Raw genomic sequence first — 44147 nt, forward strand, 5'->3', positions numbered from 1 at the left:
GCGCCGGCCTCGCACGCCGTGCCGGCCGCCCCTGCCGCGGCCGCCGCACCGGCGCCCGCCACGACCACGGCCAGCGCGGCCGGCAGCGGCGAGTACGTCTATTACCTGCAGGCCGGCGCCTTCCGCAACATGCCGGATGCCGAGGCGACCCGCGCCAAGCTGGCCCTGCTCGGCTTCGAAGCCGCGATCAGCGACAGCACCCGCGAAAGCGGCGTGCTGCATCACGTGCGCCTCGGCCCGTACAACCAGGTCGAATCGATGAACAAGGCGCGCGCCAAGCTGCTCGACAACGGCGTCGACGTCGCCATCGTGCGCAAGCAGCGCTGAGCGGGCCTCGATGACGAGCCGCCGCCTGTTCTGTGCCGCCGCGCTCGGCCTGGCCGCGGCGGCGCTGTCCCTCCCCGCCGCCGCCGAGCCACAGGACGGCGCCGGTTACGTGACCCTGCCCTCGCCGCAGCCCACCGGCACCGGCGGCAAGGTCGAGGTCATCGAGTTCTTCGCCTACTACTGCCCGCACTGCTACGCCTTCGAACCGCGCCTCGCGGCCTGGGTCAAGCAGCAGGGCGACAGGATCGTGTTCAAGCGCGTGCACGTCCCGCGCGACGCCAATGTCCTGCCGCAGCAGCGCCTGTTCTTCACGCTCGAAGCGATGGGCCTGCTGGAGCAATACCACGACCGGGTGTTCGCCGCCATGCACGTCGACCGCCTGCGCCTGAACAGCGACGAACAGGTGTTCGACTGGATCGCGAAGAACGGCATCGAGCGCGCCCGCTTCATCGACACCTACCGCTCCTTCGGCATCCAGCAGCGCCTGCGCCGCGCCGACGCCATGATGGACGCCTACCATGTCGACCGCTGGCCGGTGGTCGTGATCGACGGCCGCTGGCTGACCTCGCCCTCGCACGCCGGAGAACGCGCACCCGAAGCGCACACCGAAGCCCAGCAGCAGCAGGCGGCGCTGCAGGTGATGGACTACCTGGTGGCCAAGGCCAGGCAATGAGCGCCGCGCCGCCGCGCGTCTTCATCACCGGCGCCTCGAGCGGCATCGGGGCCGCACTGGCGCGCGAATATGCCGGCCGCGGCGCCGCGCTCGGCCTGCTGGCGCGCCGCAAGGATGCGCTGGACACCCTGATTTCTTCCCTGCCGAATCCAGAACGCCACCGCGCCTGGGCGGTCGACGTCACCGACCACGCCGCGCTGGCAGAGGCGGCGCGCGGCTTCATCGCCGCGCATGGGAGCGCCGACATCGTGATCGCCTCGGCCGGCATCTCGCACGGCACCCTGACCGAACGCCCCGAGGACCTGCCGCTGTTCGAGTCCGTGTTCGCCACCAACGTCAACGCCACCGTCGCCACCTTCGCGCCCTTCATCGCCTCGATGAAGCAAGGGACCGGCGCGCGCCGGTTGGTGGCGATCGGCAGCCTGGCGGGCATCCGGGGTTTGAAGGGCGCCGGCGCCTACTGCGCCTCGAAGGCGGCGGTGCACAGCTATGCCGAATCGCTGCGCCTCGAAATGCGCACTCACGGCATCCGGGTCGTGACCATCGTGCCCGGCTATATCGATACACCCATGACCAGCAATAACCGATTCCCCATGCCCTTCCTGATGCCGGCCGAGCGTTTCGCGGCCCGCGCTGCCGACGCCATCGACGCCGGCAGCGGTTTCCGTGTGATTCCCTGGCAGATGGGCGTCGCCGCCCGGCTGCTGCGCCTGCTGCCGAATGCCGTGTTCGACCCGCTGTTCGCGCGTGCGCCGCAGAAGGCGCGCAAGGAGACCGCATGAATGCCGAACGCATCATGGCTTTGTCGAAGGCAGGGGTCGCGGTCGAAGTGGTGCTTGAAACCGGCTCGACCAATGCCGACCTGCTGGCGCGCGCGCCTTCCCTGAGCGCGCCGGTGCTGCTGGTGGCCGAGCACCAGACCGCCGGCCGCGGCCGCGCCGGCCGCAGCTGGCTATCAAGCCCCGGACACTCGCTCACCTTCTCGCTGGCCTGGAAATTCGACGGCGGCCTGCACACACTGACCGGCCTGCCGCTCGCGATCGGCACGGCATTGGCCGAGACCCTGGGCCGGCTCGGCCAGCCGGTCCAGCTCAAGTGGCCGAACGACCTGCTGAAGGACGGCGACAAGCTGGCCGGCATCCTGGTGGAGACGGCGCCGGCCCCCGAGGGCGCGGTGTGGACCGTGATCGGCATCGGCCTGAACCTCGCCATGCCGGACGAGCTGGAAGAACAGATCGGCCGCCCGGTGGCCGCCGTGCCCTGGCTGGCGCGCATGGAACGCGACACCCTGCTGGCCGCCATCCTGGACGGCCTGACCGAGGCCCTGCGCCTGTTCGAACGAAGCGGCTTTTCCGCCTTCAGCGCGCGCTGGAACCTGCTGCATGGCTGGCAGGGGCAGACCGTCGTCATCCTCGACCGCGGCGAGGTCCTGCACGAGGGCCTGGCCGCCGGCGTCGACGATGCCGGCCGCCTGCTGCTCGACACCGAAAACGGCCGCGTCGCCATCGTCGCCGGCGACGTTTCGCTGCGCATCAAGGCATAAGGAAGAGCCGCCATGACGATGCTTCTGGTCGACGCAGGCAATACCCGGGTCAAGTGGGCCGTCGCGCAGGAAGGCGCCGCGCCCGGCGAGTGGCTCGCCCACGGCGCCGTGCTGCATGCGGAACTGGACGGCCTGCGGGCCGCCTGGGCCGGCCATGCCGTCGAGCGCGCGCTGGTCTCGAACGTGGCCGGCGCCGCCATGCGCGAGCGCCTCGCCGCCCTGCTCCCGCTGGCCCAGCCCGAATGGTTCGCTGCGCAGGCCGAGCTGGCCGGGCTGCGCAACCGCTACCGCAATCCCACCCAGCTGGGCGCCGACCGCTTCGCCGCCGCGCTGGGCGCCCGCACCCTGGCGCCCGGCAAGGCGCTGGTGGTGGCCACCTGCGGCACCGCGACCACCGTGGATGCCGTGTCGAGCGATGGCGAGTTCCTGGGCGGGATGATCCTGCCGGGACTCGGCCTGATGCTGGACTCGCTCGCGCGCGGCACCGCCCAGCTGCCGGCAACCAGCGCGGATGCCGTGCTGCCGCCGGTCTTTGCCGACAACACGCTGGACGCGATCCGCTCCGGCTGCATTTCGGCCCAGGCCGGCGCCATCGCGCGCGCTTGTGCGGCCCTGCCGGCGGAGCTGTGCATCGTCTCGGGCGGCGCGGCCGGCCACGTGGCCCCGGCTTTGGCGCTGCCCTACCGGATGCTGGATAATATCGTGCTGGTCGGGCTGCACGCGGCCGCCATCGCGTCACCTTCGTCATAGGACCTAACGTGCTGAGATTCGTCTTCTGGTCGCTGCTGCTGCTGAACGCCGCCCTGTTCGCCTACGCCCAGGGTTTCCTGGGTTCGAGCAAGGGAAGCGATGAAGAACGCGCGCGCATCAAGCCCCAGCTGGAAGCATCGCGGCTGACCCTGCTGACCAACGAGCAGGCCGACGCGGCCAAGGCGGCGCCGGCAGCGGATCCAGCCAGCGCGCCGGCCGCGGCGGCCGTGGAAGCCAGTGCAGCGGCGGCTCCCGCGCCGGTCAAGGCGGAGGCGCCGGCCAGGCCGCTGGCCTGCATCGACGTCGGCACCTTCAGCGCCGGCGAAGCGAAGCGCTTCGAAGCGCGCCTGGCCTCCCTCGAGCTGGGCGAGCGCCAGTCGCGCCAGGCCGTGCAGGCCCAGGACGTGACCAGCTACCTGGTGAACATCCCGCCCCAGGGCAGCAAGGAAGCGGCAGAGCGCAAGGCCGGCGAGCTGCGCGGCCTGGGCGTCACCAATTTCTTCATCATGCAGGGGGATTCGCCCATGAAGTGGGCGATCTCGCTGGGCGTGTTCAAGACCGAGAGCGGAGCCCAGGCCCTGCTGGCCCAGCTGAACAAGCAGGGCGTGCACAGCGCCCGCATCACGCCGCGCGGCCCCTCGGTCCCGCGCTACAGCTACCGCTTCCGCGATATCGAGGCTGCCGCACGGGCGCGCATCGAGTCGGTGGCGGATGCGGTGTCGTCGGCGGAAACGAAGAATTGCCGTTGATATGATTCGTGGGCACGGGGGCGCCTACGCCGGCCGCGCCCACCCTACCGCGATGCATTACCGCCGCACGACGATGGGCTTCAGACCCAAAGAGGAAGGCAAAGCCCGCGCCGCCTGCTGCGCCATCGCACGGGTCTCGAAAGGCCCGCTGTAGACGCGGTTGACCGACCCCGAACGCACCACTTCGATCGCCTGCGAGACGCCGGATTGCTTGAGCTTCTCGCTCACCTCTTCCGCCTTGCCCTCGCGGCCGTAGGAACCCAGCTGCAGGTAGTAGCCGGACCTGGCCGCCTTGCCATCCTGCGCGCGGGCCGGCGCATCGGGGCGGGCCACCGCGGCGCTGTCCATCGCCACGCGGTCTTCCAGCATCAAGGCAGCGATTTCCGCCGGCGCCGGCGCGGCCTGGGCGGCCGAGGCGGCGGCGCGGCGCACGGTGGCGACGCGGGTCGGATCGTCCGGGAACAGGCGCTCGAGCTCGACCTGGTGACTGCCCTTGCCCAGCAGGCCAAGCTTGAGCGCCGCCGTGTACGAGACGTCGACGATGCGGTCCGAATGGAAGGGGCCGCGGTCGTTGATGCGCACCACCACCGACTTGCCGGTTTCCAGGCTGGTGATGCGGGCATAGGACGGGATCGGCAGCGTGGGATGCGCGGCCGTCATCTTGTACATGTCGTAGGCTTCGCCCGACGAAGTGCGCTGGCCGTGGAACTTCACGCCATACCAGCTGGCGACGCCGCGCTGGCTGAAGGGTTCGTCGTTGAGGAGCGGGGTGTAGGTCTGCCCGAAGACCGAATACGGCTTGTTGGCGAACTTGGCATAGGGCTCGTACTTGACGACCGCGTCCGGCATGTCGCGCAGGCCCGGCGGCGGATTGTCGCCGGGGCCGTCGTCCTGGTAATAGCCGCCGCGGCCGGAACCGGCGGGAGGCAGCTTGGGCAGGGTGGTATCGATCTTGCCGTTTTTCGTTGCCACCTTGTGCTTCCAGGGCAGCGGGATCAGGCTCTTGTGTTCGCCGTCGGCGGTTGTGCTGCAGCCTGTCATCAGCGTCGTTGTTACTAACGCGATGACCGCTGGCAAAAACCGACCTGGTAGTGCGCGAACGGCCATCGCGTTCTCTTTCATGTCAGGTCTGCACCAGTTTGCGGTGTCTTTGAATACTCATCAATATACCACTGCCGAGCCCCAAAGTAATCAACGCAGTTCCGCCATAGCTCATGAAAGGCAGTGGAACTCCGACCACCGGGAGGATGCCGCTGACCATGCCCATGTTGACGAAAGAGTAAACAAAAAACATCATCGCGATCGATCCGCCCAGCAAGCGCGTGAACAGATTCGGGGCGTTTGCAGCGATCATCATGCTGCGCCCGATGAGCAGAAGATACAAGAACAGTAACACCAGGTTACCAACGAGGCCGAATTCTTCCGAGTACACCGAGAAGATGAAGTCGGTGGTGCGCTCCGGGATGAACTCGAGGTAGGCCTGGGTGCCCTTCAGGTAACCCTTGCCGCTGATGCCGCCGGAGCCGATCGCGATGGTCGACTGGATGATGTGGAAGCCCTTGCCCAGCGGGTCGGAGGTCGGATCGATCAGCGTCATCACGCGCTCGCGCTGGTAGTCGTGCAGCATCGACCAGGCCACCGGCAGCGCGGCGCAGCCGGCCGTGAACAGCCCGAGCAGGGCCTTCCACGACAGGCCGGCCAGGAAGATCACCCAGAAGCCCGCGGTGCCGACCAGCAGCGCGGTGCCGAGGTCGGGCTGCCTGACGATCAGGCCGAAGGGAATCAGCAGCAGCACGGCGGCGACGATGAAGTTCTGCCACTTCATGAAGCCGGCGCGGGCCTGGAAATACCAGGCCAGCATCAGCGGTGTGGCGATCTTGAGTATCTCGGAAGGCTGGATGTCGACGCCGACGTGCAACCAGCGCCGCGCGCCCTTCTTGATGGTGCCGAACAGCGCCACCGCCACCAATAGCGCGACACCGAAACTGTAGATCGGCACGGCCAGGCGCAGCAGCATCTGCGGTGGAATGTTCGCCGCGATCCACATCACCGTGAAGGACAGCAGGATGTTGCGCATCTGCCCTTCCATGCGGCCCGGGAAGTCGTGGCCGGCCGAACTCATGGTCAGGGTACCGACCGAGAACAGCAGAAACAGGATCAGGGCCAGCGGGCCGTCGAAGACCGTGAAGTAGGGTTTCAGGCGCCGGCTCAGCGAGCGCCGTTCTGGAATATGGGCTGGCATCGCTTACTCCTTGTTGCCCGGGGTCTCGCCGCCGGGCGGCTTCGGCAGGCCGGCGCTCGGGCCGAAGGCTTCTTCCGGCACCGCCAGGTCTTCCTTCTGCACCGCGGTACTCGGCACCGGCCTGGCCTTGTCGCCGGGACGCTTGCCCAGCAGGTAGTAGTCGAGCGCCTTGCGCGCGATCGGGGCCGCGTACTGGGCGCCGAAGCCGGCGTTCTCGACCACCATCGCGATCGCGATCTTCGGCTTGTCGGCCGGCGCGAAGGCGGTGAACAGCGCGTTGTCGCGCAGGCGTTCCGGCGTCATGCTGTGGTTGTACTTGGCCCCCTTCAGGCCGACCACCTGGGCGGTACCGGTCTTGCCGCCGGCCGTGTACTCCGCATTGCGGAAGGCCAGGCGGCCGGTGCCGCTCGGATCGGTCATCACACCCACCATCGCGTGCTTGATGGTGTCGATATTCTCCTGCTTCAGCGGGATGCGGCCGGATTCCTTCGGCACCGTCAGCGCGCGCTGGTGGGTAGCCCCGTCCTCGACGATCTTGACCAGGTGCGGCTTCATGATGACGCCGTTGTTGGCCAGGGTCGCCACCGCGTGCGCCAGCTGCAGCATGGTGTAGCTGTTGAAGCCCTGGCCGATGCTGACCGAGATCGTGTCGCCGCCGACCCATTTCTGGGCCGCGCGGTTGCGCTTGAAACGTTCGCGCTTCCACTCCTGCGAAGGCAGCACGCCCGACTTCTCGTGCTCGAGGTCGATACCGGTCGGCGAGCCGAAGCCGAACTGCTTCATGAAGCCGCTGATGGCGTCGATGCCCAAGTCGTTGCCGAGCTGGTAGTAGTAGGTATCGCAGGACATCACGATCGAGCGGTACATGTCGATGTAGCCGTGGCCGCCGGGCTTGTCGTCGTTGAAGCGGTGTCCGCCCAGCATGAAGAAACCGGCGTCGTTGATGCCCTGCTCCGGCCGGCGCTTGCCCAGCTCCAGCGCGGCCAGGGCCATGAAGGGCTTGAAGGTCGAGCCGGGCGGATAGGTGCCGGACAGCGGACGGTTCATCAGCGGCCGGTCGAGCGAGGTATTCAGCTCGCTCCAGCTTTGCGAATCGATGCCGTCGACGAACAGGTTGGGATCGAAGCCGGGGCGCGACACATAGGCCAGAACGTCGCCGGTCTCGGGTTCGATCGCGACCAGGGCGCCGCGGAAGTCGCCGAAGGCTTCCTCGATCACCTTCTGCAGCTCGATGTCGATCGACAGGATCAGGTTCGAACCCGGCACCGGCGCCGTCCGCGACAGGGTGCGGATCGCGCGCCCGCCGGCCGAGCGTTCGACTTCCTCGTAGCCGGTCTGGCCATGCAGCTGGCGCTCGTAGCTCTTCTCCAGGCCTTCCTTGCCGATGTGGTCGGTGCCGTTGTAGTTGGCCGAGTCGTCGCTTTCCTCGATGGCCCTGGCTTCGTTCTGGTTGATGCGGCCGATAAAGCCCAGCACATGCGAAGCGATCTCGCCCAGCGGGTACTGGCGGAACAGGCGCGCCTGCACCTCCACGCCCGGGAAGCGGAAGCGCTGGGCGGTGAAGCGCGCGACTTCGTCGTCGCTCAGGCGGGTGCGGATCGGCACGCTGGCGAAGTTCTTCGACTCTTCCAGCAGGCGCTTGAAGCGCTTCCTGTCCTTGGCCTCGATGGTGACCAGTTTCGACAGCTCGTCGATCACGGAATCGAGATTCGCCTCCAGCTTGGAAGGCGTGATCTCCAGGGTGTAGGCGGAGTAGTTGCTGGCCAGGACCACGCCGTTGCGGTCGAGGATCAGGCCGCGGTTGGGGACGATCGGCACCAGGGCGATGCGGTTGTCCTCGGCCTGGGCCATGTACTGGTTGTGCTTGACCACCTGGAGCCAGACGAAGCGGGCGACCAGCAGGCCGAAGCAGATGAACACGAGCCCCACCAGCGCCGTCAGGCGCATGCGGAAATTGTGGATCTCGCGATCGTTGTTTTTAATCTCGGTCATTCAACGAACATCAGATTGGACGGGTGTGATCCTTGTCTACCGCACGGCGCTGCGGCGCCAGCAGCAGCCAGGTAATGGCCGGCCACAGCGCGACCGCGACCACGCTTTCGATGAAGTGCAGCCAGTCCGGAAAGCGCCCGGTGACGATGAAGCGGACGATCACCTGGATCGCCTGCGTCATCAGCAGCAGCGGGAACACGTGCATCGCCTGGGTCGCCAGCGGGAACCACAGCACGCGGCGGTGGATCATGATCGCCAGGTAGGACAGCAGGGTGTAGGCCAGCGCGTTCTCGCCGAGCAGGGTGGCGTCGTGCACGTCCATCAGCAGGCCCATCGAAAAAGCGATGCCGATGCCGACCTTGCGCGGCTGGTGGATGCCCCAGAATACCAGCACCAGCGCGACGAAGTCCGGCGCGCCGACCCAGCGTCCCCAGGGCAGCAGGTTGAGCATGAAGGCGCAGATCAGGCTGAAGGCGATGAACAGCGGGCTGACCGGCAGCAGGATGTAGTGCGGGCGGGTAGGCATCAGGTCCCCTCCCCGGTACGCGGCGCGGCGGGCGTGGCGTTCGCCGGCGCGCGCTGGGTGGCCGGCGGCGTGGTGCCGGTTGCGGGAGCGGCAGCGCCTGCGGCCGCGGGCGGCGTGGTGCGGGCCGGCGTGTTGGCGCGGTTCGTGACCGCGGCCGGCGCCGAGCCGGCGGCAGCCGGCAGCGTCGGCCTTGCCGTACCGGGCGCGGCCGGCGTTGCCGCGGCGGCGTTCGGGCGGCCCGCGCCGGCCGTTGCGGCGGCTGCGGTGCCGGCAGGCGCGGCGGCAGCGGCAGGCGCGCCGTTGGCGCCGGCGGCAGGCTGCTGGGCCGGCGGCAGCGGCTGCGGCCGCAGCGGCGGCAGCGGGATCGGATCCATCTTCGGCAGGTTGCGGCGCGAGGAGTTGCCGTTGCTTTTTGGCGCTTCCGCGGGCGGACGCGGCTGCGCGGGCTCGTCGGACATCACGATCAAGAGCTGGCGGTGGCGGTCGATGCCGGCCAGCGGCTGGCATACCACGCGTCCGAAGGCGCCCTGGGCCACGCTCTCCACCTGGCTGACCTTGGCCACCGCCAGGCCGGCCGGATACATGCCGTCCAGGCCCGAGGTGACCAGCACGTCGCCGACCTGGATGTCGGCGTTCGGCGCCACGAAGCGCAGGTCCAGCATGCCGGACTGGCCGCGGCCGTAGGCGACGCTGCGCAGGCCGTTCCTCAGCACCTGCACCGGAATCGCCTGCTCCCTGTCGGTCAGCAGGGTGACTTCGGAAGTGAAGGGGAACACGCGCGTGACCTGGCCGACCACGCCGGCATTATCGATCACGGGCAGGCCGAGCTTGACGCCGTTGCGCGCGCCGCGGTCGAGCACCACGCGGCGGATCGCCGGGTCGCGCGCGTCGTACAGGATCTCGCTCATCATCGTGCGCACCGGCAGGTGTTCGCGGGCGTCCAGCAGGCGGCGCAGGTGGCCGTTCTCGGCCGTCTGGAGCTGGGCCTGCTGCATCGCCTGGGCCATCGCCACCTGCTGGCTCTGCAGGTCGCGCACTTCCTTCTGCAAGGCGGAGATCGAGGAGAAATAGCTGCCCATATTGCTCAGCGCGTCGCGCGGCATCAGGGCAACCATCTGGAAAGGATAAAGGACCGTGGCGGCCACCTGGCGCACGGCGGTGAGCGCATGAAACCGCGCGTCGACGACAAGCAGTGCGACCGAGAGGAGAGCGAACACCGTCACCTTGACTCTGGCGGGAGCGCCTTGCTTGAAGAGCGGCGGAGGACTGTATTCCATGACTTCCAATAATGAGGGCGCCCGCGGAATGCCGCCGGACGCCGACGTGAAGACACACTAATATGACGCAAAAACGCAGACAGGACGCACGGGATCGCGCGTCCTGTCCGCCCACGTCCTTACCCGCCGATCATTCGTAGGAGAAGATCGAGCCCAGCTTGTCCATGCGCTCGAGCGCCATGCCCGAACCGCGCACCACGCAGGTCAGCGGATCTTCCGCGACCAGCACCGGCAGGCCGGTTTCTTCCATCAGCAGGCGGTCGAGGTCGCGCAGCAGCGCGCCGCCGCCGGTCAGCATCATGCCCTTCTCGGCGATGTCGGCGCCCAACTCGGGCGGCGCCATCTCGAGCGCGTTCTTGACGGCGGAGACGATGTTGTTCAGCGGGTCGGTCAGGGCTTCCAGGATCTCGTTGGACGAGATGGTGAAGGAACGCGGGATGCCTTCCGACAGGTTGCGGCCCTTGACTTCCATTTCCTTGACTTCGGAACCCGGGAAGGCCGAACCGATGGCCTTCTTGATCGACTCCGCGGTCTGTTCGCCGATCAGCATGCCGTAGTTGCGGCGGATGTAGTTGACGATCGCTTCGTCGAACTTGTCGCCGCCCACGCGCACCGAACCCTTGTAGACCATGCCGCCCAGCGAGATGATGCCGACTTCGGTGGTACCGCCGCCGATGTCGACCACCATCGAACCGGTCGCCTCGGACACCGGCAGGCCGGCGCCGATCGCGGCCGCCATCGGCTCTTCGATCAGGTAGACCTGGCGGGCGCCGGCGCCCAGCGCCGATTCGCGGATCGCGCGGCGCTCGACCTGGGTCGAACCGCAGGGAACGCAGATGATGATGCGCGGCGACGGGCGCAGGAACTTGGAGTCGTGCACCATGCGGATGAACTGCTTGAGCATCTGCTCGGTGACGGTGAAGTCGGCGATCACGCCATCTTTCATCGGACGGATCGCTTCGATATTGCCGGGAACCTTGCCCAGCATCTGTTTCGCTTCCTTGCCGACCGCCTGGATCGTCTTCTTGCCGTTCGGGCCGCCTTCCTGGCGGATCGCGACGACCGACGGCTCATCCAGGACGATGCCCTGGCCGCGGACGTAGATCAGGGTATTCGCGGTACCCAGGTCGATCGCCAGATCGTTCGAAAATAACTGCGTAACAAAACCAAACATGTGTGTCCTGATGCGCATCCAAGTGCGCCTAAAGCGGACCTCGATTTATCGAGATCCCAAACATTAATCGGGGAATCCTCGCCGCGATTGATGAATCCGCACCGCGGGCTTTCATGCGCGGCCCGCCTGCTTTCGGCGCCGGAGAACGCATTAGCCCGCCATTCTACCTTATAATTTGCCGTTTAAACGCTGAAAAACGGGTGGATTCGCGCCTATATCAGCCTGCGAGATCGACGGCATTAGAAAGCTTTTATCAGCTTTAGCAAGCCGTTGACCAAATTTCATTATTCGCACAACCATCTTTCAACGCGGCGCCGAGCCGCGCCTTAAGCCATGTCCCTGACTCTTTCAGACGTAAAACGGATCGCCAACCTGGCCCAGCTCGATATGGACGACGCTCACGCAGAGGTCGCCCTGAATGAACTGAACGGCATCTTTGCCCTGGCCGAGCAGATGCAGGCCGTCGATACCACCGGCGTCGAGCCGCTGTCGCAGCCCCTCGCCACCGTGCTCGCGCTGCCGCTGCGTTTGCGCGAAGACGTGGTGACCGAAGAAGACCGCCGCGCCGACTACCAGGCGCCGGCACCGAAGACCCAGGATGGCCTGTACCTGGTGCCGAAAGTGATCGAATAAACCAAGCTGGGATCAAAGAATCATGCATAACAAGACTCTCTCGGAGCTGTCCAGGCTCCTGCATTCGAAACAGATCTCGTCCACCGAGCTGACCCGGCACTACCTCGACCGCATCGCCGCGAGCAAGCACAACGCCTTCCTGCACGTCGACGCCGATCTGTCCCTGGCCCAGGCCAGGGCCGCCGACGCGCGCTTCGCGGAAGGCTCGGCCGGCCCGCTGACCGGCATCCCGATCGCGCACAAGGACATCTTCGTCACCAAGGACTGGCGCTCGACCGCCGCCTCGAAAATGCTGGGCAACTACGTCAGTCCCTTCGACGCGACCGTGGTCACGAAGTTCGGCGACGCCGGCATGGTCACGCTGGGCAAGCTGAACTGCGACGAATTCGCGATGGGCTCGGCCAATGAGAACTCGGCCTTCGGCGCGGTCCAGAATCCCTGGGATACGCTGGCCGTGCCGGGCGGCTCCTCGGGCGGTTCGGCCGCCGCGATCGCCGCGCGCCTGGCGCCGGCCGCGACCGGCACCGACACCGGCGGCTCGATCCGCCAGCCGGCCGCCTTCTGCGGCATCACCGGCATCAAGCCGACCTATGGCCGCGTGTCGCGCTTCGGCATGATCGCCTTCGCCTCCTCGCTCGACCAGGGCGGCCCGATGGCACGCACCGCCGAGGACTGCGCCCTGCTGCTGAACGAGATGGTCGGCTTCGACGAGCGCGACTCGACCAGCCTCACGCCCGAGCAGGGCAATGCGCGCGAAGACTTCACCCGCGACCTGAACAAGCCCTTGACCGGCCTGCGCATCGGCGTGCCGAAAGAGTATTTCGGCGAAGGCCTGGCCGCCGACGTCGAGCAGGCCGTGCGCGCCGCGCTCGACCAGTTCGTGCAACTGGGCGCGACCCTGGTCGAGATCTCGCTGCCGAAGACTTCGCTGTCGATCCCGGTCTACTACATCATCGCGCCGGCGGAGGCCTCGAGCAACCTGTCGCGCTTCGACGGCGTCCGCTACGGCTACCGCACGCCGGCGTACACCGACCTGCAGGACATGTACAAGAAGACCCGCGCGGAAGGCTTCGGCAAGGAAGTCCAGCGCCGCATCATGGTCGGCACCTACGTGCTGTGCCACGGCTACTACGACGCCTACTACGTGCAGGCGCAGAAGATCCGCCGCCTGATCGCGGACGACTTCCAGGCCGCCTTCAAGGACAAGTGCGACGTCATCATGGGCCCGGTGGCCCCGACCGTGGCCTGGGACCTGGGTTCGAAATCGAACGACCCGGTCGCCAACTACCTGGCCGACATCTTCACCCTGTCGACCAGCCTGGCCGGCCTGCCCGGCATGTCGATCCCATGCGGTTTCGGCCAAGGCAAGGAAGGAGCAATGCGGAACGCCAAGCGCCCGGTCGGCCTGCAAATCATCGGCAACTACTTCAGCGAAGCCAAACTGCTGAACATCGCGCACCAGTACCAGCAAGCGACCGATTGGCACGCGCGCGCGCCTGAAGGCGTATAAGGAGAAGAACATGCAATGGGAAGTCGTCATCGGTCTTGAGAACCACGTCCAGCTCACGACCAATTCGAAAATCTTCAGCGGCAGCTCGATCCAGTTCGGCGCCGAGGCCAACACCCAGGCCAGCCCGGTCGACCTGGCGCTGCCGGGCGTGCTGCCGGTACTGAACCGCGGCGCCGTCGAGCGTGCGATCCGCTTCGGCCTGGCGGTCGGCGCAAAAATCGCCCCGCGCTCCGTTTTCGCGCGCAAGAACTACTTCTACCCCGACCTGCCGAAGGGCTACCAGATCAGCCAGTTCGAGGACCCGGTGGTCCAGGGCGGCACCATCAGCTTCGCCTACGAGAAGGACGGCAAGATGGTGACGAAGACCGTCAACCTGACCCGGGCCCACCTCGAGGAAGACGCCGGCAAATCGCTGCACGAGGACTATGCCGGCATGAGCGGCATCGACCTGAACCGCGCCGGCACGCCGCTGCTGGAGATCGTCTCCGAGCCGGAAATGCGCAGCGCGAACGAGGCGGTCGCCTACGCCAAGGCCCTGCACTCGCTGGTGATGTGGCTGGGCGTCTGCGACGGCAATATGCAGGAAGGCTCCTTCCGCTGCGACGTCAACGTCTCGGTGCGCCCGGTCGGCCAGAAGGAATTCGGCACCCGCTGCGAGATCAAGAACCTGAACTCCTTCCGCTTCATGGAAGAGGCGATCCACTACGAAGTGCGGCGCCAGATCGAACTGATCGAAGACGGCGGCAAGGTCGTGCAGGCGACCCGCCTGTGGGACCCGGACAGGAAGGAAACCCGCCAGATGCGCAGCAAGGAAGACGCGCAGGACTACCGCTACTTCCCGGACCCGGACTTGCCGCCGCTGGTGATCGCGCAGGACTGGATCGAGCGTGTGAAGGCCGACATGCCGGAACTGCCGGGCGCGATGCGCGACCGCTTCATCAAGGACTACGGCCTGCCCGAATACGATGCGCTGATCCTGACCTCGTCGCAGGGCATGGCGAGCTATTACGAAGCCGTGGTGGCCAAGACCGGCAAGGAGAACGCCAAGGCCGCCGCCAACTGGATGATGGGCGATGTCTCCTCGGCCCTGAACCGCGCCGACCTCGACATCGCCGCCTCGCCGGTCGAGGCCTCGCAGCTGGCCCTGCTGCTGAAGCGCATCGCCGACGGTACGATCTCGAACAACGCCGCCAAGAAGGTGTTCAGCCTGATGTGGGAAGCGGAGTCGGAAGACGAGCAGCTTGCCGACGCCATCATCGAGCGTGAAGGCCTGAAGCAGATCTCGGACACCGGCGCGATCGAAGCCATCGTCGACGAAGTCCTGGCCAACAATGCGAAATCGGTCGAGCAGTACCGCGCCGGCAAGGAAGCGGCGATCAACGCGCTGATCGGCCAATGCATGAAGGCGTCCAAGGGCAAGGCGAATCCGGCCCAGGTGACCGAGCTGCTGAAGAAAAAGCTGGCTGCCTGATTTTTCAGAAGTTTTGACCTTGTAAAAAACCGGGGGGCATCCCCGGTTTTTTATGCCCGTTGCGTGAGATTTGGTGAGCCTTGGCCGGATCGTGCCTGCCTATAATCGATGTTCCATTTCTCTGCGAAGCCATCGATGCGCCATCCTGCCCGCTCCGGATTTCTGCCGCTCCTGCTCGTCTCTTTCCTGGCCTGCGCCGCAGACGCCACCTCCACCCAGGTCTATCTCGACCACGATGAACTGAATTACGTGGGGCCACTCGACGAACAGGCCAATGCAAAGCTGTTTGCCCTGTACGACAGCCTGAAGGAAAAGCCGGCCCGGCTGGCGATTCGTAGCGAGGGCGGGCCGACTACTCAAGGCTTGGCGCTGGGCCAATGGGTCCGCGACCATAAGCTCGACGTCAAGGTGCTGGAGTATTGCATGTCGTCCTGCGCCAACTATGTGTTCCCTGCAGGGCAGCACAAGGTGGTCAGCAACTTCGCCATCATCGGCCTGCACGGCGGCTTGAGCAGCACCAGCTTCAACTTCGACGAAGCCACGAAAAAGACGCTCGCCGCGATGCCGCCGAAGGAACGCCAGGCGCTGATCGATCAGATCAACGCATCGATCAAGGGCGACTCGGTCAAGGAACAGGCCTACCTGAAAGCGCTCGGCGTACGCGCGGATTATGTGACGCTGGGCCAGGAAGAGCGCTACCAGAAGCTCTACCGCGACGATCCGAAAGTGGTCGGCTGGACCTACTCGCTTGAGGATTTCGACCGCATGGGCATCCACGACATTTCGGTCATCAATCCACCCTGGCGGCCCGGTGCTGCGTTGAAAAACATCGCTTTCACGGTGCTCAAGGTCGACGACTGAGCTCCGGCGCCCCCGCGCCCAGCAAGATCAGCGCCTGCGCCCGCGCCGCGCCGCGCAGCGAACGCCGCAAGCCCGCATCGTCGGTCGTCCGCGCCAGCACCATCCCGCCCACGCACAGCGACACGATGGCCTGGGCCCGCTGCTCGCCATCCGGCACCCCGGCCAGCGCCGCCGCGTACACCGCGGTCAGGTTGCGAATCAGCTGCGTATAGGCCTTCTGCGGCGACAGCCCGGCGCGCGCCACGTCGCCCGGCAGCGCGTACAGCGGGCAGTGGTGGTCGGGGTTGTCGAACACCTCGTCGCTCAGGTAGACGTCGATCAGCATGCGCGCCAGCTGCGCCGGCTCGGGCGGCGGGCTGCTGCTGAAATCGGGCTTGAAGGGATTGCAGCTGCTGAAGCTGGCGACGGCCTCCGCGTACAGCTCGTCCTTGCTGCCGAAGTGGTGATAGAAGCCGCCGCGCGTCAGGCCGGCCTCGAGCATCACGCGGTCGATCGATACCTGCTCGAAGCCGTGGCGGTTGAACAGCCTGCGCGCGGCATGCACGATGCGCTCGCGGGTCTGGGCCTTGTGCTCGCTGCTGTAGGGCATGGCGTGTCTCCGAAATTATGTTCTTGAACATATTATGGTCTCACGTATTCTGCTCCCATCCCATGACAAGGAGGAGACCAAATGATCACCCTGACCACTTTCCGCAGCGTGCCGCCGTTCGCCATCGGCTATGTGCGCGATTTGCGCGTACGCTGGGCGCTGGAGGAAGCCGGCCTGCCCTACCTGCTCCGCGCGCTCGAATTCCAGGAAGCGTCCACGCCCGCCTACCGCCGCGAACAGCCCTTCAGCCAGATCCCGGTACTGCAGGACGGCGGCCTGACCCTGTTCGAGACCGGCGCGATCCTGATGCACCTGGGGCAGCGGCACCCTGTCCTGCTGCCGCACGACGCCGACGAGCGGGCGCGGGTGACGGCGTGGATGTTCGCGGCGCTGAACTCGGTCGAGCCCTATGTCGGCAACCTCGTCAGCCTGGTGGTGTTTTCCGCTGGCGAAGCCTGGGCGGCGGGCGCCCGTCCCTCGGCGGAAGCGATGGTGGACAAGCGCCTGCGCGACCTCGACGACTGGCTCGATGGCCGGGAATGGCTGGCGGAGAGCTTCAGCGCGGCCGACATCCTGATGACGACCGTGCTGCGCCTGCTGGACGACATGGAGATGGTGGAACGCTACGCGCGCGTGCGGGCCTACCGCGACCGTTGCATGGCGCGCCCGGCCTTCCGGAAGGCGCTGGCCGACCAGGTGGCGCATTTTACGCAGGCGCAGGCGCCGGCCGCTGCGGCGGCATGAAACCTGTCCGGCTCAGGGATGTCCGATGCGGGCCACGCGCATCATGCAGGCGTAGTCCGCCAGCGGCATGACGCCGAGGTCGCGCCGGTGGGCCTCGACCTCGCGCACGCTCGCCTCGTCGGGCAGGCCGAAGTGTTCGCCTCCCATCTCTTCCGGCGAGAACTGGGTGCCGTAGCGCTGCGGCTTGCCTTGCGCTTTCAGGATGCGGTCGGTGAAGCGGGCCAGGTCATCGCCGCTCAGCTCATGGTCCGCAAAGCGCTGTTCCAGCGTCGGCAGGAGCGATGCCTGGAACTGCGGATCGTCGTCCATGTGCTGCATCAGCAGCCAGGCGCGGTTGACGCCCACTTCGCCGACCTGGGCCGCGGTGGGGAATCCCTTGCCGGCGACCAGTTCGCGCAGCCAGCGCAGGTTGTTTCGGTCGGACAGCGTCACCGCGCGGCCAAGCTGCCGATCCCAGCGCCTGGCCATCCACGCGATGCGCGCGTCCTGGTCGCGCGTGAAGCGCTCGTCCAGTTCGGCGCGCAATTCGGGATCGGAAAGCGTACGCGTGGCGTCGCGCCGGACCATGGCCTGATAAGTATCGTCGGGATGGGCCGTCCTCCAGGCCGTCACGCCCGCGCAGGGATAAGGCGCCGCCGACTCCTGTCCGGCGGCGCGGGCCGGCAGCGCGAATGCCAGGCCCAGGAGTGCAGCCGCAGCAGCCCCGCCCAGCCGGCCCAGGCAGCGATGCGCATTCATGCCCGCCATGCCTCGTCGACCGTGGCACGGAACAGGCGCGACAGCCCGGAGACCATTTCCTGGCGCTCGTGCCGCGCCGGCTTCAACGCTTCCAGCCGTTCCAGCTCGCGTTCGATGAAGCCGTGGATCTCGGGGATCTGCGGCGACAATCCCATCTCGGGTGATTTCCGCTTGTGCTCCAATAGGGCATCGATGGCGCCGGTGAGCGCCGGCTGGTCCGCAATGAGCGTCAGCAGGGTCTGGAATTCGATCGGCGCCACGGTGCCGTATTTTTCGAGCCAGCGTACCGCCAGCAGAGGCCGCAGCACGTAGAAGTACTTCTTCAGCGGGACCCGCTCGGCCTTCAGGTAGCCGCGATAATTGGTCTTCGCCATGCTGCGATAATGATGGATTCCGCGCTCGCAGGAATACACCTGGGGCAGCATGGCGCGCACGGCCTGGGCGAAGCCGCCGCACTCGCTGTAGACGATGGGCGACTGGATCCATTCGACGAAGGCCGGATTCGATTTCCAGAACAGGCGCAGGGCCTTGCGCAGGTCCCAGCCGTTGATGTCGATTTCGTCGACGATCGGATACTCGATGACGTCGCGCTGCTCTTCAAGGCTGACCGACAGATACCAGTCGCGCCGGTTGACGTAGATGAAGCGGGCATCGAAGTCGCTGTTCGGGGACGCGAAACCCCAGGCCCTGCTGCCGGATTCGACCGCCAGCAGCACCTTGACGTCGTGCTCCGCCTCTGCGCGCTTGAGCCGATCGAGAATGTCGAGGCGGACCGGCTCGGGAATCATCGGCTGGCCTCTCAGACCACGCCGTACTGCGCGCGATAAGCCGCCACCGCATCCTTGTGCTCGGCCATGGAAGGGTCGGCCGACAGGTAAGTGAACAGGTCGGACAGGTTGGCGATCGAGATCACCGGAATGCCGTAGTTCTGGCTGACTTCCTGCACCGCCGACAGCGGCGACAGCACGCCGTCCTTGCCACCGCGCTCCATGCGGTCCAGCGCGATCAGCACGGCGCAGGGCTCGGCGCCGGCGGCGCGGATCATGGCCACCGATTCGCGCACCGAGGTGCCGGCCGAGATCACGTCGTCGATGATCACGACCTTGCCCTTGAGCTGGGCGCCGACGATGGTGCCGCCCTCGCCGTGGTCCTTGGCTTCCTTGCGGTTGTAGGCGAAGGAAGTGTCGCGGCCCTTCGCCGCCAGCGCCACCGCGGTGCTTGATGCCAGGGTGATGCCCTTGTAGGCCGGGCCGAACAGCATGTCGAATTCGATGCCGGAATCGAGCAGGGTCTGGGCATAGAACTGGGCCAGCTTGCCCAGCGTGGCGCCGTCGTGGAACAGGCCCGCGTTGAAGAAATACGGCGACTGGCGGCCGGCCTTGGTAACGAACTGGCCGAACTTCAATACTTCGGCCTCGACGGAAAACGCAATGAACTGCTGGCGCAGATTGTCCACGACTTACCCCTGATCTGTACGATAAAACCCGTATTTTAACCGGGGCCTGCGCCGTGGCCTACGGGGCCGGAGCTCACCAGGCGCACCACCAGGTCGGGATTGACCGGCTTGACCAGGTGGTGTTCGAAGCCGGCCTGCCCGCTCCTGGCCTTGTCGGCTTCCTGGCCGTAGCCGGTCAGCGCGACCATGCGGCAGGGATGGCCGTCCAGCAGCGCGCGCATGCGGCGCGCCAGCTCGTAGCCGTCGAGTACCGGCAGGCCGATGTCGAGCACCGCCAGGTCGGGACGGAAGCCCGGTACCGCGGCCAGCGCCGCGATCGGCTCGTGGAAGACCTTCACCTCGTGGCCGTGGGCGGCCAGCAGCCGCGCCAGGGTCTCGGCGCCGTCGACGTTGTCGTCGACCAGCATGATGCGGCTGCGCCCGGTCGCCGCCGCCGGCTCCGGCGCCGGCAGGCTGGGCGCGGCGTCGGCGCCGGGCGTGCGCAGCGGCAGCAGGACCACGAACTCGCTGCCCTTGCCCTTCCCTTCGCTGCGCGCCTCGACCTTGCCGCCGTGGAGTTCGACGATGTTCTTGACCAGCGCCAGGCCGATGCCGAGGCCGCCCTCGGCGCGGTCGATGTTGCGCTTCCCCTGGAAAAACAGGCCGAACACCTGGGCGCGCAGTTCAGGCGTCATGCCGACGCCGTTGTCGACCACGCCGATGCGCAGCCAAGGCTCGCCTTCACCCGCGCCCTCGCGCGCCGCCGTCAGGCGCACGTGGCCGCCCGGTTCGGTGTAGCGCGCCGCGTTCGTCAGCAGGTTCGAGACCACCTGCGCCAGCCGCACTGGATCGCCTTCCCAGCGCAGGCCCGGTTCGATCTCGACGTCGAGGCGATGGCGGCGCTGCTCCAGCAGCAGGCTGGCCATTTCGACCGCCTTGTTCAGCGGCTGGGCGATGTCGACGTGTTCGAACTTCAGGTCGATCTTGCCGCGCGTGACGCGCGAGATGTCCATCAGGTCGTCGACCAGGCGGACCAGGTGACCGACCTGGCGTTCGATGATCTCGCGCTCGCGCAGCGCGGCTTCTTCGCCGCGCAGGCGCATCAGCTGCAGCGAGGTGACGATCGGCGAGAGCGGATTGCGCAGCTCGTGGCCGAGCATGGCCAGGAACTCGTCCTTGGCCTGGCTGGCGGCGGTCAGCTCGGCCAGCAGTTCGGCGCGCTCGGCGTGGGCGCGTTCGATCTGCTGGCGGCTGCGCACATGCTCGGTGACGTCCACCGCCACCAGGATCACGCCGCGCTCGTCGTCCTCGTTCACCTCGTGCGGTTCCAGGCTGAACTTGAGGAAGCGTTCGCGCGGCTGGCCATTGGCATCGTTCAGAACGATCCGCATCTCTTCCGCGCGCACCATCCGGCCGCTGCGGTAGACCTGTTCGAGCAGGTGCAGGGGCTCGCTGTCGCGCAGTTCCGGGAAGGCTTCCAGGTAGGTCTTCCCTTCCAGTCCGCTGCGGCCGACCAGCTCCGTATAGCTGCGGTTGGCCAGGCGGAAGGTGAAGTCCGGTCCGGCCAGGAGGGCCGCGGCCACCGGCGCGTTGAGCAGCATGCGGTCGCGCTGGGCCAGCGCCAGGTCGCGCTCGCGCCTTTCGGTGGCGTCGCGCGTGAAGCAGCGCGTGTAGCGCAGCTCGCCATTTTCGAAGTGGCCGTTCGAGTGGATCAGCACATGCCGGATCGAGCCATCCTTGCAGCGCAGGCGGGCCGGCTGGTCGTACAGGGTTTTGCCACTCGACAGCCGGCACAGGATGCTGCCGATGACGGGCGCGTCGACGTGGAATTCGGCGATGTGGTGGCCGACGTATTCTTCCCAGCGGTAGCCGAGCATCTGCAGTTCGGCGCGGTTGGCCCACAGGATGGTGCCGTCGCCGCCGACCCGGTGCAGGCCCTCGGCCGCGTTCTCGACGAAATCCATGAGCTCGCGCTCGCTCTGGCGCAGGACGGCCTCGGTATCCTTGCGGCGCTCCACTTCGGCTTCCAGCATGCGCACCTTCTGCTCGAGCCTGAGCAGCTTCGGGTCGACGTCGCCGCCAGCCGGCAGGTCCATCGCCACGTCGGCGCAGGCGTGGTCGTGTTCGGCGCAGACCTGCTGGAAGGCGTGTGCCATCTTGTTCGACGGGAACAGGCTCCAGGGATAGCCGCAGAACAGGGCGAACTCGATCCGTTGCGCCAGCTCGTTCCACAGGCGCTCGAGCTCCAGTGCGGCGTCGTAATGCCCGCGCGCGCATAGCAGCGCCACCATCTCGCCGAAGGCATGCAGGCGGGCGCCGCCGGCGCAGGTATCGCGCACGAGGGTGCCGACCACCTCGTCGAAACGCCGGCGGTCCGGCCAGCCGTCGACCAGGAAGCTTTCCAGCGTCGCCTCGGCATCGAGCCAGGCGAGCTGGCCGGGCTGCGGCATGGCGCGGCCTTGCGCGAGCGCGAGGGCATCCAGGCGCCGGCGCAGCGCCTCGCAATGGACGGCGGTGGCGATCACGATGCCCTTGCCGCCGGCGGCCAGGGCCTGGTCGACGAAAGCCGCGACTTCGTCGAGCAGCATGTCGTCGTTGTCATAAAAACGGACGAAATGCCTGTTTTCTCCGTGTTTCCCGGACAGAATGTCGTCGGTCTTGATCAGCACGTAAGCTCCTGTGCATGCATGAAAAGCGCCCGCAGGACGCGGACTCCATCGGAAAGTTTAACACGTTGAAACAGTGGACTTAACAATCATGGCGACAAGCATAGTCATCCATGCACAGTAAACAAAGATGCTTCCCAGCGGCCAAACAACGGCAATATGTTGAGTCAGATCAAAACACGTTACACTCTCCACCTTGAACTCCCGCCTGCCTTTTTCTTTTTGACCCATGCCAAGAATTATTTCTGCGAACCTGAACGGTATCCGCTCCGCCCACAAGAAAGGCTTCTTCAACTGGCTCGCCGGCCAGAACGCCGACTTCATCTGCGTGCAGGAATTGAAAGCCCAGCAAGCCGACATGACCGAGGAATTCCTTGCGCCGCACGGCTACCACGGCCATTTCCACTACGCCGAGAAAAAGGGTTACTCCGGCACCGGCGTCTATAGCCGCATGAAGCCGGATGCCGTCAGGATCGGCTTCGGCTGCGTCGAGTTCGACAATGAAGGCCGCTACACCCGCTGCGACGTCGGCGACCTGACCGTGATCTCGGTCTACTGCCCGTCCGGCTCGTCGTCACCCGAGCGCCAGGAAGCCAAGTTCCGCTTCATGGAGGTATTCCTGCCGCACCTGCAGGGACTGAAGGCCGAGGGCCGCGAGGTCGTCATCTGCGGCGACTGGAACATCGCGCACAAGGAAATCGACCTCAAGAACTGGAAGGGCAATATGAAGAATTCCGGCTTCCTGCCGGAAGAGCGCGCCTGGATGACCCGCATCTTCGACGAAGTCGGCCTGGTGGACGTGCACCGCGTGGTGGCGCCGGAAGCCGTCGATTACACCTGGTGGAGCAACCGCGGCCAGGCCTACGCGAACAACGTGGGCTGGCGCATCGACTACCACGTCGCCACCCCGGGCATCGCGGCCAAGGCCCATGCCGTCTCGATCTACAAGGACGAGCGCTTCTCGGACCACGCGCCTCTCATCATCGACTACGCGCTGTAATCCTTCGGCCACGCCAGCATGCGTTCGCTGGCGAAGCTGCGCGCCTGGCCGGTGAGCGGATCCTCGAAGGCGATGCTGCGCGCCAGCAGTTGCAGGGGCGCCGAGAAGTCGTCGCCCTTGCAGGGCAGCGCCACCGGATAGAAGGCGTCGTTCAGGATCGGCACGCCCAGCGAGGCCATGTGCAGGCGCAGCTGGTGCTTGCGGCCCGTATGCGGGTGCAGACGGTAGCGCGCCAGCGCGCCGCGGCGCTCGATCAGCTCGACCACGGTCTCCGAATTCGGCTCGCCCTCTTCCTGCTTCATCACGAAGAATTTTTCGCCGTCGACCATGCGGCTGCGGTAGGTGAAGGGGAATTCCCGTCCCTCCAGCATGGGCGCCAGCGCCTCGTAGGTCTTGCGGATCGTCCTCTTCTGGAACATCGACTGGTAGGTGCCGCGTGTTTCCAGATTGTGCGAGAAGATCACGACGCCGGCCGTCTCGCGGTCGAGCCGGTGGATCGGCGTCAGATGCGGAAGCGCCAGCGCGCGCTTCAGGCGCACCAGCAAGGTCTCGCGCAGGAAGCGCCCGGTCGGGATCATCGGCAGGAAGTGCGGCTTGTCGACCACCAGCAGGTGCTCGTCCCGGAACAGGATCTTCTCTTCGAAGGGAATCGGCGTCTCTTCCTCGAGCTCGCGGTAGTACCAGATGCGCATGCCCTGGCGCACATGGCTGCCGGCGTCGAGGCGCTCGCCCCTGGCGTCGACCACGTCGCCGCGCGCCAGCCGCTCGGCCCAGGGCGGGCCGGCGACCTCGGGGAAGCGTTCGTTCAGGAAGGCCAGCATGCCGCCGGGGCGGGTTTCCGTGATCCACAGGTAGCTGGGAGCGACGCCGTCGCGCACCGGCAGCGGCACATGGGCATTGGCTTCGGCCTGGTGGCCCTTCCTAACGAACCGCGACATTGCTTCGGTAAGGCGGCAGGCGGTCGACCGAAGTGCCCTTGCTGCGCGCGTACAGCGGCAGCAGCACGTTCATGTGATCCTGGATCTGCTGGATGCGGTTGGCGCCGCCCGGGTGGGTGGACAGCAGGTCGATCGTCGCGCCGCTCTGGTCCAGGGCCGCCATCTTGTTCCACAGGGCGATGCCGGCACGCGGATCGTAGCCGGCGCGAGCCGAAATATCCAGGCCGACCAGGTCGGCTTCGCGCTCTTCGTCGCGCGAGAATTTCAGCACGTAGAGCTGGCCCGCGGTGTTGGCCAGGCCGCGCACGTCGTAGCCCGACCAGGCGGAAAACAGCGCCCCGAGCGCGGACGTGGCCAGGCCGGTGGTAGTGGCCTTGGCCTGGCGGTCGCGCCCGTGTTCGCGCAGGGCGTGGGCGATCTCGTGCCCCATCACGGCGGCGATTTCGTCGTCCGTGAGCTTGAGCTTGTCGATGATGCCAGTGAAGAAGGCGATGCGGCCGCCCGGCATGCAGAAGGCGTTCACCTGGTCCGATTTGAGCAGGTTGACCTGCCATTTCCACTGCTGGGCATCCTGGTTCCAGCGCGTGGTATGCGGGATGATGCGCTCGGCGATGGCGCGCAGGCGCTTGACCTGCGGGTCGCCGGCCGGCACCAGCACACCCTTCTGCTGGGCCTGGCCCAGCAGCGCCGCGTATTGCTGGGCGGCCTGCTGGTCCATCGCGCCTTCCGGCGCCAGCAGGTCGCGCAGGGCGCCGCCTTTCAGCGGCTTGACCGCGATGCCGTCCTGCACCACCTGGCCCTGCTGCCCGCGATCCTGGGCCGGCGCCGCCTGCACGATGCCGCACAAGGCCAGCACGGCCACTGCTTGCTTGAACTTGGTCATGGTCGTCTCCGATGCGGATAGCTGTCATTACGGCGCATCATACACAAGCATATGAAAGCACACTGTTAGGTAACGACCAGATCCTTCTTGCGCAGGCGGAAAACCGCCAGGCTGCCGCGCAGGTTGGGCAGGAAGGACACCACCTGCCCTTCGGCCAGCGCCACGTACTCCAGCACTTCCAGCCCGCATTTCTCGGCCAGGTCCTTGAAGTCGTGGATCGTGGCGTAGCGCACGTTGGGGGTGTCGAACCACTGGTAAGGCAGGGAACGCGACACCGGCATGCGGCCCTTCAGCAGCGCCATCCGGTGCGGCCAGTAGGCAAAGTTCGGGAAGGACACGATGGCTTCCTTGCCGACGCGGACGATGTCGCGCAGGCGCGCCTCGACGTGCTGCATCATCTGCAGCGAGGACAGGCACAGCACCATGTCGAAGGTATCGTCGCCGAACAGGTCCAGGCCCTGCTCCATGTCGTGCTGGATCACGTCGACGCCGCGCTTCGTACTCTCCAGCACCTTGTCGTCGGCGATCTCGACGCCGTAACCGGTGCAGCGCTTGCCGCGCTCCAGGTAGCGCAGCATGGCGCCGTCGCCGCAGCCGACGTCCAGCACGTGCGAACCGGACCGGACCCAGTGGGTGATGAAGGCCAGGTCGGGGCGCAGGGTGTTCAGGTCTTCGAATTTCATGCGGCGTCCCTAGCAGTGCTTTCTTCCCAGATCCGGTCGTAGTAGGCGCGCACGATGTTCATGTAGCGCGGGTCCTCGAGCAGGAAGGCGTCGTGGCCGTGCGGGGCGTCGATCTCGGCGTAGCTGACCTTGCGGCGGTTCGCCAGCAGGGCCTCGACGATCTCGCGGCTGCGCTCGGGCGAGAAGCGCCAGTCGGTGGTGAAGGACGCGATCAGGTACTTGGCCCTGGTGTTCGCCAGCGCCTTGGCCAGGTTGCCGCCGTGCTCGCGCGCGGGATCGAAGTAGTCGAGCGCCTTGGTGATCAAAAGGTAGGTGTTGGCGTCGAAGTATTCCGAGAACTTGTCGCCCTGGTAGCGCAGGTAGGACTCGATCTCGAAGTCGACGCCGAAGTCGAATTTGTACTCGTCGGTCTCGGCGGCGTTGCGGAGCTTGCGGCCGAATTTTTCCGCCATGTCGTCGTTCGACAGGTAGGTGATGTGGCCGACCATGCGCGCCACTTTCAGGCCGTTCTTCGGCACCACGCCGTGTTCGTAGAAATCGCCGCCGTGGTAGTCCGGATCGGACAGGATGGCGGTGCGGGCGACGTCGTTGAAGGCGATGTTCTGGGCCGACAGCTTGGGCGTCGAGGCGATCACGATGCAATGGCGCAGGCGCTCGGGGAACATGATGCTCCAGGCCAGCGCCTGCATGCCGCCCAGCGAGCCGCCCATCACGGCGGCGAACTGTTCGATGCCGAGGCGGTCGGCCAGGCGCGCCTGGGCCGCGACCCAGTCTTCCACCGTCACCAGCGGGAAGGCGGCGCCATAGGGCTTGCCGGTGGCCGGATTGTCGTGCATCGGGCCGGTCGAGCCGAAGCAGGAGCCGAGGTTGTTGACGCCGATGACGAAGAAGCGGTCGGTGTCGACCGGCTTGCCCGGGCCCACCATATTGTCCCACCAGCCGGCGCTCTTCGGCTCGTTCGCGTAGTGGCCCGCCACGTGGTGGGAGGCGTTCAGCGCGTGGCAGATCAGCACCGCGTTGGACTTGTCGGCGTTCAGGGTGCCATAGGTTTCATACATCAGCGTGTAGTCGCCGATGGAGGCGCCGCTTTGCAGGCGCAGCGGTTCGGCGAAGTGCATCGCCTGGGGTGAGACTATTCCAATCGATCCCATGAGCTTCTTGGTTACAGGGTTTGCAGCTGCTCGACGGCCTCGGCGATCGCCGCCGGTTCCATCGCGCGCAGGATGCGGCGGGTGCGTGGGCCCAGCAGGGCCAGGTCGCTGGACAGGATTTCCTGCTTGACCGCCAGCAGCTGGGCCGGATGCATGGAGAATTCGCGCAGGCCCATGCCGAGCAGCAGGCGGGTGAGCTTGGTGTCGCCCGCCATCTCGCCGCATACGGCAACGTCGATGCCCGCCTTGCGGCCGGCCTCGATGGTCATCGCGATCAGGTGCAGCACCGCCGGGTGGAGCGGATTGTACAGGTGCGCCACTTCATAGTCGACGCGGTCGATCGCCAGCGTGTACTGGATCAGGTCGTTGGTGCCGATCGACAGGAAATCCATGCGCTTGACGAACATCGGCAGCGCCAGCGCGGCGGCCGGGATCTCGATCATGGCGCCGACCTCGATGCCGTCGTCGAACTTGACGTTCTGTTCGCGCAGCTGCTGCTTGGCCTGCTCGATCATGCTGAGCGACTGGTCGATCTCGAAGGCATGCGCCAGCATCGGGATCAGGATCCGTACTTTACCGAAGCTTGATGCGCGCAGGATCGCGCGCAGCTGGGTCAGGAACAGCTGCGGCTCGGCCAGGCAGTAGCGGATCGCGCGCAGGCCCAGGGCCGGATTCAGCGCGGTGTGCTCGCTCGGGTCGAGCGGCTTGTCGGCACCGACGTCCAGGGTGCGGATCGTGACCGGGCGGCCCTTCATCGCCAGCACCGCCTTGCGGTACTGCTCGAACTGCTCGTCCTCGTCCGGGACCCGCAGGCCGTGGGCGCCGCGTCCCATGAACAGGAATTCGGAGCGGAACAGGCCGACCCCGGCCGCGCCCGCGTCCAGCGCCGGCGCGCAGTCTTCCGGCAGCTCGATGTTGGCCAGCAGCGTGACCGGGGTGCCGTCCTTCGTGATCGCCGGCGTCTTCTTCAGCTTCAGCAGGCGCTTGCGGGCCTTCAGCAGCGCGGCCTGGCGCGCGCGGTACTGCTCCATCACCAGCGCGCTCGGATTGCAGATCACGACGCCGGCGTCGCCGTCGACGATCACCCAGTCGTCCTGCTCGACCAGGCGCGAAGCCTGGCTCATGCCGACCGCCGCCGGGATGTCGAGGCTGCGCGCGACGATCGCGGTGTGCGAGTTCTGGCCGCCGACGTCGGTGACGAAGCCGACGAAGGAACGGTCGCGGAAGGCCAGCATGTCGGCCGGCGAGATATCGTGGGCGACCACGATCATCTGCGGCTGGAACTCGTCCTCGCCGGCCGGCTTGGCCGGCGGCACGTCCAGCGCGGTGCCCATCAGGACCTTCAGCACCCGCTCGGCGACCTGCTGGATGTCCTGCTTGCGTTCGCGGAGGTATTCGTCCTCGATCTCGTCGAACTGCGCCGACAGCTCGTCGATCTGGGTCACCAGCGCCCATTCGGCGTTGTAGTGGCGGGTGCGGATGATGTCGAGCGGGGCTTCGGAGATCATCGGATCCGACAGGATCAGCACGTGGACGTCGATGAAGGCGCCCAGTTCGGTCGGGGCGTCCTTCGGCAGCTCGGTCCACAGGTCCTGCAGGTTGCGGTGCACCTCGGCGATCGCGTCCCGCAGGCGCTTGACCTCGGCCTCGACCTGCTCTTCCGGCACCAGGTAGTGCTTGACGTCCAGCGCCGCCGGCGTGAGCAGGTGCGCGCGTCCGATCGAGATCCCGCGCGAAACCGGTATGCCATGCAGTGTGAACGATGCCATCGATATTCCTGGAGGGAAGCGGCCGCCTCGGGTATCCGGCATTACTCGCCTTCGCCGAACTTGTCGTTGATCAGTGCCGTCAGGGCGGCGATGCAATCCTGTTCGTCCGGGCCGTCGGCTTCCAGCGTCACCTTGGCGCCCTTGCCGGCGGCCAGCATCATCACGCCCATGATGGACTTGGCGTTGATGCGGCGCGCGTTACGGGTGAGCCAGACGTCGCTCTTGTACTTCGCGGCCAGTTGGGTGAATTTGGCGGAGGCGCGGGCATGCAGGCCCAGTTTGTTGATGATCTCGAGTTCCTGTTGAATCATGTTCTCGTTTTAGTAAGAATTCAGCTACCTACGCGGATCCGGTTGTCGACCCTGACCGCGCCGTTCTGGGCGCCCGCCAGCGCCATCTCGACAACGACGTCGAGCGTGTCGCGGCGATAGGTGATGGCGCGCAGCAGCATCGGCAGGCTGATGCCGGCGATGACTTCGACGCGGCCCGCCTCGGCCAGCGCATTGCAGCAATTGGACGGCGTGCCGCCCTTGATATCGGTGATGACCAGCACGCCGTCGCCCTCGTCCAGGCGACAGATGGCTTCGTGCGCGAGGCGGTTGACCTCTTTCGTATCCTGGTCCGCGGTCACGTCGATCGCCTCGAAGCGTTCGGTCGGGCCGCGGAATACGTGCGCGACCGCCGCGATGAATGCCTGTCCCAGCGGAGCGTGGGTCATCAGCAGAATGCCTACCATGTCATTTCCTGTCAGCTGCCCGCTCGACGGCATCGATGAACATCGCCGCCACGTCGAAGCCGGTCTGGTCGTGGATCTCCTGGAAACAGGTGGGGCTGGTGACATTCACCTCGGTCAGGAAATCGCCGATCACATCCAATCCTACCAGCAACAGGCCACGCTCGGCCAGTGTGGGGCCGAGGGCTTCCGCGATCTCGCGCTCGCGCGCCGAGATCGGCTGGGCCACGCCGACGCCGCCGGCGGCCAGGTTGCCGCGCACTTCGCCGCCCTGCGGGATGCGCGCCAGCACGAACGGCACCGGTTTGCCGTCGATGACCAGCACCCGCTTGTCGCCCTTGACGATGGCCGGGATGTACTTCTGGGCCATGATGGTGCGGGCGCCGTTCTCGGTCAGGGTCTCGATGATGGAACCGAGGTTCAGGGCATCAATCTTGACGCGGAAGATGCCGGCGCCGCCCATGCCGTCGAGCGGCTTGAAGATCACGTCGCCGTGCTCGGCGTGGAAGGCGCGCAGGCGGGTGCCCGAGGACGACACCAGGGTCGGCGAGGTGAACTCGCTGAACTGGGCGATGGTCAGCTTCTCGTTGTGGTCGCGGATCGCCGAGGGCTTGTTGAACACGCGCGCGCCCTGGCGTTCGGCCAGTTCCAGCAGATAGGTGCCGTACACGTATTCCATGTCGAAGGGCGGATCCTTGCGCTGGATGACGGCGTCGAACTCGGACAGGCGCACGGTATCCGCCTGGCCCGCTTCGTACCACTCGTCGGGGTCGCCGGTCAGGGTGATCTCGACCACGTCGGCCGTCACCACGCCCTGCTCCAGCACCATGTGGCGCTGCTCGAAGGCGTAGATCTGGTGGCCGCGGCGCGCCGCCTCCCGCATCATCGCAAAGGTCGAGTCCTTGTAAATCTTGAATCCGGACAGCGGGTCGGCGAGAAAAGCGATTTTCATGTTGGTTCCAGTCGGGACAATGCATCGATTTTAGCCGGAAACGCGGATTCTCGCGGAAAGGCGGCCCGCGGCGCCGGCCTTGCCCGCCGGACCACTTCCCATTGGCAAAGAAGCATTTATTCGGTACGCATTTGCGGGCTCTCAAGCGTGCGCGCAGATGGCTTGCGGATGATGGGCGGCCAGGGGGTTAAACGATGAGCAACCAGGCCGAGCAGGAGCGCATCAACCAGGTCTATCGCCAGTGGCAGGACAGCGCCGCGCCGGCGAGCCATGACTGGCACCGGCCGGACGTCGTGAGCGAGGCGGCGGCGCGCTCGCGCGTGCTGGCGCGGCTGCTGGCATTTACGGTGGGGAAGGATCTGTCGGCGCTGCGCGTGCTCGACGTCGGCTGCGGCAACGGCGGCTTCCTGCGCCAGCTGATCGAATGGGGCGCCTCGCCCGCCCACCTGACCGGCACCGGACTGCAGCAGGAGCGCCTCGAGCACGCCCGCCTGCACACGGCGCCCGGGGTGCGCTGGCACCTGGGGCGGCTGGACGCCTTTCCGGACAACAGCGCCGACCTGGTCAGCGCCGATGCCGTGTTCTCGGCCATCCCCGACGAAGACCAGCGGCGCGAACTGGCCGCCGAGATGTGGCGGGTCCTGAAACCGGGCGGCTGGACGATGATCCTCGACGTCCGCTATGGCAGCCCGCGCAACCCGGGCGTGCGCAAGGTCAGCGATGTCGAACTGCTGCGCTTCTGGCCAACCGACGAGAGGCTGTACCGCACCCTGATCCTGGCGTCGCCGCTGAACCGGATGATGTCGCGCCTGCCCTGGCTGGTGCCGGAACTGCTGGGCGCAATGCTGCCGCTATTGCGCTCGCACTTCGTCTACATGGCGAAGAAGGACGTCCCGGAGGTCCGGAAACGGATCAATAAATCTCCGGATCCGGATCGGTTCGTTCCAGCTCCAGCGACGCCGCCAGCAACGCCAGGCGCGCCACCACGCCGTACACGTAGAAGCGGTTCGGGGCCGCCGTGCCCGGCTTGGCCTTGAGATCCGGCACCGCATGCTGCTGGGAGAACGCCAGCGGCACGAACTGCGAGCCCGGTGCGTTCAGGTTCTGGTCGATGCCGCGTTCGGCGTGGATGCGATAGAAGCCGCCCACCACGTAGCGGTCGATCATGTACACGACCGGCTCGGCCACCGCGTCGTTGATCGACTCGAAGGTCGGCACGCCTTCCTGGATCAGCACGTCGGTGACGGTGACGCCGTCCTTGATGACCGACATCTTGTTGCGCTGCTTGCGGTTCAGGTCCTTCACCTCGGAGGCATCCTTGACGGTCATGATGCCCATGCCGTAGGTGCCGGCGTCCGGCTTGACGATGACGAAGGGCTTCTGGTCCTTCATCCCGTATTCCTTGTACTTCTTCTTGATCTTCGACAGCAGGGCCGAGACGTTATCGGCCAGGCATTCCATGCCCACGTCTTCCTGGAAGTTCACCTCGCCGCACTTGCTGTGCAGCGGGTTCACCAGCCAGGGGTCGATGTCGATCAGCTTGCCGAACTTCTTGGCCACTTCGTCGAAGGCCTTGAAGTGGTTGCTCTTGCGGCGCACCGCCCAGCCGGCGTGCAGCGGCGGCAGCAGCGATTGCTCGTGGATGTTTTCGAGGATGCTCGGGATGCCGCTTGATAAGTCGTTGTTCAGCAGGATGGTGCAGGGATCGAAATCGGCCAGGCCGACGCGGCGGCCGTTGGGCGAGCGCACCAGGGGCTCGACCACCAGCATGTTCCCGTCGGGCAGCGCCAGCGGGGTCGGCTGGGTCACTTCCGGCGACAGCGAACCGAGGCGCACGTGCAGGCCGGTCTGGCGGAAGATCTGCATCAGGCGCTGCACGTTCTGCAGGTAGAAGGGGTTGCGGGTATGGCTTTCCGGGATCAGGAGCAGGTTGCGCGCGTCCGGACAATACTTGTCGATCGCGGCCATGGCGGCCTGCACCGTCAGCGGCAGCATCTCGGTCGACAGGTTGTTGAAGCCGCCCGGGAACAGGTTGGTATCCACCGGCGCCAGCTTGTAGCCCGCGTTGCGCAGGTCCACCGAGCAATAGAACGGCGGCGTGTGCTCCTGCCACTCGAGGCGGAACCAGCGCTCGATGGCGGGGGTGGCTTCGAGAATCTTCTTTTCCAGGTCCAGCAGGGGACCGTTGAGGGCTGTGGCAAGGTGGGGAACCATGGTGACGTCCTTGGGGCTTCTTAGCGATGTGGGAAATGCGACATGGGGGCTCGCGCCCCCTTTTTAAAGACCAATTATCCCATCGGAAATAAAAAAGCGCCCCGCAGGGCGCTTTTAGCGACACGGGGCCTGATCAGGAATGATAAGCCGATTCGCCGTGGCTGGTAATATCCAGGCCCTCGCGTTCCTGCTCTTCCGGCACCCGCAGGCCGATCACGATGTCGACCAGCTTGTAGGCGATCAGGGAGACCACCGCCGACCACAGGATGGTGGTGCCGACCGCCTCGAGCTGCACCAGCACCTGGCCGGCGATCGAGTACGGGTCGGCCGACATCTTGTTGGTGGTGTAGTCGAAGATGCCCTGCCCGCCCAGCTGCGGCGCGGCGAACACGCCGGTCAGCAGCGCGCCCAGGATGCCGCCCACGCCGTGCACGCCGAACACGTCGAGCGAGTCGTCGGCGCCGATCATGCGCTTCAGGCCGTTCACGCCCCACAGGCAGACCACGCCCGCCACCAGGCCGATGACCAGCGCGCCCATCGGGCCGACGAAGCCGCAGGCCGGAGTGATGGCGACCAGGCCGGCCACCGCGCCCGAGGCGCCGCCCAGCATCGACGGCTTGCCCTTGGTGAACCATTCGCCGAGCACCCAGGAGACGGTGGCCGCGGCGGTCGCCAGCAGGGTGTTGATGAAGGCCAGCGCGGCGACGTCGCCCGCTTCCAGCGCCGAGCCGGCGTTGAAGCCAAACCAGCCCACCCACAGCAGGGACGCGCCGACCATGGTCATGGTCAGCGAGTGCGGCGCCATGTGCTCGCGGCCGTAGCCGATGCGCTTGCCGATCATGATGGCGCCGACCAGGCCGGCGACGGCGGCATTGATGTGCACCACGGTGCCGCCCGCGAAGTCGAGGGCGCCCTTCTGCCACAGCCAGCCGCCCTTCGCGGTTTCAGCCGCCAGCGAAGCGCTGGTGATGGCGTCCGGACCGGTCCAGAACCAGACCATGTGGGCCACCGGCAGGTAGCCGAAGGTGAACCACAGCGCCACGAAGGCCAGCACGGCCGCGAAGCGCGCGCGCTCGGCGAAGGCGCCGACGATCAGGCCGCAGGTGATGGCGGCAAAGGTGCCCTGGAAGGCGACGTAGATGAACTCGGGGATCACCACGCCCTTGCTGAAGGTGGCGGCGGTCGAGAAGCTCGCCTTGGCCGGATCCCAGATGCCTTTCAGGAATACGCGGTCGAGGCCGCCGATGAAGGCATTGTTCTCGGTGAAGGCCAGCGAGTAGCCGTACAGGCACCACAGCACGATGATGACGGAAAAGATCATGAAGACCTGCATCAGCACGGACAGCATGTTCTTCGAGCGCACCAGGCCGCCGTAGAACAGGGCCAGGCCCGGAATCGTCATCATGATCACCAGCAGGGTGGCGACGAACATCCAGGCGGTGTCGCCCTTCTGCGGCGTGGGTGCGGCGGCGGGAGCGGCCGGGCTTGCCGGCGCGGCCGTCGCTGCTGCCGCGGCGGGAGCGGCCGGGGCAGCAGGAGCGGCTGCGCCGGCATTGGCGGCTGCGGTGGCGGCCGGCGCCGACGCGGCTGGTGCAGCGGCATCCTGGGCCAGGACCGGCAGTGCAGCGCCGAGCGCCATGGCGACACTGAAGCCTGCGATCAGTTTGGTGAGTGTGCGGATCATCGGATTCCCCTTACAGCGCATCGTTGCCGGTCTCGCCGGTACGGATACGGATTACCTGCTCCAGATCGGAGACGAAAATTTTGCCGTCACCGATCTTGCCGGTGCGTGCCGCGCTTTGGATGGTGTCGATCACCTGGTCGACGATGGCGTCGTCGACCGCCGCCTCGATCTTGGTCTTCGGCAGGAAGTCGACCACGTACTCGGCGCCGCGGTAGAGTTCGGTATGGCCCTTCTGGCGGCCGAAGCCTTTCACTTCGGTCACCGTAATACCCTGGACATTGATCTCGGAAAGGGCCTCGCGGACCTCATCGAGCTTGAAGGGTTTGATGATGGCGGTGATCATTTTCATGCGATTGCCTCTTCAGAAAGTTTTTGAAACAGACAGCAGGGCCGCGGACTTCCCGAGGTTTTCTCCGGACGGGCTCAGGTAGCCGCTGGTATTGGCCTTGACGTAAGCCAGCGCCACCGAGCAGACCCCGAGGTCCTTGGTCACGCCGACCTTGTAGTCGGTATAGGACACCGCGCCGTTGTGGCGGACTTCCTGGTGGCCCGCGTGCAGGTTCAGCACGAAGCCGCCACCGACGTCGACGTTCGCGCCGATGTCGAGGTAGCCGCTGCCGCGGCTGTCGGCGGTGCCGAACAGGTTGGTCAGCGAATGCGAGTACTTGACGTAGGCCGGCCCGTAGCCCAGCTGGCCGTAGAGCTCGAAGGTGTTGGCGTTCGGATGCAGGCCGTTATTCGGATAGAAGTAGTACAGGCCGCCGACGTCGTAGGTGATGTCGGCGCTGAGATTGCCGCGCTTGCCGCCATAGATATCCCACTCGACGTTGCCGCTGCCGCCCAGGTCCTTGGTCCATTTGATGGACGAGAGCCAGGTGCCGACGTAGAGGCCGGTCGGGTTATGGACATAGTCGGCGCCGCCCTGCACCGCCGGATCCAGGCGGCTCTGGGACAGGCCGCGGTAACGGTAATCGCTCGTCACCGCCGCGTTGAAGCTGACCTCGTGCTCGGGCTTCTGCTCCTGCTCCTGTGCCCCGGCCAGCCCGGTGCCCAGGCTCCACAAACCCGCCGCGACCATCGCGATGTGCTGCCACTTGCTGCTTCGACGCTTCATACGACACTCCCTGGTAAATGAACTTTGGACCTGATGGGTTTACAATCCGTACTTCGCTTTCCTGTTTTTCTATGTTGTATGTTTGCTTTAGCAGGATGCGTGCCACCCCGGAATGGAGCGGCAGACCTTGTATTCGCAGGCCTCTGCCCCCATTTTTGATATGCCAAAAACATAAATGACGCCGCAAGGGCGTGCGCCACGCAGGTGCACGCACTAAATCAGCGAGGCGCGCACAAAATGAGTGCGCACCACTCGGCTTCACCAAGGACAGAAATGGACATGAATAACTTCTTTAATGATCTGCAGGGCAAGATCAACCAGGCGATCGAGAATTCGCCGGCCAAGGACATCGAACGCAACGTCAAGGCCATGATGACCCAGGGCTTTTCGAAGCTGGACCTGGTGACGCGCGAAGAATTCGACATCCAGGCCCAGGTGCTGGCCAAGACCCGCGCCAAGCTCGACGCCCTGGAACTGCGCGTGGCGGAACTGGAAGCGAAGCTGGCGTCGGTGACGTCGGAACAGAAGGTCTGAGGTTTAACGCAGCACGAGGCGGCGCGTGAGCCGCCACAGCCCGAACAGGACGGCACCGCCCACACTCACGCCGATGACGATGCCCAGCATGACGCCGACCGGATTGCCCAGCCGGGCATCGTCGGCCACGAAGATCAGGATGGCGGCCAGCGCCAGCTGCGCCAGCCAGACGACGCGCAGCGGCCGCAATGCCGCCACATCCCCCCGCCGCCTGAACCGGAGCGCCACATAGAGCACCGGCCCGCACAGCAGGCAGAACAGCAGCGCCAGGATGGCGAAGGTCAGAAGTAGTTTAGGCATCGCAAGACTATACGCGATGCCACGGATCTGGCCGTCAAATAGATATCGGCCGAGTAAGCCGACGGGCTAGAAACGAATAATGGGAAACTAAGTCCTCCTGAACATCATTATTGGAATCGACGGATGAAGCCTTTTTCCGTGCATCAATAACTTTACGCTTGCAGGGGGCGTGATTTGGTGCCAGAGGCGTTCGACGCTTTCATCCATCCAAAGCGTCGATTGCTGTCTAAGTTGACACCTCGTTGGCTCCAGCTTCCTTCGTTTTCCCACGAACGATGTCCAAGTGACGTAAATCATCGACTATGAGATTTACCGAATTGCCCTTCGGACTAGCCTCTAACCTTCCGAGAGCAAAAACCGTGAAGTAGGCAACCGTTGTGTCGGATAGGATCTCTTTAAAGTACTTGCGGAAACGGTAAGCCTCCATTTTTGCCGGGCTCACATACAAAAAAACGAATTTCTTATCGACCCGGTCATAGAACTTCAGCTTGAACCCGGCTCCGTACCACTCGGCAAACGTAGCGCCGCCAAAGATTACACGATTCGTAGTGTCATAGTTTGCTCTGCTGATACGGCAAAAATATTGGTGAAGAGGCATTACTCCTTCATTGGTAACGCGCAGCTCCAATTGGGAAAACTCTTCCGGGCTCAAGGTTACCTTAGCCTCACGATATGTTTCAACCAACCGGCTCAGCTGATTTGTTTTTGTGCGCCCTCCCAATAGCCCTGGCTGCCCCTGGCCGTTGCGATTACGTCCGTTACCATCTCCGACTTCCGGGCCATCATCCCCAGCAGGACCTTGCACATGTGGACGAACGAGGCCATCCCCTTCATCAAGCGATGGATCGAAGTCAGTAACCAGGTCTTTGAGCTTAAGTCGCAGTTTTCGCTGCTTTGTCTCGGCTTCTGTTTCACCGCGTAAGCGGCCGGCTTCGTCCAAATCCGACTCCCACATGCAATCTGGGCTGTGCTCGTCCCAGTTGCGATAGTGCGCAGTCACATACTTCGGTGATTCATTTGCGGCCGTACGATAGTTCACCCCTGATATACGTACTTTTTGACTTCCGCAGTGGGGGTCATCGCAAAAAAAGTGATAACACTCGGGGCGAGGGTCCTCCGAAAGAAAGTGACGACGCGCAGTATCGATGTTGACGGATTCCTTCAGCTCTTCGCAATAAGCGAAGAGGATTCGATTTCTAGTCATTGCGAGCAATCCGGATGCAGAAAACCCAAGCATAACAAGTTGCCACATGGAAATCCAATCACTATCCCATGTCACCCTTCAACTTGGCTTTCACTTGGGCTTGTGGCTCAAACTCGTTAAGAGAGCGCACGTTTGAGCGCACTCAACAGTCGCAATGCCCTCGGCCGCACCATCTGCAAATCTTCAACCTTCCCGTAGACCGCCATGAGTCTCGCAGTACTGCGCAGCCGCGCCCTGGCCGGCATGGACGCGCCCGCCGTCAGCGTCGAAGTGCACCTGGCCAACGGTCTGCCCGGCCTGGCCATCGTCGGCCTGCCGGATGCCGAGGTGCGCGAATCGAAGGACCGGGTCCGCGCCGCGCTGCAGAATTCCGGCTTCGAGCTGCCGAACCGCCGTATCACCATCAACCTGGCCCCGGCCGATTTGCCGAAGGAATCGGGGCGCTTCGACCTGCCGATCGCGCTGGGCATCCTGGCGGCCTCGGAACAGATTCCCAGCGAGGGCCTGGACCGCTACGAGTTCGCCGGCGAGCTCTCGCTGTCCGGAGAATTGCGCCCGATCCGCGGCGCGCTGGCGATGACCTTCGCCATGCATCGCAGCCCTGGCGGCGCCAGGCGCGCCTTCGTGCTGCCGCATGCGAACGCCGACGAGGCGGCGCTGGTCACCGATGCCGCCATCTATCCGGCGCGCAGCCTGCTCGAGGTCTGTGCGCACTTTGCTGCGCAGGCTGCGAATGGAGCCAATGAGGCCCGCCTGGCCCGCCACCGGCCGCCGCAAGCCCTGACGCCGCCGCGCTATCCCGACTTTGCGGACGTGAAAGGCCAGCAGCACGTCAAGCGTGCCCTCGAGGTTGCGGCGGCGGGCCTGCATTCGGTACTGATGGTCGGCCCGCCCGGCGCCGGCAAAAGCATGCTGGCCTCGCGCTTTCCCGGCCTGCTGCCGGCCTTGAGCGACGAGGAAGCGCTGGAGTCGGCGGCGATCCAGTCGCTGGCCGGACGTTTTTCGATCGAGCGCTGGCGCCGCCGGCCCTTCCGCAGTCCGCACCACACCAGCTCGGGCATGGCCCTGGTAGGCGGCGGCGGGGTGCCGCGCCCGGGCGAGATCTCGCTGGCCCATCATGGCGTACTCTTTCTGGACGAGCTTCCCGAGTTCAGCCGCCACGTGCTGGAAGTGCTGCGCGAACCGCTGGAATCCGGCCACATCACGATCTCGCGCGCGGCCCGCCAGGCCGACTTTCCCGCCAGCTTCCAGCTGATCGCGGCCATGAATCCCTGCCCCTGCGGCTGGCTCGGCCACCCGTCCGGCAAATGCCGCTGCAGTCATGACGCGGTGCTGCGCTACCAGGACAAGATCTCGGGTCCCCTGCTCGACCGCATCGACCTGCAGGTGCCGGTGTTGGCGATGGCGCCGGAATCGATGGCGGCCCAGGCCGACGGCGAGGCGAGCAGCCACATCGCCGAACGGGTGGCGCGCGCCCACGCTGTTCAAGTGGCGCGCCAGGGCAAGGCCAACCAGCGTTTGTCGACCCGTGAGATCGACCGCCATTGCGAACTCGACGATGCCGCCGAGCAGTTGCTGCGTAATGCGATGCGCCACCTGCACTGGTCGGCGCGGGCCTATCACCGGGTTTTGAAGGTGGCGAGGACGATTGCCGACCTGGCGGAGGCTTCCCAGGTGCAGTCCGAACACGTGGCCGAGGCGATCCAGTACCGTAGGGGCCTGCTCGACGCCTGAGCGGCGCTGACGAGATTAAATTATTGCAACATTCTACTGGCCGACGACGCGGGGCGCTGATACCATCGCCCCATGAAAATCCGTCTCCCCTTGCCGGTTATTTCCGTCCTGCTGGCCAGCGCCCTGCTCGGCGCCTGCAGCCCCAAGTACAACTGGCGCGACTACGCCAGCCAGGATGCGCCCTACCGGGTCATGTTCCCGGCCAAGCCAGCCAGTGTCACCCGCACCGTCGACCTCGACGGCATGCAGGTCAGCATGACGATGACGGCTGCCGAAGTCGACGGCGCAACCTTCGCGGTCGGCTCGGCCGAGGCACCGGACGAGGAGCATGCGCGCGCCGCGGTGCCGGCCATGGTGCGGGCCCTGACGCGCAATATCGGCGCCGTCGGCGAACGGGCCGCCGCGCACGCCGAATCCGGCGGCAGATCGGTCAGCGACATCGACGTCGCCGGCAGCAGCAACGGCCAGCCGGTGCGCCTGGTCGGCCATTTCGAGGCGCGCGGCAAGCGCTTCTACCAGGTCATCGTGCTCGGCAAGACGAACGCCATGCCGTCCGAGCAGGTCGAGCAGTTCCTCACTTCCTTCACCCTCCGTTGATACGTCCGCTACCATGAACAGCGATACCCCAGCACTGCAGCTGCGCTCCCTGCGCAAGGCTTTCGGCCGCCCGGCCGTCGACGGCATCGACCTGAGCGTCCGCCGCGGCGAACTCTATGCCCTGCTCGGCCCCAACGGCGCCGGCAAGACCACCACCCTGCGCATGGTGACCGGCCTGCTGGCGCCGGATGCCGGCCAGATCGAGGTGCTCGGCATCGATCTCGCGGCCAACCCGGCCGCGGCCAAGCAGAAGATGGCCTACCTCCCCGATGACCCGATGTTGTACGGAAAGCTGAAGCCCACCGAGTACCTCGAATTCGTGGCCGGCCTGTGGGGCATCACGCCCGAGGATGCCGAGCCGCGCGCCCGCCGCCTGCTCGACTGGCTGGACCTGACCAAGCACGCGCACGAACTGACCGAGGGTTTTTCGCGCGGGATGAAGCAGAAGCTGGCGCTGGCCGGGGCTTTGATCCACGAACCCCAGCTGCTGATCCTGGACGAGCCGCTGACCGGCCTGGACGCGGCCGCCGCGCGCCAGGTGAAGGACTTGCTGGTCTCCCACGTCAACCAGGGCGGCACCGTGATCCTGACCACCCACATCCTCGAGGTGGCCGAACGCCTGGCGCAACGCATCGGCATCATCCGCCAGGGCCGCCTGATCGCCGAAGGCACGCTGGCCGAGTTGCGCGAGCGTACCCTGGGCGGCAGCCTGGAAGACGTGTTCCTGCAGCTGACGGAGCAGGCGTGAGCGCGCCGCCGGGATCGAGCCGCTGGCTGCTGCGCCATGAGCTGCGCATGGCCTGGTATGGCGCCGCCGTGAATGCGGGCGGCAAGCGGCGCATGAGCTGGGTCAGCATCGCGGTGTGGGTGCTGGCCTGGACGCTGCTGCACGTGGGAGCCTTTGCCGTCCTCCGCAAGCTCGGGCCGGACGGCGTCATGGATCCGCGCATGGCGATCCTGGCGACCTTGGCGCTGGCGGCGATCGGCACCTTCATGCTCTCGAGTTCACTCAAGGCCAGCGTGCTGGCGCTGTTCGAGCGCGGCGACCTCGACCTGCTGCTGTCTTCACCCCTGCCCTCGCGCAGCATCTTCACGGTGCGCCTGCTGGGCGTGGTCCTGGCTTGCGCCGCCCTCTATCTGTTCCTGCTCGGGCCACTCGTCCACGTCGGCGTGGCGCTCGGCCAGTTCCGCTGGATCGGCGTGTATGTGGCGATTGCGACCACGTCGACCTTGATGGCCTGCCTCGGCATGCTGCTCACGCTGGCGCTGGTACGCCTGCTCGGCGCGCGCCGCACGCGGGTGCTGGCGCAGGTGCTCAGTGCGGTGGCGGGCGCGCTGCTGTTCCTGCTGTCGCAGTCGTTTTCGCTGGTGTCGCAGACGGCCGGCGGAGGTGCGGCCCAGCGCACGCTGCAGCACCTCGCGGAGTCCCCATGGCTGGCACCCGGCAGCCCGCTGTGGCTACCTGGCCGTGCCGTGCTCGGCGAGCCGCTGCCGATGCTGGGCATGGCCGTGCTGGGCATCGCCGCCTTCATGCTGACGGTCGACCGCACCCACCGCTTCTTCGTGCATGGCGTGCAGGAGGCGGCCAGTACGGCACGTGCGATCGCCAGGCCGCAGGGGGCCTTGCGGATGCGCTTCCGGCGCAGCCTGTTCGATACCGTGGTGGTCAAGGAGTGGCGCCTGATCGCACGCGATCCGCACCTGATTTCGCAGGTCCTGCTGCAGCTGGTGTACCTGGTGCCGCTGCTGTTCCTCATCCTGCGCAAGAACGATTCGCCGGGTCCGGCGATCGGCGCCGGCCTGGCGCTGCTGTGCAGCTCACTCACCAGTTCCCTGGCCTGGATCATCGTCTCGGCCGAGGATGCGCCGGACCTGCTGCAATCCTCCCCCGCCGCCGCGCGCACGATCGGCCTGGCCAAGCTGGCCGCCGTGGTGATGCCGCCGCTGCTGCTGGTCGCCCTGCCCCTGCTGTGGCTGATGGCGCGTGCGCCGCTGGCCGCGGTGCTGATCGGCTTCGTCGTGGTGGGCACCATCTTGAGTGCGGCCCTGATCGTGAAATGGCTGGGGCGCCCGGGACTGCGCAGCGATTTCAAAATGCGCGGCAAGGAGAACTTCCTGTGCTCGGTGTTCGAGATCGTCAACACGCTTTGCTGGGGTGGGCTCAGCTGGCTGCTGGTATCGCTGGCGGCCGAGCAAGGCGTGGCGGCCGGGTCGACCGCCCTGTTCGCGGCCGGGGTGCTGGCGGCCGCGCTGCTGGCGCTGCTGCTGGCCTGGCTGCTGCGGCGCCGGGCATGAGTCCAAAGTGGCGCCGCGCACCGACATCGCGCGGCGAGTCGTGTTATCGTTTGGTTACTCATGAATGAACGAGAAAGCTATGCTAATCACCTTCAAATCCAAAGCCTATCCCAACGTCCTGATGATGCAGGAACATGCCATGCGCATCCTCGACCTGCTGCGCAAGGACCCGGAGCGCGGCGTCATCACGGCGGCCGAAGCCACCAAGGCTGTACAACTGCTCGAGCATGAAATCGAGGAGAGCCGCAAGCACCAGGTCACGGACGAAGTCGAGCAGGACGTCAAGGCCCATGCCGGCGATGGCGAAGATGCCGAACACGAACCGATCGAAATGGTCAGCTTCCCGACCCGCGCCTATCCGCTGCTGGAAATGCTGCGCGCGGCGCGCGACCAGGGCGCCGACGTCCTCTGGGGCGTCTGAGCCGTCTTCTTCTACAGCGAGGCGTCAGCGCGCCTCGGTGGACACGGCTTCCGCCGGCGCGACCGCGATCCGGCTCTTGCCCTTGCGCTTGGCCTCGTACATGGCCTGGTCGGCCCGGGCCAGCAGGCGCGCCGGATCCGGCGCCTGGTCCGGCATGTGCAGGGCCACCCCGATACTCGCCCCCACCTGCACGCTGCCGCCATTCAGGGCATAGGGCCGGGTGAGCTGGGCCAGCAGGATCTCCGCCTTGGCGGCGGCGTCCAGCTCGTCGCTCAACATCTCCAGGATCACCACGAACTCGTCGCCCGCAAGCCGCGCCGCCATATCGGTCTCGCGGATGCCCGCCAGGATGCGGCCGCCGAACCGGCGCAGCAGCTCGTCGCCCTCTTCGTGGCCGCGGGTATCGTTGACCAGCTTGAAGCCATCCATGTCGAGGAACAGGACCGCGCAGGGACGCCGCAGGCGGGCCGCACGCGCCATCGCTTCCGGCAGTGTCTGCATCAGGGCGCGCCGGTTCGGCAGGCCGGTCAGCAGGTCGCGCATCAGCAAGCCTTCCAGCTCGGCGGTGCGCGCGGCCACCGTTTCCTCCAGATGCGCGTTCATCTGCTCGAGCGCCGCGCGGTGGCGGCGTTCGTTGCGGATCAAGCCGCGCAAGGCCTTGGACAAGACTTGTGCTTCATGGAAGCCGCCGGCTGCGGGAATCGCTTCCGGCACCGCTTGCTCGGGCGCCTGGGCGATATTTTCCATGGCGCCGCTCAGCGACTTCAGGGGCGCCACGATGCGCCGGGCCATCAGGGCCGCCAGTGCGGCCAGGACCCCGGCAAGAAGCAGGCTGAACCACATTGCACGGCGCTCGAAACGGTGGGCCGAGGCCATCGCCGCCTGTTCCGTCTGGCGCACCAGGACCGCCCAGTGCAGGGAAGCGCGCTCGCGGCTGCGTCCACTCTGGCTGTAACCCGTCACATAGGTATGGCCGTCCGGCCAGCGCTCCGTGATGGCGCCCGTCTTGCCCTGCTGGGCCAGCCTCAGGCTTTCCGTCGAAATGCACTTCTCGAGGATATCGTCGGGGCCGAGCAGGACCACGCCGTCGCTGCGCACGACGATGATCTCGGCGCCGATATCGCGCTGCGCCGGCGTCAGCAGCTCACGGGCAAGGCTGCGCGCCCAGGTCCAGCTCAGGTGGATGGCGAGCACGCCGCGCAGGGCGCCTTCGTCGTCGCGGATCGGCCCGGCGATGTCGACGAAACGCCAGGGATCGCTTGACCGCGGCAGCAGTTTGCCGAGCAGGGCGGCCGGATGATAATCGATGGCCGTCACCTCCTGCTCGCCGGTATGGAACCAGGGGCGCGAACTGACGTCGCGATTTTCCAGCAGTCCAGCGGTCGCGGCCAGCACCTTGCCGTCGGGCTGGGCGATGCCGATCCAGGCGTAATTGCTGAAATGGCGCTGCAGGTTCTCGAGAATCTCGCGCGCTGCGGCCGGATCGGCGGGATGGCGCAGTTGCGGCAGGGCCGACAGCAGGTAGACGTCGCGCACCGCCTGGTCCAGGGTGCGGTCGAGCGAGTCCCGCATCTGCCAGGACAGCTGCTGCAGGCGCAGTCTGGCCTGTTCGGAAGCGTGTTGGTTGGCGTAGTGATCGACGAGCAGCAGCTGGAGCAGCACCGTGATCGCGACTGTCAGGCAGGAGAAGGACACCAGCAATGCCGCAAGGCGGAAATATCTGGCCCGCCTGGGCCGCGGAATGGTGTCGCTGCTGTCAGTCATATTGAGTGTCGGATAACAAAAGAGCGCAATGCTACCGTACATACACCTGCTGACTCCAGCGAAAACTTTCCCTATATAAGAATTTGTTGCGGATTTGCCTATACAAGTTAGCTGCAGCTATGTAGAGCGCAGAAAAGCAAAAAGCCCGCTCAATCGAATTGAGCGGGCTTCTGCGAATAATTAGCCTGACGATAACCTACTTTCACACTGGTTGCAGCACTATCATCGGCGCAAAGTCGTTTCACGGTCCTGTTCGGGATGGGAAGGGGTGGTACCG

Annotated in this window: 44 protein-coding genes, 1 rRNA gene and 1 pseudogene; 19 read left to right on the top strand and 27 right to left on the bottom strand. The window is 66.0% G+C overall.

Annotated features, from left to right (window positions below):
* The 6 genes from AC1DOP_RS26280 to AC1DOP_RS26305 all read left to right on the top strand — a co-directional run.
* Positions 1–327 (top strand): SPOR domain-containing protein (locus tag AC1DOP_RS26280; protein ID WP_477254213.1); only part of this gene is annotated, 327 nt, incomplete at its 5' end.
* A gap of 10 nt (positions 328–337) precedes the next feature.
* A complete protein-coding gene (locus AC1DOP_RS26285) occupies positions 338–1000 on the top strand; it encodes a thiol:disulfide interchange protein DsbA/DsbL (protein WP_477254215.1) in 663 nt (220 codons plus the stop codon).
* Complete coding sequence (locus AC1DOP_RS26290; protein WP_477254217.1) at positions 997–1782, top strand: SDR family oxidoreductase; 786 nt, start codon at positions 997–999, stop codon at positions 1780–1782. Before AC1DOP_RS26285 ends, AC1DOP_RS26290 begins: the two co-directional genes overlap by 4 nt.
* Positions 1779–2543, top strand: a complete 765-nt coding sequence (locus tag AC1DOP_RS26295) for a biotin--[acetyl-CoA-carboxylase] ligase (protein ID WP_477254218.1) — start codon at positions 1779–1781, stop codon at positions 2541–2543. Before AC1DOP_RS26290 ends, AC1DOP_RS26295 begins: the two co-directional genes overlap by 4 nt.
* An 18-nt stretch (positions 2544–2561) precedes the next feature.
* Positions 2562–3293, top strand: a complete 732-nt coding sequence (locus tag AC1DOP_RS26300) for a type III pantothenate kinase (RefSeq protein WP_442124060.1) — start codon at positions 2562–2564, stop codon at positions 3291–3293.
* Between the two features lie 8 nt (positions 3294–3301).
* Positions 3302–4042 (top strand): SPOR domain-containing protein, encoded by a 741-nt coding sequence (locus tag AC1DOP_RS26305; protein ID WP_442124056.1) that lies wholly within the window; start codon positions 3302–3304, stop codon positions 4040–4042.
* A gap of 57 nt (positions 4043–4099) precedes the next feature.
* On the opposite strand, the gene AC1DOP_RS26310 is transcribed toward AC1DOP_RS26305, so the two are convergent.
* From AC1DOP_RS26310 to AC1DOP_RS26335, 6 genes are all read right to left on the bottom strand, one after another.
* On the bottom strand, positions 4100–5083 hold the full coding sequence (locus AC1DOP_RS26310) for a septal ring lytic transglycosylase RlpA family protein (protein ID WP_477254221.1): 984 nt from the start codon (positions 5081–5083) through the stop codon (positions 4100–4102).
* 82 nt (positions 5084–5165) lie between these two features.
* The gene (rodA, locus tag AC1DOP_RS26315; protein ID WP_442124058.1) at positions 5166–6284 is read right to left on the bottom strand and encodes a rod shape-determining protein RodA; all 1119 of its coding nucleotides are present in this window, start codon (positions 6282–6284) and stop codon (positions 5166–5168) included.
* Between the two features lie 3 nt (positions 6285–6287).
* Positions 6288–8276: a penicillin-binding protein 2 gene (gene mrdA / locus AC1DOP_RS26320; RefSeq protein WP_442124059.1), complete on the bottom strand. Its 1989-nt coding sequence runs from the start codon at positions 8274–8276 to the stop codon at positions 6288–6290.
* A 10-nt stretch (positions 8277–8286) separates the two neighbouring features.
* The gene (mreD, locus tag AC1DOP_RS26325; RefSeq protein WP_442124061.1) at positions 8287–8802 is read right to left on the bottom strand and encodes a rod shape-determining protein MreD; all 516 of its coding nucleotides are present in this window, start codon (positions 8800–8802) and stop codon (positions 8287–8289) included.
* Entirely contained in the window at positions 8802–10079 is a 1278-nt protein-coding gene (mreC, locus tag AC1DOP_RS26330; protein ID WP_477254224.1) for a rod shape-determining protein MreC, read from the bottom strand. Before mreC ends, mreD begins: the two co-directional genes overlap by 1 nt.
* Positions 10080–10209: 130 nt before the next feature.
* Positions 10210–11253, bottom strand: coding sequence for a rod shape-determining protein (locus AC1DOP_RS26335; RefSeq protein ID WP_047827025.1), 1044 nt, complete (start codon positions 11251–11253; stop codon positions 10210–10212).
* 333 nt (positions 11254–11586) lie between these two features.
* Between AC1DOP_RS26335 and gatC the strand changes: the two genes are divergently transcribed.
* From gatC to AC1DOP_RS26355, 4 genes are all read left to right on the top strand, one after another.
* Positions 11587–11886 (top strand): Asp-tRNA(Asn)/Glu-tRNA(Gln) amidotransferase subunit GatC, encoded by a 300-nt coding sequence (gene gatC / locus AC1DOP_RS26340; RefSeq protein WP_442124710.1) that lies wholly within the window; start codon positions 11587–11589, stop codon positions 11884–11886.
* A gap of 22 nt (positions 11887–11908) precedes the next feature.
* On the top strand, positions 11909–13396 hold the full coding sequence (gatA, locus tag AC1DOP_RS26345) for an Asp-tRNA(Asn)/Glu-tRNA(Gln) amidotransferase subunit GatA (protein ID WP_477254227.1): 1488 nt from the start codon (positions 11909–11911) through the stop codon (positions 13394–13396).
* 10 nt (positions 13397–13406) lie between these two features.
* The gene (gatB, locus tag AC1DOP_RS26350) at positions 13407–14867 is read left to right on the top strand and encodes an Asp-tRNA(Asn)/Glu-tRNA(Gln) amidotransferase subunit GatB (protein WP_477254229.1); all 1461 of its coding nucleotides are present in this window, start codon (positions 13407–13409) and stop codon (positions 14865–14867) included.
* Between the two features lie 135 nt (positions 14868–15002).
* A complete protein-coding gene (locus tag AC1DOP_RS26355) occupies positions 15003–15728 on the top strand; it encodes a hypothetical protein (RefSeq protein ID WP_477254231.1) in 726 nt (241 codons plus the stop codon).
* Here the strand turns inward: AC1DOP_RS26355 and AC1DOP_RS26360 are convergent.
* Positions 15712–16317, bottom strand: a complete 606-nt coding sequence (locus AC1DOP_RS26360; protein WP_477254233.1) for a TetR/AcrR family transcriptional regulator — start codon at positions 16315–16317, stop codon at positions 15712–15714. The genes AC1DOP_RS26355 and AC1DOP_RS26360 overlap by 17 nt on opposite strands.
* 81 nt (positions 16318–16398) lie before the next feature.
* Between AC1DOP_RS26360 and AC1DOP_RS26365 the strand changes: the two genes are divergently transcribed.
* The gene (locus AC1DOP_RS26365; protein WP_477254235.1) at positions 16399–17061 is read left to right on the top strand and encodes a glutathione S-transferase family protein; all 663 of its coding nucleotides are present in this window, start codon (positions 16399–16401) and stop codon (positions 17059–17061) included.
* 12 nt (positions 17062–17073) lie between these two features.
* Here AC1DOP_RS26365 and AC1DOP_RS26370 read toward each other — a convergent pair whose 3' ends face one another.
* From AC1DOP_RS26370 to AC1DOP_RS26385, 4 genes are read right to left on the bottom strand one after another with little or no spacing between them, the layout of a single operon-like run.
* Positions 17074–17799, bottom strand: a complete 726-nt coding sequence (locus tag AC1DOP_RS26370) for a DUF6624 domain-containing protein (RefSeq protein WP_477254237.1) — start codon at positions 17797–17799, stop codon at positions 17074–17076.
* The gene (locus AC1DOP_RS26375; RefSeq protein ID WP_477254239.1) at positions 17796–18587 is read right to left on the bottom strand and encodes a nucleotidyltransferase domain-containing protein; all 792 of its coding nucleotides are present in this window, start codon (positions 18585–18587) and stop codon (positions 17796–17798) included. The genes AC1DOP_RS26370 and AC1DOP_RS26375 overlap by 4 nt, the downstream gene beginning before the upstream one ends.
* A gap of 11 nt (positions 18588–18598) precedes the next feature.
* Positions 18599–19255, bottom strand: coding sequence for an orotate phosphoribosyltransferase (gene pyrE / locus AC1DOP_RS26380; protein ID WP_477254241.1), 657 nt, complete (start codon positions 19253–19255; stop codon positions 18599–18601).
* 35 nt (positions 19256–19290) lie between these two features.
* Positions 19291–21903, bottom strand: a complete 2613-nt coding sequence (locus AC1DOP_RS26385) for an ATP-binding protein (protein WP_477254243.1) — start codon at positions 21901–21903, stop codon at positions 19291–19293.
* Positions 21904–22129: 226 nt separating this feature from the next.
* Here AC1DOP_RS26385 and AC1DOP_RS26390 point away from each other — a divergent pair, with 226 nt between their 5' ends.
* On the top strand, positions 22130–22900 hold the full coding sequence (locus AC1DOP_RS26390; protein WP_442124720.1) for an exodeoxyribonuclease III: 771 nt from the start codon (positions 22130–22132) through the stop codon (positions 22898–22900).
* Here AC1DOP_RS26390 and AC1DOP_RS26395 read toward each other — a convergent pair.
* From AC1DOP_RS26395 to gshB, 8 genes are all read right to left on the bottom strand, one after another.
* Positions 22888–23838 carry an RluA family pseudouridine synthase gene (locus AC1DOP_RS26395; RefSeq protein ID WP_477254245.1) on the bottom strand — a complete coding sequence of 317 codons (951 nt, stop codon included), beginning with the start codon at positions 23836–23838 and terminating at the stop codon, positions 22888–22890. The two genes, AC1DOP_RS26390 and AC1DOP_RS26395, sit on opposite strands and share 13 nt — an antisense overlap.
* Entirely contained in the window at positions 23822–24721 is a 900-nt protein-coding gene (locus AC1DOP_RS26400; RefSeq protein WP_442124722.1) for a M48 family metallopeptidase, read from the bottom strand. Before AC1DOP_RS26400 ends, AC1DOP_RS26395 begins: the two co-directional genes overlap by 17 nt.
* Before the next feature lie 65 nt (positions 24722–24786).
* The gene (gene metW / locus AC1DOP_RS26405) at positions 24787–25404 is read right to left on the bottom strand and encodes a methionine biosynthesis protein MetW (RefSeq protein ID WP_442124723.1); all 618 of its coding nucleotides are present in this window, start codon (positions 25402–25404) and stop codon (positions 24787–24789) included.
* Positions 25401–26555: a homoserine O-succinyltransferase MetX gene (gene metX / locus AC1DOP_RS26410; protein ID WP_442124724.1), complete on the bottom strand. Its 1155-nt coding sequence runs from the start codon at positions 26553–26555 to the stop codon at positions 25401–25403. The genes metW and metX overlap by 4 nt, the downstream gene beginning before the upstream one ends.
* A gap of 11 nt (positions 26556–26566) precedes the next feature.
* Positions 26567–28324, bottom strand: coding sequence for a phosphoenolpyruvate--protein phosphotransferase (gene ptsP, locus AC1DOP_RS26415; protein ID WP_442124725.1), 1758 nt, complete (start codon positions 28322–28324; stop codon positions 26567–26569).
* A gap of 41 nt (positions 28325–28365) precedes the next feature.
* Positions 28366–28635 carry an HPr family phosphocarrier protein gene (locus AC1DOP_RS26420; RefSeq protein ID WP_442124726.1) on the bottom strand — a complete coding sequence of 90 codons (270 nt, stop codon included), beginning with the start codon at positions 28633–28635 and terminating at the stop codon, positions 28366–28368.
* Between the two features lie 20 nt (positions 28636–28655).
* Complete coding sequence (locus tag AC1DOP_RS26425) at positions 28656–29060, bottom strand: PTS sugar transporter subunit IIA (protein ID WP_442124727.1); 405 nt, start codon at positions 29058–29060, stop codon at positions 28656–28658.
* Between the two features lies 1 nt (position 29061).
* Entirely contained in the window at positions 29062–30009 is a 948-nt protein-coding gene (gene gshB / locus AC1DOP_RS26430) for a glutathione synthase (protein WP_442124728.1), read from the bottom strand.
* A 194-nt stretch (positions 30010–30203) separates the two neighbouring features.
* On the opposite strand from gshB, the pseudogene AC1DOP_RS26435 reads away from it, so the two are divergent.
* Positions 30204–30686: pseudogene (locus AC1DOP_RS26435) on the top strand (class I SAM-dependent methyltransferase); the annotation flags it as partial.
* Between the two features lie 235 nt (positions 30687–30921).
* Here the strand turns inward: AC1DOP_RS26435 and gshA are convergent.
* The 4 genes from gshA to AC1DOP_RS26455 form a co-directional block, all read right to left on the bottom strand.
* Positions 30922–32223 carry a glutamate--cysteine ligase gene (gene gshA, locus AC1DOP_RS26440; RefSeq protein WP_442124729.1) on the bottom strand — a complete coding sequence of 434 codons (1302 nt, stop codon included), beginning with the start codon at positions 32221–32223 and terminating at the stop codon, positions 30922–30924.
* A 133-nt stretch (positions 32224–32356) separates the two neighbouring features.
* The gene (locus AC1DOP_RS26445; protein ID WP_477254249.1) at positions 32357–33907 is read right to left on the bottom strand and encodes an ammonium transporter; all 1551 of its coding nucleotides are present in this window, start codon (positions 33905–33907) and stop codon (positions 32357–32359) included.
* A gap of 10 nt (positions 33908–33917) precedes the next feature.
* The gene (locus AC1DOP_RS26450) at positions 33918–34256 is read right to left on the bottom strand and encodes a P-II family nitrogen regulator (RefSeq protein WP_442124731.1); all 339 of its coding nucleotides are present in this window, start codon (positions 34254–34256) and stop codon (positions 33918–33920) included.
* A 12-nt stretch (positions 34257–34268) separates the two neighbouring features.
* The gene (locus AC1DOP_RS26455; RefSeq protein WP_442124732.1) at positions 34269–35021 is read right to left on the bottom strand and encodes a TorF family putative porin; all 753 of its coding nucleotides are present in this window, start codon (positions 35019–35021) and stop codon (positions 34269–34271) included.
* Positions 35022–35294: 273 nt separating this feature from the next.
* Between AC1DOP_RS26455 and AC1DOP_RS26460 the strand changes: the two genes are divergently transcribed.
* The gene (locus AC1DOP_RS26460; RefSeq protein ID WP_442124733.1) at positions 35295–35555 is read left to right on the top strand and encodes an accessory factor UbiK family protein; all 261 of its coding nucleotides are present in this window, start codon (positions 35295–35297) and stop codon (positions 35553–35555) included.
* Between the two features lie 3 nt (positions 35556–35558).
* Here AC1DOP_RS26460 and AC1DOP_RS26465 read toward each other — a convergent pair whose 3' ends face one another.
* Together AC1DOP_RS26465 and AC1DOP_RS26470 are read right to left on the bottom strand one after the other, a co-directional pair.
* The gene (locus AC1DOP_RS26465) at positions 35559–35855 is read right to left on the bottom strand and encodes a hypothetical protein (protein ID WP_477254252.1); all 297 of its coding nucleotides are present in this window, start codon (positions 35853–35855) and stop codon (positions 35559–35561) included.
* Between the two features lie 226 nt (positions 35856–36081).
* A complete protein-coding gene (locus AC1DOP_RS26470) occupies positions 36082–37107 on the bottom strand; it encodes a hypothetical protein (protein WP_442124735.1) in 1026 nt (341 codons plus the stop codon).
* 156 nt (positions 37108–37263) lie between these two features.
* Between AC1DOP_RS26470 and AC1DOP_RS26475 the strand changes: the two genes are divergently transcribed.
* From AC1DOP_RS26475 to AC1DOP_RS26495, 5 genes are all read left to right on the top strand, one after another.
* The gene (locus AC1DOP_RS26475; RefSeq protein WP_477254254.1) at positions 37264–38793 is read left to right on the top strand and encodes a YifB family Mg chelatase-like AAA ATPase; all 1530 of its coding nucleotides are present in this window, start codon (positions 37264–37266) and stop codon (positions 38791–38793) included.
* Between the two features lie 72 nt (positions 38794–38865).
* The gene (locus tag AC1DOP_RS26480; RefSeq protein WP_477254256.1) at positions 38866–39390 is read left to right on the top strand and encodes a hypothetical protein; all 525 of its coding nucleotides are present in this window, start codon (positions 38866–38868) and stop codon (positions 39388–39390) included.
* A 13-nt stretch (positions 39391–39403) separates the two neighbouring features.
* Complete coding sequence (locus AC1DOP_RS26485; protein ID WP_477254258.1) at positions 39404–40138, top strand: ABC transporter ATP-binding protein; 735 nt, start codon at positions 39404–39406, stop codon at positions 40136–40138.
* On the top strand, positions 40135–41685 hold the full coding sequence (locus AC1DOP_RS26490) for a putative ABC transporter permease subunit (RefSeq protein ID WP_477254260.1): 1551 nt from the start codon (positions 40135–40137) through the stop codon (positions 41683–41685). The genes AC1DOP_RS26485 and AC1DOP_RS26490 overlap by 4 nt, the downstream gene beginning before the upstream one ends.
* Before the next feature lie 79 nt (positions 41686–41764).
* Entirely contained in the window at positions 41765–42106 is a 342-nt protein-coding gene (locus AC1DOP_RS26495) for a DUF1840 domain-containing protein (RefSeq protein WP_442124740.1), read from the top strand.
* A gap of 24 nt (positions 42107–42130) precedes the next feature.
* On the opposite strand, the gene AC1DOP_RS26500 is transcribed toward AC1DOP_RS26495, so the two are convergent.
* Together AC1DOP_RS26500 and rrf are read right to left on the bottom strand one after the other, a co-directional pair.
* Positions 42131–43870, bottom strand: coding sequence for a sensor domain-containing diguanylate cyclase (locus AC1DOP_RS26500; RefSeq protein ID WP_442124741.1), 1740 nt, complete (start codon positions 43868–43870; stop codon positions 42131–42133).
* A 183-nt stretch (positions 43871–44053) separates the two neighbouring features.
* Positions 44054–44147, bottom strand: a 5S ribosomal RNA gene (gene rrf / locus AC1DOP_RS26505); the annotation flags it as partial.

Source organism: Massilia sp. 01N410 (genome assembly GCF_056399665.1).

Bases quoted from the DNA above. Each gene is read 5' to 3' on its own strand.
- AC1DOP_RS26285 (WP_477254215.1), top strand. From the start codon at position 338: ATGACGAGCCGCCGCCTGTTCTGTGCCGCCGCGCTCGGCCTGGCCGCG.
- AC1DOP_RS26290 (WP_477254217.1), top strand. From the start codon at position 997: ATGAGCGCCGCGCCGCCGCGCGTCTTCATCACCGGCGCCTCGAGCGGC.
- AC1DOP_RS26295 (WP_477254218.1), top strand. From the start codon at position 1,779: ATGAATGCCGAACGCATCATGGCTTTGTCGAAGGCAGGGGTCGCGGTC.
- AC1DOP_RS26300 (WP_442124060.1), top strand. From the start codon at position 2,562: ATGCTTCTGGTCGACGCAGGCAATACCCGGGTCAAGTGGGCCGTCGCG.
- AC1DOP_RS26310 (WP_477254221.1), bottom strand. From the start codon at position 5,083: ATGACAGGCTGCAGCACAACCGCCGACGGCGAACACAAGAGCCTGATC.
- rodA (WP_442124058.1), bottom strand. From the start codon at position 6,284: ATGCCAGCCCATATTCCAGAACGGCGCTCGCTGAGCCGGCGCCTGAAA.
- mrdA (WP_442124059.1), bottom strand. From the start codon at position 8,276: ATGACCGAGATTAAAAACAACGATCGCGAGATCCACAATTTCCGCATG.
- mreD (WP_442124061.1), bottom strand. From the start codon at position 8,802: ATGCCTACCCGCCCGCACTACATCCTGCTGCCGGTCAGCCCGCTGTTC.
- mreC (WP_477254224.1), bottom strand. From the start codon at position 10,079: ATGGAATACAGTCCTCCGCCGCTCTTCAAGCAAGGCGCTCCCGCCAGA.
- AC1DOP_RS26335 (WP_047827025.1), bottom strand. From the start codon at position 11,253: ATGTTTGGTTTTGTTACGCAGTTATTTTCGAACGATCTGGCGATCGAC.
- gatC (WP_442124710.1), top strand. From the start codon at position 11,587: ATGTCCCTGACTCTTTCAGACGTAAAACGGATCGCCAACCTGGCCCAG.
- gatA (WP_477254227.1), top strand. From the start codon at position 11,909: ATGCATAACAAGACTCTCTCGGAGCTGTCCAGGCTCCTGCATTCGAAA.
- gatB (WP_477254229.1), top strand. From the start codon at position 13,407: ATGCAATGGGAAGTCGTCATCGGTCTTGAGAACCACGTCCAGCTCACG.
- AC1DOP_RS26355 (WP_477254231.1), top strand. From the start codon at position 15,003: ATGCGCCATCCTGCCCGCTCCGGATTTCTGCCGCTCCTGCTCGTCTCT.
- AC1DOP_RS26360 (WP_477254233.1), bottom strand. From the start codon at position 16,317: ATGCCCTACAGCAGCGAGCACAAGGCCCAGACCCGCGAGCGCATCGTG.
- AC1DOP_RS26365 (WP_477254235.1), top strand. From the start codon at position 16,399: ATGATCACCCTGACCACTTTCCGCAGCGTGCCGCCGTTCGCCATCGGC.
- AC1DOP_RS26370 (WP_477254237.1), bottom strand. From the start codon at position 17,799: ATGAATGCGCATCGCTGCCTGGGCCGGCTGGGCGGGGCTGCTGCGGCT.
- AC1DOP_RS26375 (WP_477254239.1), bottom strand. From the start codon at position 18,587: ATGATTCCCGAGCCGGTCCGCCTCGACATTCTCGATCGGCTCAAGCGC.
- AC1DOP_RS26390 (WP_442124720.1), top strand. From the start codon at position 22,130: ATGCCAAGAATTATTTCTGCGAACCTGAACGGTATCCGCTCCGCCCAC.
- AC1DOP_RS26395 (WP_477254245.1), bottom strand. From the start codon at position 23,838: ATGTCGCGGTTCGTTAGGAAGGGCCACCAGGCCGAAGCCAATGCCCAT.
- AC1DOP_RS26400 (WP_442124722.1), bottom strand. From the start codon at position 24,721: ATGACCAAGTTCAAGCAAGCAGTGGCCGTGCTGGCCTTGTGCGGCATC.
- metW (WP_442124723.1), bottom strand. From the start codon at position 25,404: ATGAAATTCGAAGACCTGAACACCCTGCGCCCCGACCTGGCCTTCATC.
- metX (WP_442124724.1), bottom strand. From the start codon at position 26,555: ATGGGATCGATTGGAATAGTCTCACCCCAGGCGATGCACTTCGCCGAA.
- ptsP (WP_442124725.1), bottom strand. From the start codon at position 28,324: ATGGCATCGTTCACACTGCATGGCATACCGGTTTCGCGCGGGATCTCG.
- AC1DOP_RS26420 (WP_442124726.1), bottom strand. From the start codon at position 28,635: ATGATTCAACAGGAACTCGAGATCATCAACAAACTGGGCCTGCATGCC.
- AC1DOP_RS26425 (WP_442124727.1), bottom strand. From the start codon at position 29,060: ATGGTAGGCATTCTGCTGATGACCCACGCTCCGCTGGGACAGGCATTC.
- gshB (WP_442124728.1), bottom strand. From the start codon at position 30,009: ATGAAAATCGCTTTTCTCGCCGACCCGCTGTCCGGATTCAAGATTTAC.
- gshA (WP_442124729.1), bottom strand. From the start codon at position 32,223: ATGGTTCCCCACCTTGCCACAGCCCTCAACGGTCCCCTGCTGGACCTG.
- AC1DOP_RS26445 (WP_477254249.1), bottom strand. From the start codon at position 33,907: ATGATCCGCACACTCACCAAACTGATCGCAGGCTTCAGTGTCGCCATG.
- AC1DOP_RS26450 (WP_442124731.1), bottom strand. From the start codon at position 34,256: ATGAAAATGATCACCGCCATCATCAAACCCTTCAAGCTCGATGAGGTC.
- AC1DOP_RS26455 (WP_442124732.1), bottom strand. From the start codon at position 35,021: ATGAAGCGTCGAAGCAGCAAGTGGCAGCACATCGCGATGGTCGCGGCG.
- AC1DOP_RS26460 (WP_442124733.1), top strand. From the start codon at position 35,295: ATGGACATGAATAACTTCTTTAATGATCTGCAGGGCAAGATCAACCAG.
- AC1DOP_RS26465 (WP_477254252.1), bottom strand. From the start codon at position 35,855: ATGCCTAAACTACTTCTGACCTTCGCCATCCTGGCGCTGCTGTTCTGC.
- AC1DOP_RS26470 (WP_442124735.1), bottom strand. From the start codon at position 37,107: ATGTGGCAACTTGTTATGCTTGGGTTTTCTGCATCCGGATTGCTCGCA.
- AC1DOP_RS26475 (WP_477254254.1), top strand. From the start codon at position 37,264: ATGAGTCTCGCAGTACTGCGCAGCCGCGCCCTGGCCGGCATGGACGCG.
- AC1DOP_RS26480 (WP_477254256.1), top strand. From the start codon at position 38,866: ATGAAAATCCGTCTCCCCTTGCCGGTTATTTCCGTCCTGCTGGCCAGC.
- AC1DOP_RS26485 (WP_477254258.1), top strand. From the start codon at position 39,404: ATGAACAGCGATACCCCAGCACTGCAGCTGCGCTCCCTGCGCAAGGCT.
- AC1DOP_RS26495 (WP_442124740.1), top strand. From the start codon at position 41,765: ATGCTAATCACCTTCAAATCCAAAGCCTATCCCAACGTCCTGATGATG.
- AC1DOP_RS26500 (WP_442124741.1), bottom strand. From the start codon at position 43,870: ATGACTGACAGCAGCGACACCATTCCGCGGCCCAGGCGGGCCAGATAT.